This is a genomic window from Cognatazoarcus halotolerans, from assembly GCF_009800965.1.
GTDB lineage: Bacteria > Pseudomonadota > Gammaproteobacteria > Burkholderiales > Rhodocyclaceae > Cognatazoarcus > Cognatazoarcus halotolerans.
Genome location: NZ_WUAF01000022.1, coordinates 1 through 54,413, shown reverse-complemented (window position 1 = coordinate 54,413; position 54,413 = coordinate 1). Strand labels below are relative to the sequence as shown.

At 65.0% G+C, this 54,413-nt stretch carries 55 protein-coding genes, 1 tRNA gene and 1 pseudogene (1 of these 57 running past the window's edge); 20 read left to right on the top strand and 37 right to left on the bottom strand.

Translation table 11 applies throughout. The features are described 5' to 3' along the window. From GQB03_RS19890 to GQB03_RS19865, 6 genes are all read right to left on the bottom strand, one after another. Positions 1-221, bottom strand: partial view of a DUF2857 domain-containing protein gene (locus GQB03_RS19890; protein WP_159693052.1) — the beginning only. It extends 340 nt beyond the left edge of the window; only the first 221 of its 561 coding nucleotides appear in the window; its start codon is at positions 219-221; the stop codon falls past the left edge of the window. A 14-nt stretch (positions 222-235) separates the two neighbouring features. Further along, positions 236-1,927: a ParB family protein gene (locus GQB03_RS19885; protein ID WP_159693050.1), complete on the bottom strand. Its 1,692-nt coding sequence runs from the start codon at positions 1,925-1,927 to the stop codon at positions 236-238. Continuing rightward, positions 1,920-2,180 carry a hypothetical protein gene (locus tag GQB03_RS19880; protein WP_159693048.1) on the bottom strand — a complete coding sequence of 87 codons (261 nt, stop codon included), beginning with the start codon at positions 2,178-2,180 and terminating at the stop codon, positions 1,920-1,922. The genes GQB03_RS19885 and GQB03_RS19880 overlap by 8 nt, the downstream gene beginning before the upstream one ends. Then, positions 2,164-3,033 (bottom strand): ParA family protein, encoded by an 870-nt coding sequence (locus tag GQB03_RS19875; RefSeq protein ID WP_159693046.1) that lies wholly within the window; start codon positions 3,031-3,033, stop codon positions 2,164-2,166. The genes GQB03_RS19880 and GQB03_RS19875 overlap by 17 nt, the downstream gene beginning before the upstream one ends. 42 nt (positions 3,034-3,075) lie before the next feature. After that, a complete protein-coding gene (locus GQB03_RS19870) occupies positions 3,076-3,288 on the bottom strand; it encodes an AlpA family transcriptional regulator (protein WP_011237237.1) in 213 nt (70 codons plus the stop codon). 171 nt (positions 3,289-3,459) lie between these two features. Further along, entirely contained in the window at positions 3,460-4,080 is a 621-nt protein-coding gene (locus GQB03_RS19865; RefSeq protein WP_456064409.1) for a hypothetical protein, read from the bottom strand. A gap of 804 nt (positions 4,081-4,884) precedes the next feature. Here GQB03_RS19865 and GQB03_RS19860 point away from each other — a divergent pair. Together GQB03_RS19860 and GQB03_RS19855 are read left to right on the top strand one after the other, a co-directional pair. Next, a complete protein-coding gene (locus tag GQB03_RS19860; protein WP_159693042.1) occupies positions 4,885-5,559 on the top strand; it encodes a hypothetical protein in 675 nt (224 codons plus the stop codon). A gap of 160 nt (positions 5,560-5,719) precedes the next feature. Then, positions 5,720-7,267: a Fic family protein gene (locus tag GQB03_RS19855; protein ID WP_159693040.1), complete on the top strand. Its 1,548-nt coding sequence runs from the start codon at positions 5,720-5,722 to the stop codon at positions 7,265-7,267. 357 nt (positions 7,268-7,624) lie between these two features. On the opposite strand, the gene GQB03_RS19850 is transcribed toward GQB03_RS19855, so the two are convergent. After that, positions 7,625-8,401 carry an alpha/beta fold hydrolase gene (locus tag GQB03_RS19850; protein ID WP_159693038.1) on the bottom strand — a complete coding sequence of 259 codons (777 nt, stop codon included), beginning with the start codon at positions 8,399-8,401 and terminating at the stop codon, positions 7,625-7,627. Positions 8,402-8,407: 6 nt separating this feature from the next. After that, a complete protein-coding gene (locus tag GQB03_RS19845) occupies positions 8,408-8,896 on the bottom strand; it encodes a flavin reductase family protein (RefSeq protein ID WP_159693036.1) in 489 nt (162 codons plus the stop codon). 142 nt (positions 8,897-9,038) lie between these two features. Between GQB03_RS19845 and mutY the strand changes: the two genes are divergently transcribed. After that, a complete protein-coding gene (gene mutY, locus GQB03_RS19840; RefSeq protein ID WP_159693034.1) occupies positions 9,039-10,091 on the top strand; it encodes an A/G-specific adenine glycosylase in 1,053 nt (350 codons plus the stop codon). A 105-nt stretch (positions 10,092-10,196) separates the two neighbouring features. Continuing rightward, a complete protein-coding gene (locus GQB03_RS19835; protein WP_159693032.1) occupies positions 10,197-10,721 on the top strand; it encodes a peroxiredoxin in 525 nt (174 codons plus the stop codon). A 50-nt stretch (positions 10,722-10,771) separates the two neighbouring features. Here the strand turns inward: GQB03_RS19835 and GQB03_RS19830 are convergent, their stop codons facing one another. The 9 genes from GQB03_RS19830 to GQB03_RS19790 all read right to left on the bottom strand — a co-directional run bounded on the left by GQB03_RS19830 (position 10,772) and on the right by GQB03_RS19790 (position 18,417). Beyond that, entirely contained in the window at positions 10,772-11,578 is an 807-nt protein-coding gene (locus tag GQB03_RS19830; protein ID WP_159693030.1) for an alpha/beta hydrolase, read from the bottom strand. 146 nt (positions 11,579-11,724) lie between these two features. Further along, positions 11,725-12,225 carry a gamma-glutamylcyclotransferase family protein gene (locus GQB03_RS19825; protein WP_200832326.1) on the bottom strand — a complete coding sequence of 167 codons (501 nt, stop codon included), beginning with the start codon at positions 12,223-12,225 and terminating at the stop codon, positions 11,725-11,727. A 28-nt stretch (positions 12,226-12,253) separates the two neighbouring features. Next, positions 12,254-12,859 carry an LON peptidase substrate-binding domain-containing protein gene (locus GQB03_RS19820; RefSeq protein WP_159693026.1) on the bottom strand — a complete coding sequence of 202 codons (606 nt, stop codon included), beginning with the start codon at positions 12,857-12,859 and terminating at the stop codon, positions 12,254-12,256. 64 nt (positions 12,860-12,923) lie between these two features. Next, positions 12,924-13,751, bottom strand: a complete 828-nt coding sequence (locus GQB03_RS19815) for a metallophosphoesterase family protein (RefSeq protein WP_159693024.1) — start codon at positions 13,749-13,751, stop codon at positions 12,924-12,926. Beyond that, positions 13,748-14,674 carry a diacylglycerol/lipid kinase family protein gene (locus GQB03_RS19810; protein WP_159693022.1) on the bottom strand — a complete coding sequence of 309 codons (927 nt, stop codon included), beginning with the start codon at positions 14,672-14,674 and terminating at the stop codon, positions 13,748-13,750. Before GQB03_RS19810 ends, GQB03_RS19815 begins: the two co-directional genes overlap by 4 nt. 70 nt (positions 14,675-14,744) lie before the next feature. Further along, on the bottom strand, positions 14,745-15,371 hold the full coding sequence (locus GQB03_RS19805; protein WP_159693020.1) for a flavin prenyltransferase UbiX: 627 nt from the start codon (positions 15,369-15,371) through the stop codon (positions 14,745-14,747). Positions 15,372-15,403: 32 nt separating this feature from the next. Then, complete coding sequence (locus GQB03_RS19800; protein ID WP_159693018.1) at positions 15,404-16,564, bottom strand: ABC transporter substrate-binding protein; 1,161 nt, start codon at positions 16,562-16,564, stop codon at positions 15,404-15,406. A 42-nt stretch (positions 16,565-16,606) separates the two neighbouring features. After that, positions 16,607-17,554: a branched-chain amino acid ABC transporter permease gene (locus GQB03_RS19795; RefSeq protein WP_159693016.1), complete on the bottom strand. Its 948-nt coding sequence runs from the start codon at positions 17,552-17,554 to the stop codon at positions 16,607-16,609. Beyond that, complete coding sequence (locus GQB03_RS19790; protein WP_159693014.1) at positions 17,554-18,417, bottom strand: branched-chain amino acid ABC transporter permease; 864 nt, start codon at positions 18,415-18,417, stop codon at positions 17,554-17,556. Before GQB03_RS19790 ends, GQB03_RS19795 begins: the two co-directional genes overlap by 1 nt. Before the next feature lie 271 nt (positions 18,418-18,688). Here GQB03_RS19790 and GQB03_RS19785 point away from each other — a divergent pair, with 271 nt between their 5' ends. After that, positions 18,689-18,895, top strand: coding sequence for a hypothetical protein (locus GQB03_RS19785; protein WP_159693012.1), 207 nt, complete (start codon positions 18,689-18,691; stop codon positions 18,893-18,895). Further along, entirely contained in the window at positions 18,892-20,196 is a 1,305-nt protein-coding gene (locus tag GQB03_RS19780; protein ID WP_159693010.1) for a DUF2325 domain-containing protein, read from the top strand. Before GQB03_RS19785 ends, GQB03_RS19780 begins: the two co-directional genes overlap by 4 nt. Positions 20,197-20,372: 176 nt before the next feature. Here GQB03_RS19780 and GQB03_RS19775 read toward each other — a convergent pair whose 3' ends face one another. Continuing rightward, positions 20,373-21,659 (bottom strand): methyl-accepting chemotaxis protein, encoded by a 1,287-nt coding sequence (locus GQB03_RS19775; RefSeq protein ID WP_159693008.1) that lies wholly within the window; start codon positions 21,657-21,659, stop codon positions 20,373-20,375. Next, a complete protein-coding gene (locus GQB03_RS19770) occupies positions 21,634-22,152 on the bottom strand; it encodes a PAS domain-containing protein (RefSeq protein WP_159693006.1) in 519 nt (172 codons plus the stop codon). The genes GQB03_RS19775 and GQB03_RS19770 overlap by 26 nt, the downstream gene beginning before the upstream one ends. Before the next feature lie 266 nt (positions 22,153-22,418). On the opposite strand from GQB03_RS19770, the gene arsH reads away from it, so the two are divergent. From arsH to GQB03_RS19740, 6 genes are all read left to right on the top strand, one after another. Beyond that, positions 22,419-23,141 (top strand): arsenical resistance protein ArsH, encoded by a 723-nt coding sequence (gene arsH / locus GQB03_RS19765; protein WP_159693004.1) that lies wholly within the window; start codon positions 22,419-22,421, stop codon positions 23,139-23,141. A 67-nt stretch (positions 23,142-23,208) separates the two neighbouring features. Further along, complete coding sequence (nudC, locus tag GQB03_RS19760; RefSeq protein ID WP_159693002.1) at positions 23,209-23,979, top strand: NAD(+) diphosphatase; 771 nt, start codon at positions 23,209-23,211, stop codon at positions 23,977-23,979. Between the two features lie 129 nt (positions 23,980-24,108). Next, on the top strand, positions 24,109-25,200 hold the full coding sequence (locus GQB03_RS19755; protein WP_235027147.1) for a polyamine ABC transporter substrate-binding protein: 1,092 nt from the start codon (positions 24,109-24,111) through the stop codon (positions 25,198-25,200). 14 nt (positions 25,201-25,214) lie between these two features. Continuing rightward, positions 25,215-26,330, top strand: a complete 1,116-nt coding sequence (locus tag GQB03_RS19750) for an ABC transporter ATP-binding protein (protein WP_159693000.1) — start codon at positions 25,215-25,217, stop codon at positions 26,328-26,330. Then, complete coding sequence (locus GQB03_RS19745) at positions 26,285-27,271, top strand: ABC transporter permease subunit (RefSeq protein ID WP_235027146.1); 987 nt, start codon at positions 26,285-26,287, stop codon at positions 27,269-27,271. The genes GQB03_RS19750 and GQB03_RS19745 overlap by 46 nt, the downstream gene beginning before the upstream one ends. Then, the gene (locus tag GQB03_RS19740; RefSeq protein ID WP_159692998.1) at positions 27,268-28,083 is read left to right on the top strand and encodes an ABC transporter permease subunit; all 816 of its coding nucleotides are present in this window, start codon (positions 27,268-27,270) and stop codon (positions 28,081-28,083) included. Before GQB03_RS19745 ends, GQB03_RS19740 begins: the two co-directional genes overlap by 4 nt. Before the next feature lie 201 nt (positions 28,084-28,284). On the opposite strand, the gene GQB03_RS19735 is transcribed toward GQB03_RS19740, so the two are convergent. Next, complete coding sequence (locus tag GQB03_RS19735; protein WP_159692996.1) at positions 28,285-29,262, bottom strand: NAD(P)H-dependent flavin oxidoreductase; 978 nt, start codon at positions 29,260-29,262, stop codon at positions 28,285-28,287. 138 nt (positions 29,263-29,400) lie between these two features. Here GQB03_RS19735 and GQB03_RS19730 point away from each other — a divergent pair, with 138 nt between their 5' ends. Further along, on the top strand, positions 29,401-30,021 hold the full coding sequence (locus GQB03_RS19730) for a trimeric intracellular cation channel family protein (RefSeq protein WP_159692994.1): 621 nt from the start codon (positions 29,401-29,403) through the stop codon (positions 30,019-30,021). Between the two features lie 165 nt (positions 30,022-30,186). On the opposite strand, the gene GQB03_RS19725 is transcribed toward GQB03_RS19730, so the two are convergent. Further along, a complete protein-coding gene (locus GQB03_RS19725; RefSeq protein WP_159692992.1) occupies positions 30,187-32,454 on the bottom strand; it encodes a CHASE2 domain-containing protein in 2,268 nt (755 codons plus the stop codon). Continuing rightward, positions 32,451-34,061, bottom strand: a complete 1,611-nt coding sequence (locus tag GQB03_RS19720; RefSeq protein WP_159692990.1) for a FecR domain-containing protein — start codon at positions 34,059-34,061, stop codon at positions 32,451-32,453. The genes GQB03_RS19725 and GQB03_RS19720 overlap by 4 nt, the downstream gene beginning before the upstream one ends. 201 nt (positions 34,062-34,262) lie before the next feature. On the opposite strand from GQB03_RS19720, the gene mscL reads away from it, so the two are divergent. Next, a complete protein-coding gene (mscL, locus tag GQB03_RS19715) occupies positions 34,263-34,685 on the top strand; it encodes a large conductance mechanosensitive channel protein MscL (protein ID WP_159692988.1) in 423 nt (140 codons plus the stop codon). 47 nt (positions 34,686-34,732) lie between these two features. On the opposite strand, the gene GQB03_RS19710 is transcribed toward mscL, so the two are convergent. Both GQB03_RS19710 and GQB03_RS19705 read right to left on the bottom strand, forming a co-directional pair. Then, on the bottom strand, positions 34,733-35,437 hold the full coding sequence (locus tag GQB03_RS19710; RefSeq protein ID WP_200832324.1) for a response regulator transcription factor: 705 nt from the start codon (positions 35,435-35,437) through the stop codon (positions 34,733-34,735). Positions 35,438-35,515: 78 nt separating this feature from the next. Continuing rightward, positions 35,516-36,157 carry an MBL fold metallo-hydrolase gene (locus GQB03_RS19705; RefSeq protein WP_159692986.1) on the bottom strand — a complete coding sequence of 214 codons (642 nt, stop codon included), beginning with the start codon at positions 36,155-36,157 and terminating at the stop codon, positions 35,516-35,518. A 268-nt stretch (positions 36,158-36,425) separates the two neighbouring features. On the opposite strand from GQB03_RS19705, the gene GQB03_RS19700 reads away from it, so the two are divergent. Continuing rightward, on the top strand, positions 36,426-37,553 hold the full coding sequence (locus GQB03_RS19700; RefSeq protein WP_200832322.1) for an aminotransferase class V-fold PLP-dependent enzyme: 1,128 nt from the start codon (positions 36,426-36,428) through the stop codon (positions 37,551-37,553). 94 nt (positions 37,554-37,647) lie between these two features. After that, positions 37,648-38,289, top strand: coding sequence for a GTP cyclohydrolase I FolE (folE, locus tag GQB03_RS19695; protein WP_159692982.1), 642 nt, complete (start codon positions 37,648-37,650; stop codon positions 38,287-38,289). A 6-nt stretch (positions 38,290-38,295) separates the two neighbouring features. Here the strand turns inward: folE and GQB03_RS19690 are convergent, their stop codons facing one another. The 3 genes from GQB03_RS19690 to GQB03_RS19680 form a co-directional block, all read right to left on the bottom strand. Continuing rightward, positions 38,296-39,456: an FIST signal transduction protein gene (locus GQB03_RS19690; protein ID WP_159692980.1), complete on the bottom strand. Its 1,161-nt coding sequence runs from the start codon at positions 39,454-39,456 to the stop codon at positions 38,296-38,298. A gap of 66 nt (positions 39,457-39,522) precedes the next feature. Continuing rightward, on the bottom strand, positions 39,523-40,842 hold the full coding sequence (locus GQB03_RS19685; RefSeq protein WP_159692978.1) for an MFS transporter: 1,320 nt from the start codon (positions 40,840-40,842) through the stop codon (positions 39,523-39,525). A 241-nt stretch (positions 40,843-41,083) separates the two neighbouring features. After that, a tRNA-Arg gene (locus tag GQB03_RS19680) sits at positions 41,084-41,159 on the bottom strand. A 117-nt stretch (positions 41,160-41,276) separates the two neighbouring features. Between GQB03_RS19680 and GQB03_RS19675 the strand changes: the two genes are divergently transcribed. After that, entirely contained in the window at positions 41,277-41,729 is a 453-nt protein-coding gene (locus tag GQB03_RS19675; protein WP_159692976.1) for a c-type cytochrome, read from the top strand. A 51-nt stretch (positions 41,730-41,780) separates the two neighbouring features. On the opposite strand, the gene GQB03_RS19670 is transcribed toward GQB03_RS19675, so the two are convergent. Together GQB03_RS19670 and GQB03_RS19665 are read right to left on the bottom strand one after the other, a co-directional pair. Beyond that, positions 41,781-43,769, bottom strand: a complete 1,989-nt coding sequence (locus GQB03_RS19670) for a UvrD-helicase domain-containing protein (protein ID WP_159692974.1) — start codon at positions 43,767-43,769, stop codon at positions 41,781-41,783. A 111-nt stretch (positions 43,770-43,880) separates the two neighbouring features. Next, the gene (locus tag GQB03_RS19665; protein ID WP_159692972.1) at positions 43,881-44,237 is read right to left on the bottom strand and encodes a DUF883 family protein; all 357 of its coding nucleotides are present in this window, start codon (positions 44,235-44,237) and stop codon (positions 43,881-43,883) included. 318 nt (positions 44,238-44,555) lie between these two features. Between GQB03_RS19665 and GQB03_RS19660 the strand changes: the two genes are divergently transcribed. Together GQB03_RS19660 and GQB03_RS19655 are read left to right on the top strand one after the other, a co-directional pair. Continuing rightward, positions 44,556-44,711: a DUF1328 domain-containing protein gene (locus tag GQB03_RS19660; protein ID WP_159692970.1), complete on the top strand. Its 156-nt coding sequence runs from the start codon at positions 44,556-44,558 to the stop codon at positions 44,709-44,711. 20 nt (positions 44,712-44,731) lie between these two features. After that, positions 44,732-46,153 carry a phospholipase D-like domain-containing protein gene (locus GQB03_RS19655; RefSeq protein WP_200832321.1) on the top strand — a complete coding sequence of 474 codons (1,422 nt, stop codon included), beginning with the start codon at positions 44,732-44,734 and terminating at the stop codon, positions 46,151-46,153. 117 nt (positions 46,154-46,270) lie between these two features. On the opposite strand, the gene GQB03_RS19650 is transcribed toward GQB03_RS19655, so the two are convergent. Then, positions 46,271-46,582 (bottom strand): BON domain-containing protein, encoded by a 312-nt coding sequence (locus GQB03_RS19650; RefSeq protein WP_159692968.1) that lies wholly within the window; start codon positions 46,580-46,582, stop codon positions 46,271-46,273. 348 nt (positions 46,583-46,930) lie between these two features. Further along, entirely contained in the window at positions 46,931-47,608 is a 678-nt protein-coding gene (locus GQB03_RS19645) for a DUF4197 domain-containing protein (protein WP_159692966.1), read from the bottom strand. 30 nt (positions 47,609-47,638) lie between these two features. Here GQB03_RS19645 and GQB03_RS19640 point away from each other — a divergent pair, with 30 nt between their 5' ends. After that, positions 47,639-48,136: a TlpA disulfide reductase family protein gene (locus GQB03_RS19640; protein ID WP_159692964.1), complete on the top strand. Its 498-nt coding sequence runs from the start codon at positions 47,639-47,641 to the stop codon at positions 48,134-48,136. Between the two features lie 93 nt (positions 48,137-48,229). Here the strand turns inward: GQB03_RS19640 and GQB03_RS19635 are convergent, their stop codons facing one another. The 6 genes and pseudogenes from GQB03_RS19635 to GQB03_RS19615 form a co-directional block, all read right to left on the bottom strand. Beyond that, entirely contained in the window at positions 48,230-49,093 is an 864-nt protein-coding gene (locus GQB03_RS19635; RefSeq protein WP_200832320.1) for an alpha/beta fold hydrolase, read from the bottom strand. 37 nt (positions 49,094-49,130) lie between these two features. Further along, positions 49,131-49,715, bottom strand: a complete 585-nt coding sequence (locus tag GQB03_RS19630) for a hemerythrin domain-containing protein (RefSeq protein WP_159692962.1) — start codon at positions 49,713-49,715, stop codon at positions 49,131-49,133. A 20-nt stretch (positions 49,716-49,735) separates the two neighbouring features. Beyond that, on the bottom strand, positions 49,736-50,485 hold the full coding sequence (locus GQB03_RS19625; RefSeq protein ID WP_159692960.1) for an ABC transporter ATP-binding protein: 750 nt from the start codon (positions 50,483-50,485) through the stop codon (positions 49,736-49,738). A 1-nt stretch (position 50,486) separates the two neighbouring features. Beyond that, on the bottom strand, positions 50,487-52,274 hold the full coding sequence (locus GQB03_RS23350) for a branched-chain amino acid ABC transporter ATP-binding protein/permease (RefSeq protein ID WP_235027150.1): 1,788 nt from the start codon (positions 52,272-52,274) through the stop codon (positions 50,487-50,489). Positions 52,275-52,313: 39 nt separating this feature from the next. After that, positions 52,314-53,342, bottom strand: a pseudogene (locus GQB03_RS23345) (branched-chain amino acid ABC transporter permease); the annotation flags it as partial. Between the two features lie 193 nt (positions 53,343-53,535). Next, positions 53,536-54,413, bottom strand: an 878-nt coding sequence (locus GQB03_RS19615) for a DUF6537 domain-containing protein (RefSeq protein ID WP_327517182.1), incomplete at its 5' end; no start/stop codon positions are given.

The following is a 54,413-nucleotide window of genomic DNA, read 5'->3' as shown; positions in this document are numbered from 1 at the left end:
TGCACCTGGCTCAGCAGCCGTTTCAGCACCTCGCGGTTGACGGAGACCGAGCACCACGACACCGTGGCGTTGACCAGCACGCTGACGAGCGCCGGATGCTTGAGCGCATCCAGTTCCTCGTCGCCAAAGCCCATCGCCTTGCAGCGACGCAGTTGGCCGTTGCGCAGATCGTGCAGCGCCTGGGCGATGACGGCCTGATTGAGCGGATGGGGTGACGACATGGTGATCTCCCGCCTCAGGGTTTGTGGCCCGGGGCGACGGATGCCACACCGGCCTCCAGGTCCAGCAGGCGACGCGCCAGGCGCAGCAGTCGGAACAGCTTCACCAAGCCGGCGTCGCTCAGGCGCATGGACGTTCCGCCTCCGCGCAGCAGCGGCGCCAGGTCGTTGGCCAGTCGCTCACGATCCAGCCCCGGCGCAGGTGACCGCGCTGCGCTCAGCGCATGCAGCAGCGTCAGCACGGCACGAGCGAAGGCCGGAAATTCCTTTGTCTGGCAAATGGCAGTCGTCACACAGATAAAGCCGATGCCGCTCTCACTGGACTCGATGTGCTCGGCGATCGCCGCCTCCTCGGCGATCTCGCGAGCGAACTGTGCGATATGCACCCGGAGCCGGTCGGGCCCGTCCAGTCCGGGTTCGATGTACCAGACATCCGAGATGGGGTAGAGCCCGCCGACCTGCACGGGAATCGCGCGCAAGGCATTAGTCTCGAAGTCGGGCAGCTTGTCGCCCATCTGATCGGCCACCAGGCGCTGAATGGATTGCAGGCGTTCAGTGGTCAGCGCCGGAGACACGATGTGTCCCTGCAGGCGCTCCGCATCGCGGTCGGCCGGTACAGGTGCAGCGCTTTCTCCCTCACCTTGCTCATTGCCAAGCGCGAGCGCCGTAGCAGTCTGCGGCGGGGGAAGCTCGGCAACGGGTCCAGCCGGTGCTCCAGCCTGCTGTGCAGGTGTCGCCGCCGGCGGTGACGATGCAGGCCTCGGCGTCGCGGGCACGATGGGCGCCGCCGGGCTCACAGGCGCCGGCTCGCGGGTCAAGGCCCGATGGCGGCTTTCGCTGTCGCCGATTTCCAGGCTCAGCGTGTCGTAGTCCGCTTCCAACTGTTCGGCCATCTGGCCCACCAGTTCGTCCTGCACTCGCCGAAACGAGAAGTCATCCGGCTGCGTGTCGAACTGCGACAGCACATCCTGGAACAGCGTGGCGAAGTCCACGGCGAGGTGACGGCCCAGCGCTCTCCGTTCCCAGGTGCGCTCGCACGCCTTGCGTAGCATCGCGAGCCGTTCCACCTGATGCCGGCCCAGCCCGCCATACAGCACCGTCGGAATCGCCGGCAGCAGGTAGCACACCGCGTCCTGCATGCGGCTGATGTGCGACTGCTGCACCGGGTAGCCATCGCCCGTCAGGCGCCGCGCCAGCTCGGACTGGGTCAGCGTGCTGCCGATCTCCTGCTCGTAGAACTCGCGCGCTTTCTCCACCCCCAAGGCGCGCTCGATGAAGGTCAGGCCACCGCGCAGCTCGTTTTCGGCGAGGTGGCCCGTCAAGGCGACGATCTCGCCCCGTTCCGGCCAAGGGCGGAACTGGCAGGAGATGCGGAAGAAGCGCTCCTGCTTGGTCTCAGCCCACAGCTCGCGAAGGATTGCCAGTCGCGTATTGCCGCCGTTGCGAATGATGAAGTGTTCGCCGCCGGGGCGCCGCGTGATCGCCGGTGGCGCATCCAAACCGCGCTCTCGGATGGACGCCTTGATTTCCTCGTATGCCGGATTGCGCTTGACGCGAGGGTCGTGGTCATACGGGCGCAACTGGTCCAGCGTCACGATCATCGGTGTGTCGGCGATCGGATCGCTCAAGGCCATCGCGGTTGGACCTGTACGCTGAAACCCGGCAGCGAGCAACTTGTCCGCCATGTCCCGTGGCGTCATGTCAGCCATGCCCACCGCCCTCCGCCGCTGCATCGAGGGCGCAACGGGCTTCTCGATCGGCGCGCCGGATCTGAGCCCGGGCGTTGAGGCTCGCCCGATGGTCACTGGCCGTCGAACTGGTGTAGATCGGCGCGCAGCCGTGCTTGCTGAACTTGAGATGTCCTCCCGGCGTTCGCTTGACGTGCCACCCTTCCGCGAGAGCGAATTCGATCAGGGCGCGCAATCGCTTGCGGCCACGCGCCAGTTCATGCGCGTTCGCCATGGCGGGCTCCCCTGGGCTCATTGGGCTTGCCTGTCACCCGCGCGAAGCGCTCGCGCCACGCCGGAAACAACTCCCCTGCCAGGGCACGCATGGTCTCCAATGCCGCCGGCGCGACCCGCCCTGGAGGTTGTCGGCACTCGACGCGGTGCACCGGCAGGCCCCTCGTTGAGGCGCGCGGGTAGGCCTCGATGGCAGGAACGTCAGTGTCGAGCACATACACCCCGACGTGGCTGGCGAACACATCGCGCAACGCCTGTTGGATCAGCTTTGCATTCGACGAAACGGGATGCACACGGTTGATCAGCAGATGCAGCGGCGGGGGCTCTATGCCGAGACACCGATACGGGGAGATGTCCTCGATCAACTGCAGGGTGCCGCGGCGCAGTTCGCGTGCAGCCAGGATTTCCGGGGTCACGGGCGACAACGCCACGTCGGACGCGAGCACCGCCATTTCCAGCAGCACACTGCGCGCACCTTGGGTGTCGATCAGTACCAGGTCGTACAGCGGTGCCAGGATTGGCAGCAGATGGCGGAGACGCAGACGCCCGTCCGGGGCGTGCAGGAGCAGCGTGTTCAGTTCGCCCCTGTCGTCATTGGACAAAACCAGGTCCAAGCCGGTGATGGCAGTCCGCGATACCAGTTGCTCCAGGCGCTGCTCATTGAATGCCAGAAACTCGTAAATGCCGCCAGGAGCGCGGTGCGCAAGCTGATAATAGGACGACAACGTAGGCTGCACGTCGAGATCGATCAGCAGCACGCGCAAGCCCGCGTCGGCCACCAGGCCGCCCAGGTTCGCGGCAGTAGTTGTCTTGCCGACACCGCCCTTCGTGGAAATGATGGATACGACCTGCATCAGGCTCTCCTCATGGGTATTCAGGGTCCGTGGGAGAGCCGGTCACACCCGGTTCTTGAGGCGTTCACTGATCCAGAGGTCGACCTCGGTCGAATCCCAACCGACCGCGCGGACCCCAAGGCGCAAGGCCTGTGGGAATTCCCCCTTCTTCATCAGGCTGTAGATGTGGGCGCGCTTGAAACCAGACTTGGCTTCGACTTCGTCGAGCCGCAGGATGCGGCGCTCGCCCGGCGGCAATGCTGGGGTTTGCGACATGAGGGTCACTCCTTAACGCTCGGTGGCGTTCGTTGGCGTGACCCTCATTAAATAGACCTGATTGACGGAAACCACTGCAAATGCAGTTTCCGAGACTGCACATACACACTTGCAAGTCGGCGCGTAGCTGGATTCGCGTATCCGCGGTGTGACGGCTGTCGGTCTATTGGCCTACGAGACCGAGCTGCGGATCTTTCGGCGCGCCTGCGCGAACTTGCCGTGCAGCGTGCGCTCGGAGATCCCCATGACGCCGCCGTGATGTGCGATCAGGGCGGTCACGACCGCTTCCTGCGTCCTGAAGCACGAGTAGGGAGTGCCTGCCGGCGACTGGCTCAGCATCAAGTCAAGCATGCCGCCGATGATGTGCTGGTAGGTGGATTCCGAGCGATCAGTGATCGAGCACTCGTTGCAGGCCGGTATCACTTCGCTCTGTTTCGACAGGATGTGATGCTGCTCCTGCAGCGTCTGGAGCTGGCGCCGGCAGTGTTCCAGTTCCGCCTTCAAGGCCTCCCGCTCGACCAGCATTGCCTGGCCCGTCTCCAAGGTGATGACAGGGTGAGCGATGCGCTCGCGGCGACTGAAAAGGAAGGCGGGTCGTTCTTCAGGGTAGTGGTCCCGCATCCAGCGCTTGAGATCCAGGTGCCTGATGGTGAGGTCGGGAGAATCCCAGAGCGCCTTGTCGTTCTGCGTGATGCCATTACGTCCGTATGGAAGCTCGCCATTGAAGATGGCATCGTGAATACGCTCGGTGCATAGCCTTAGCTCAGCCCATCCTGGGCAGTCGAGCGTCATGGGCAAGTGTCGTGGTGACGATATCAAGCGCAAGATGTCTTTCTTGTATTTCAGCAGGCCTGCCCAGCGTATGGCCGCTTCGATCGGTCGATAGTAGACCTTGGATACAGGTGGACTGTCGTGCATACATCCCGCTCCCTACAAGGAAGATCTTCCAAAACACCTCCAGATCAGGGCGTCCCCGGCGCTGACAACGCCGAGGGCGTCAAGGCCCGCGCGCGTTCGCACACCGATCACGTCGCCCCAGCCATACCATCGCGAAGCGGTTCATGTGCAAAGATGGATATTGGGTCCGATCCGCTCTTGACTGCAGGACGGGGCTGCGCCGAATCTCGTGACAGCGACGTCTTTGCATGCCTATTGGATAGACATGAGGGTCACGGCTCCGTCGAAACTCGACAAGACCCGTTTTGCATAAGCTGTTCCACCTGGGGTCTATCTGCCTCCGCACCAGGAGCTTTCCCGTCGACACCATGCAGCGCGTTTCAGGCACGGCCGGTGTATCCGTGCGCATGCTTAGACCTGCAGGAAATGCTGTCAGACCAAAATAGAAGCAGGCGCCACGTGGATCATGGTGCTTACAGCGCGTCCCAAAGTACGGGCGTGGCCTTGGTGGGATCGATGCCGAGGCGGACAAGCAGCTCTCGTTTCTCAGGCCATTCTTCGGGGAAACGACAGGCGGGATCTCATGGTGCGTCTTCTCCGACCCAGGGTCGCAGGCCTCGCAGCGGGAGGCGCACTTTCTAGGCTATAAGCGCTATGCTCAAATTTGATAACCTAGATAACCTCAAGAGGAGAGCATCCATGAGCGTCGTTGCAGACCATCCGGGAGTCTCGACTTTGGTTGGCACCCCGAAGGAGGTGCAGGCTCGTCTTGGTAAATCGCATGCTGACCGCGTGCTGGTGGTTGCGTTCGACCACATCAAACCGAACGTCTTCCAGGCACTGGCGGAGAACTTCACCAACGTGGCGTCCTCAATGTTCGAGGTATTGCTGCAGCGCCATGACCGGGAGTCGCTCGAGCGCCTGGCCGAGATCCTGGTGCCTCGCACTCCACCATCTCCCCGCCTGCTCAGGGAAGCGGCCATGCTGGTGCAGGCGCGCAAGGCTGTGCTGGAAAGCGGCGACTGGTTGACCGCGGCCGACATCGCACAACTGGCAGGACTGAGCACCCGCAACCCCAGCGCCCAGCCCAACAAATGGAAGAAACAGGGGCTGATCTTCGCCATCAGCCAAGGGGGCGTCGATTACTTCCCGGGCTACGGGCTGGACCCGGACGCCGGCTTCCGGCCGGTGAAGGCGCTCGCCAAGATCATCGAGGCCTTCGCCGGGCACAAGGACGGCTGGGGCATGGCCTACTGGTTCCGCTCGGACAACAGCTTCCTGGGCGGCAAGCGGCCACAGGATCTGCTGGCATCGGCACCGGAGCGCGTGATCGAGGCTGCCCTGGACGAGGTTCAGGAAATTGCGCATGGCTAGCTGGGGCTTGATTCAGCTCGCTGCCTACCTGCGTCTGGGCCATCTGGGGGGCGAGGTTCGGAGATCCACACCGTCTTTAATCAAAATATTGACGATAAGCGATGAAATAATCAAAATTTCCACAGCTTAGGCGTTTTGTGGGTGTGGTCCTATTTTCTAAATGTCAGACTGGATCGGTTATCGTTGGTTGGCGGACCGCTATGGCGTGTCGACTGTGCAGGCTTTGCGCACGGACAGCGCCATCGCCAAGTCGCGCGCGACCGTTCGCGAAGACGGCTACGTCCACGAACAGTATCCACCTACGGCTCGGCCGGCCGAGACCCTGGCGGGCCACCTGACCTTCGCCCTCAAGCATGAAGGCGTCCATCTGGAGTTTCTGTCGCGGCTGTTCGAGACGGCACCTGTCGCCGAACTGGAAGCATGGGTCGCCGCCGAGCCCACGGGGCAGTACGCGCGGCGCGCCGGGTTCTTCTACGAGTACCTGACCGGTCGGCAGTTGGACTTTCCCGGGGTGGTCGCCGGCAACTACGTGACGGCGCTCGACAGCGAGGCCTACCTGACGGCCCGCCAGCCGGTCAACAACCAGCGCTGGCGCGTACGCGACAACCTGCCTGGCTCGCGCCACTACTGCCCCATGGTGCTGCGCTCGGCCCGAGTGCAGCAGGCGGAACAGTACGACTGTGCTCAGCATCTTGCGGATCTGGAGGTCGAGTTCGGCGCAGACGTCCTGCAGCGCAGCGCGGTCTGGCTGACCATCAAGGAGAGTCGAGCCAGCTTTGCAATTGAACACGAAGAGCAGCATGTGGATCGTGTGCGGCGCTTCGCGGCAGCGATGGAGCGATGGTGCGGCCGACACGACGATCCGCTGTCCGAGGCGGCATTGGGCGAACTTCAGGCACAGATCCTGGGGCCAAGAGCGACCCGCTACGGGGTGCGTCGATCGCCGGTGTTCGTGGGTGAGATGGACGGGTTCACAGAGGTCGTGCACTACATCGCGCCGCACTGGGACGATGCTCCGCTGCTGTTGTCGGGATTGCGCGACTGCGCCCGGCAAACGGCCGGCGCCTCGCCGCTTGTCCGAGCGGCCCTGTTGTCGTTCGGCTTTGTCTACATCCATCCGATGTCCGACGGCAATGGGCGCATCTCACGCTTTCTGATCAACGACGTGCTCAGGCGCGATGGGGCGGTTCCCGAACCGTTCATCCTGCCGGTATCGGCGACCATCACCAGCTCGGTGATCAACCGTCGTGGGTACGACCACGTGCTCGAGCTGTTCTCGCAGCCGCTCATGCGCAAGTACGCCGATGCTTGGGCGTTCGGCGCAGAACAGGTCGCCGAGGACGGCGTGCATTTCAACCTCCAGTTCGATGCCTACCAGGACGCGCTGCCCGCCTGGCGTTACCCGGACATGACGGACCATGTCGAATACCTCGCCGAGGTCGTGCGCGTCACCATCGAACAGGAAATGCGCAAGGAGGCGGGTTATCTGCGCAGTCTTCGGCTCGCGCGCGAGCGCGTCAAGCAGGTCATCGAAGGGCCCGATGGCGACATCGATCGCATCATCCGCTCTGTGCGGGACAACGGCGGAATGATCTCGAACAAGCTGATCAAGGAAATCCCGGCACTTGCGGACGAGCATCTTGCCACACAAGTCGCGGCAGCAATCCAGGCTGCATTCCTGCCAGCGGGGGAGGAGGACAACGCATGACGATTCATCGATTCCACACTCGTTCCATCGGCCCGGATGAAGAGGCTTTGCGGGAGGCGTTCCGTCAATGCGCCGCTCTCCTCCTGAACGAGTGACCCATGGCTCTGGCTCGGCCCATCGAGCGCAATTGAGCGTCGTGGGCAAGTCTCTTGGTGACTCCGGCACTCACCTTGGTGGCAGTGGATGGACGTCAGAAGATCTCTGCAGACATCGATTCTTGCCGAGGGGGAAGGGGCGGTACATAATACGGTCATGTCCCATTGAACGAACGGGAAGAAACCGTTTTACATCAATGGGTTGGGTGCTGTGTCACGTTCCCTTCACCCGCTCCACCTCCCCGGCACATCGTGCCGCTCGCTATGAGCGAGCACCCGGAAATTCCCCGATCAGTGCCGCGAACGACGGTTCGTCCTCGAATGGCGCAAGATGGCCCACCTTTCCCATCACCTCGAACCGCGCGCCCTCGATCCGCTCCGCAATGCGCCGCATGGTGGGCGGCGTGGCGATGCGGTCCTGTTCGCCGGCAATGCACAGTACCGGAAAGTCGAAGGCAGGCAGTGCGGCGCGCCGGTCGAAATCCGGCAGTGCTTCGACGGCCGCGCGATAGGCCGCGGGCGGTATCGCAGCCATCAACCGGCGCATGCGCCCGAGCAATCCCGCCGGCGGTTGTGGCCCGAGCATGGCGGGGAGGACCCGGCCGGCGAGCGCCGCCATGCTGCCGCCCTGTTCGAGTACACCGAGCCGCTGAGCGAGGAAGGCCGCCCGCGCCGCGCCCTGACCCACGCCGCTCGACGCAGTGGTGCAGGCAAGTACCAGCGCCGTCACGCGCTGCGGATGGCGGGCCGCAAACTCCATCGCGATCATCCCGCCAAGGCTGTGGCCGACGATCACCGCGCGCGCCAGCCCCGCTGCATCGAGCAGTTGGGCAAGCGCATCGGCCAGGAGGGGGAAGTCGAGAAGCGCGAGCGGTTGGCTATTGCCGTAACCCGGCATGTCCCAGGCAAGCACCCGGTGGCCTTGCGCCGCCAGCACCGGCAGCAGCGGCCGCCAGACTTCGGCGCTGCTGCTCACCCCGTGCAGGCATAGCAGCGCAGTATCGCCTTGGCCGGCCTCAATCCACGCCGGCGCACGCATCGCGGCTCAGGCCAGCCGGCGATAGGCGCCGCCATGGTAGATCAGCGGCGCACGCTCGCTGCGCTCGAAACGCTCGACTTCCGAGATGAAGACCACATGGTCCCCGCCCGGATGGCGCACCGTGTTGCGGCATTCGAAGCGGGCGCAACAGCCTTCGAGCAGCGGCGCGCCGCCGAGCCCTTCGGAGAAGCCCAGACCGGAGAACTTGTCTTCGAGCCGGGAGGCGAAGTGCTGCGAGAGATCCTGCTGGTCTTCGGCCAGCACATTGATCGCGTAATACTCGCAATTCTCGAAATCGGCCGCGAAAGGCAGGCTCCGTGCAAGGCTCCACACCACCAGCGGCGGCTCGAGCGACACCGAGTTGAAGGAATTGACGGTGAGGCCGACGCGGCGCCCATCGGCGGTGCATGCCGTCACCACGGTTATGCCGGTGGCAAATGTTCCGAGTGCGCTGCGAAAGGCGCGGACATCCACCTTGTTCTTGTGTGCTGTCATCTGATCTGCTGGGTACGCGGAGACATTCCGCCAATTGCGCATTATCGTCAGTCGCGGGAGCCTAGTCGACCATGACGTCATTGCGGTCACTTGCTCCGGCGCATCGGTTAGAGTGCGCCATCTTCCGCCTTCGCCGCACCCCATGTCCGACTTCGCCGCCCGCCTGATCGACTGGCATCACGCTCACGGCCGCCACGACCTTCCGTGGCAGGCCAGCCGTGACGCCTATCGTGTCTGGCTCTCGGAAATCATGCTCCAGCAGACCCAGGTGGAGACGGTTATCCCCTACTACCGGCGATTCCTGCTGCGCTTCCCGGACCTGGCCAGCCTCGCAGCCGCGCCGGTCGAGGAGGTGATGCCGCTGTGGAGCGGGCTCGGCTACTACGCCCGCGCCCGAAATCTCCACAAGTGCGCCCGGGAGGTGATGGCAGATCATGGCGGACGCTTCCCGAGCACGGCGACCGAGATCGCCAGGCTGCCTGGCATCGGCCGCTCCACCGCCGCGGCCATCTCCGCATTCTCGAACGGCGAGCGGGTTGCGATTCTCGACGGCAACGTCAAGCGCGTGCTGTGCCGGGTGTTCGGCGTCGAAGGGTATCCGGGCGAGAAGGCCATCGAAAACCGGCTCTGGGCGCTGGCCGAGGGTCTGCTGCCGGAAGCCGGCATCGGCACCTATATCCAGGCCCAGATGGACCTCGGCGCCACGCTGTGCACCCGCTCGAAGCCGGCCTGCGGACGCTGCCCGCTCGCCACCCTGTGCCGCGCATACCGCGACGGTCGCACGGCCGAGTTGCCCTCCGCGCGACCGCGCAAGGCGGTACCGAAGCGCAGTACACGCTTCGCGGTCATCCTCGACGGCGACGCGGTACTGCTCGAGCGACGCCCGCCAAGCGGCATCTGGGGCGGCCTGCTGGCGCTGCCGGAGATTCCGGAGGACGCCGATGCTGCCGAATGGGCGGCGCGACGCTATGGTCTGCGCATCTCCGGCTGGCAAGCCCTCGCCGGGCTGAAGCATGTATTCACCCACTTTACGCTGGAGCTCCGTCCGGAACTGCTGCGCGCGGACATGGCCGCACCGCACTGCAGTGAAGACGGGCCGGTGTGGCAAGCACTCGAGTGCCTTGCCGATGCCGCGTTGCCCGCGCCGATTCGACGCATCCTCGAAGCGCTCCCGCCCGGAGCGCAGCCCGGCTGAGCTTGTGCAGAGCAACGAAAAAGACAATATCATCGCCGGGGTCGATCGCTGCCGATCCTCGCGGCGATTCCGCTTTTGCATTCGGTCTCAACGTGGAGAAACAAGATGCGCAATCGTGTTCCGAAAGTGACCTTCAAGACCCGTGTTCGCAACGAAGCACTTGGCGGCCCCAACCCCTTCGAATGGAAGGACCTGACCACCGACGAGATCTTCAAGGGCAAGAACGTGGTGCTGTTCTCGCTGCCCGGCGCGTTCACGCCGACCTGCTCGACTTCGCACCTGCCGCGTTACGAAGAGCTCTACGAAGAGTTCAAGGCGCAGGGTGTCGACGCGGTGGTCTGCCTGTCGGTCAATGATGCTTTCGTGATGTTCCAGTGGGGCAAGAGCCAGAACGCCAAGAACGTGTTCCTGCTGCCCGATGGAAACGGTGAATTCACCCGCAAGATGGGCATGCTGGTCGACAAGTCCAACCTCGGCTTCGGGCCGCGCAGCTGGCGCTATTCGATGTATGTCGAAGACGGCGAGATCAAGCAGCTCTTCCAGGAAGACGGCTTCGAGGACAACTGCCCGACCGACCCCTTCGAAGTGTCCGACGCGGACACCATGCTCAACTACCTGAAGAGCCGCTGAGCGGTCATCTTCCCGCCGGACAGGGCCGCACCGGCCCGGTCCGGCAATGTTCAGTCGAGCCGCTCGATCCAGCCGCGCAGGTCGGTAACCGATTCCGGCCACTGCGGGTCGAGCATCAGCATGTGCCCCGCCCCCTCGACGACGATCTTCTCCGCGTTCCAGATACTCGCCGTGAAGTGCAGCATCGAGGCCGGGAACACCGCGTCGGCCGAACCGCCCATCACCAGCGCCGGAATGCGCGGCCGGCGGCTGAACAGCGGTAGCGGATTCGTGACCATCTCGGCCACCGCGCGATCCGACTCTTCCTCGAGCATCGGCAGATAGCGGAGAGTGTCCTCCTTGCGCATCTCCGGCGAGAAATACACCGCGGCCATGACCTCAAGGGTCCTGGGGCCGAAATTGCCCGACACCGCTTTCGGCAATTCCTCGAAGAATTCCGGCTGACTCAGGGCAAGCCGGTTGACGCAGCCGAGCGTACCGCTGGGCGGCACCGGCGCGAGAAAGGCCACCGCGGCAGCATTCGGCTCGGCCACCGAGCCAAGGTAACGCTGCAACACCAGGCAACCCATGGAGTGGCCGATGAGAATCGGCACTTCGTCCACCTGCTCGAGCGCTTCGGCGACATCGTCCGCAAAATCCGCGAGCCCGAAGCTGTCGAGGTTGTCATGGCCGCCACTCTCGCCATGACCGGAAAGGTCGAGCGCGAAACAGTCGTAACCGTTCGCCTGGAAATACGGAATGAAGTTGTCGTCCCAGACGCGGGAGTTCGAATAGCCCCCATGTACGAAGAACAGGGGTCTGGCCGCCGTGCGGCGGTCGGCGGGGTGGCGATGCAGTTTGAGTTGTCGAGCGCTCATGGCCTGGCCTTGGAGGTTTACGGAAGTTCTGCGAGATGCGCATGCGGTGTCGTTGCGCAGGACCGGTTTTCACCGGCCGGCAGTGGATGATTATCCCAGATGGGCCCGCCCGGCGCCGGCATTCACTGCTCTGGCATGCCGGTTTTTCAATCAAGAACCCGGTAGATCGCCAGCTCGCGCTGCGCACGCTCGAGGTCCGGGTCATCGCACGCCGGCACCGATTCGATCCAGCGCACGTAGTCGGCAGGCAGGCCGTGTGTTCGTGCGCCTGCGAGGACGTGCGCCTTGTACCACCCGAAGGGCTGCAAGGTCGCATCGATGTGGATCGCGCTGTAGAGGAAGGCCTCGATGCTCGCCCCGTCGGCATCGAGCAGACGCACGACCTTTTCGACGTAGCCGACCCCCAGCCCTTCGATCCTGTCGAGTGCCCGCTTTTCGGCCGCGGCGATGTCGAATACCACGCCGAGCACGCAATGCGCGGGATCGCCGGTCGCATATGCATCGCATTTCCCCGAGCCGTCCGCACCAACCTTGTGGAAGGTCAGCCGATGACCGTCGAGTCGCGCGGTGGTGACGAAACGGGCCGAAGGCACCCGCGCCTCGAGACGCGGCCGTGACATGTTGGAGCCATAGGCAAAGTAGAGCATTGCGCTCCCCATTCCGGCGAGCGGCGGTTCAGTCCGCGGCCGGTTGCGCGATCAGTCCGTTTTCGCGCAGGAAACGCTGGATGATCTCGAGCCGGCTGTACATGTCGTCGAGTTCGAGCAGGGCCTGCTTGGCTTCCAGCGGCACCGGCAGGATCTCGGCGTAGCGTGCGCCGACCCAGGCCGGATCGTCGAAACGATGCGGCGGCGGCAGACGGTCGCCCTGCTCGGCGACGATCTGCATCAGGAGCGGCAGGATATCGCGCAGCGGCGCCGGATAGGGTTTCGCCGCGGGCTCGGCAAGCCAGCGCACCGCACCTGCGAGCAGGCCATTGGTTTCGACCTCGTGATCCTCGATGGCGAAGCGCCGCTCGCCGCGCACCACGATTTCCATGACGCCCGGCTCGTTCATGTCGCAATGGACGATGCGGGCCTCGGTCCCGACGAGCCGCGGCAGCGCCGGTTTGCCGACCTCGGAGCCCGCGGCAATCGCGCAGACCCCGAAGGTGCGGTCTTCACGCAGGCAGCGGCTCACCAGGTCGAGATAGCGCGCCTCGAAAATCCGCAGCGGCAGCGACCCCTCGGGGAAGAGCACGGTGTGGAGGGGGAACAGCGGGAGGATTTGCGTTGCTGACATGACGTTCCTTGCTCTGCGCGCCCCGCTCGGCCGGGGCGCCGGTTCCTGGAAATGGCGCGCTCGATCACAGCCGCGCCAGCTCGCTCCAGCCGCCACAACCGCCTCGTACGAAGCGCAGGCTCGCCGCCAGCCGAAAGCGACGCTCGGTTTCATCATAGTCGTGCCGCTCGACCGTGAGGATGGCGCCGGTCTGATGCTCGAAGCGGATCAGGTTGAAGGAGTTCGGAATACCGCGACGCGTCCGGCGCGAAACGCAGGTACCGGCAAGCGCCAGCACCGCTGGTGCGGTCACGTCCGGATAGCGCGCCGCGGTGGTGGAAACGTAGGGATCGTGGATATGCCCGCCCAGCACCAGGTCCACGCCCCTACCGCACAAGGCCCGCACCGCCTTACCGGCACCCCGCAGCAGATTGTGCTCATCCTCGGGCAGGCGGCAATCGAGCGGATGATGCAGCACCGCGACGCTGAACAGGGCATCTCCACCGGGCGGTGCGCCGGCAAGCGCGGCGGGGTTCAGCGATCCGTTCTTGTGTCGCCAGGCCGGGCAGGAGACCAGCCCCGAGACCACGATCCGGTCGACATGGCGGGGCGGAGGCGGGACGGGGCCGAAGTGCGCGCGATAACCGCGGAACGGATCGACCAGACGCAGCGGCAGGTTGAAAAGCGGGATGTCGTGATTGCCCGGCACCGCCAGCACCGGTGCGTCACCGAGACTCGCCATGAAACGCCCGGCGGCGGCAAACTGCGCGTCGCGCGCGCGCTGGGTGATGTCGCCCGACAGCACGACCAGATCAGGCACCAGCCGCTGTGCCGCAGTCCTCACGGCAGCCACCGCATCGTCGCGTTCGGTGCCGAAATGGGGATCCGAGAGATGCAGGATGCGCACGGTCATGGCGGGGCGCCTCGCGGCTTGACGAGCCTCAGCGCGCCCTGCCAGCGGCGGACCGACAGCGGTGTGGGCAGGCGGAAGAGTTCGCCATCGAGCGCCACGGTCATCTTCCAGTGACGGCGGCGGATGATCAGCGCGTCGGCGCAGAAACCCTGCAGGCTCTCGTCGCGGTCGAGCATGCGCATGAGCCCGTTCAGGGTAGTCCGCAACATGCCCAGGGTGCCGACCGGGCGCATCACCACCACCGCGAGGCGGCCCGCCCGCATGCATTCGGCCACATCGAGCGCCACGTCGCGCAGCTGCAGGGCGTTGTTGCCGATGAACACCATCGGTGTACGTACCTTGGTGATCTGTCCGTCGGCCTCGATCTCGAGCCCTACCGCGGGATGACCCTTCAGAAAGCTCATCACCGTCGAGGCCACCACCACCAGCCTGTTGCGGCCGAAACGCGCGGTGCTTTGCTCGCGCTCGGCGATGGCGCGGGCATACAGCCCAAGGCTGGCGTTGATCAGGAACACGTGGCCATTGATCTCGCCGAGATCGACCGACTGCGGCACGCCGTCGAGGGCGAGCGCCAGCGCATCGCGCGGCTCCTCGGGAATGTGGTGATTGCGAGCGAAGAAGTTGAAGGTACCCACCGGCACCGCGGCCAGCGGCACCTCTCCGCCGGCGAGCACCTGTGCCACGCCGCGAATGGTGCCGTCGCCGCCCGCGGCGACCACCACGCCCCCGCCGGTCCGGGCCGCCTCCGCAGCGCGACGGGCGGCCATCTCGAGATCGCGCGGGCGCGCTACCGGGTGCACCTCGAGGCGCGCACCACGTTCAGCGCAGACTTCCGCCGCCAGCGAAGCAATGTCCGCGCCGACGCCCTGACCCGAAGCGCAGTTGGCAAGAAGGTGCAGAGCCGGTAGAGGAGTCGAAGACACGATATCGGTGATCCTGTTGAATCTGCATCCATGCAGACCTGCACTCGGACAGCATGGTCACCGCACGGGTTCAGCCTTCGGATGGCGCCTCGCCCCAGCGGGCCATGAGCTGGTGCGCCACGCCGAGCTGGTCGAGCACCCGCGCCACCACGAAATCGACCAGATCTTCCACCGTCCTGGGATGGTGATAGAAGCCCGGACTCGGCGGCAGGATGCAGACACCGAGCCGCGCGAGCTTGAGCATGTTCTCGAGGTGGATCGCCGAAAACGGCGTCTCGCGCGGCACCAGCACCAGCTTGCGCCCCTCCTTGATGACCACGTCGGCGGCGCGCTCGATGAGGTTTTGGCTCATGCCCGCGGCGATCGCTGCCAGCGTGCCCATGGTGCAGGGGCACACCACCATCGCGTCCGGCGGGTTCGAGCCGGAGGCCGGCGGTGCAAACCATTCCTCGCGGCCGAATACCCGCAGCTGGTCCGGCGCGCTGGCGAAGCGCGCCGCCAGCTCGGCCTCGACCTCGGCGGCCCGGCCCGGCAGCGCCCAGTCGAGCTCCTGGCGGGCGACCACCTGCGCCACCTGCGAATACAGCAGCCACACCCGGCAGCCGGCGGCCAGCAAGCATTCGACCAGACGCAGGCCGTAGGGCATGCCGGAAGCACCGGTAAAGGCGACGGTGATGGTGGGGGGCTTCTGGCTCATCGGTTCAGGCTCGCGGCGGCAAGGGCCCCAGCTTACTTGAGGTAGTCACTGATCAGCACCCACTTGCCGCCTTCGATGCGCGCAAGGCGCCCGTGGCGGTTGCCGAGGTGGTCCTGCGCGCTGAAATGATAGGCCGGTCCGCCGAAGAAATCCCGGGTGGTGGAGAGGCCTTCCATGGCATGCACGAAGCGCTCGACGGTGAGATCGCGGCCGGCGCCGCGCAGCCCCTGGATGAACACGTCAGCGACGTTGTAGCCCATCACGCTCCACACGTTGGGGTCGGCATCGTAACGGGTGCGGTAACGCTCGATCCATTCGAACAGGCGGTCATTCGCACCAGCCGCGTAGGGGTGCGGCATCACGCTCACCCCGTAGAGGCCTTCCATCGCCTTGCCGCCCAGTTCGTGAGTCTGTGCCGAATAGCCCGAAGCGGTGACCAGCATGTCCACGTTCCAGCCCACCTTGCGCGCCTCGCTAACCGCACCGACAGTCTCGCGCACCACCGTGGCGAGCACCACCAGGTCGCAGCCGGCGGCGCGCAGACGTGCGATCTGGCTGGCGAAATCGGTGGCGCCGCGCTTGTAGCTGGTCTTCTCGACGAGCTTCTGGCCGAGCTGCGCGAGCCCCGCCTCGACGCCCTTCATGACCTCGAGGCCGTAATCGTCGTCCTGGTACAGCAGGCCGACGCGCTTGTAGCCGTTGCTGGTCACCATTTGCCGTACCGCTGCGTTCATGTAGTCCTGGTAGGGCGCGAAGAGCTGGAACTTGAGCGGATCGAGCGGCTGGTAGGTGGCCGCATGTGGCGAGAACGGGAACATGTGGGGCCGCCCGGCCTCGATGATGAGCGGCATGGTGGCCATCACCACCGGGGTGCCGAGATCGCCGAGGAAGGCAAACACGCCATCGCGCTGCAGCAGCTTGCGGGTCGCCAGCACCGCCTTCTTGGGATCGTAGCCGCTGTCCTCCACGACGAGACGCAGCTTGCGACCGAAGATGCCGCCACGGTCGTTTTCCTCGTCGAAGCGCATCGCCATGCCGTCGCGGATCGGTGCGCCGAGGATCGCGATCGGGCCGGACAGGTCCTGGATGGTGGCCACACGGATCTGCTCGGCGGTGACGCCGGGCGTGGCGGCGGTGGCGCCAGCGCAGGCCAGTGCCAGGCAGGTGCCCAGCAGGGCGAGGAGTTTCTTCATCGTCGTCTCTCTGTCGTTGTAATGCGCTGCAAGCCGGGAAGATTATCCCGCCTCGCGACCCGCTTGTCGCCGCTCGCCTGCAATGCCTGCCGGCCGCAGCAGGATGATCAGCACGATCAGCAGCCCGAAGGCCAAGGTTTCGACACCCGATGCGCTACCCCAGCGCGCCGGCAGCGCATCGGTGAACAGCGAGATCAGCTGGGGCAGGGCAACGATCACCGCCGCGCCCCACAGCGCCCCGGCGAGCCGCGCCGCGCCGCCGATGAAGACCAGCATGAGGAGTTCGAAGGAAAGCTGCAGGCCGAACTGTTCCGGGCTCAGGTAGGCCAGCCAGTGCGCGTACAGCACCCCGGCCAGCCCGGCCAGACCGGCACCAAGTACGAAGGCCAGGCTGCGCAGCGCGCCGCAATCGATGCCCACCGCCGCCGCCGCGGCCTCATCCTCGCGCACCGCCCGCCAGGCCCGCCCGATGCGCGAGGCGACCCAGCGTCGGCAGCAGGCGTATGCGACGATCAGCAAGGCCGTGCTGACCAGGGACTGTCCGAGCGGGCCGCTGATCACCTGCCCGGCGATTCGCAGCGACGGAACCGCAAGCCCGGCGGCGCCGCCGGTGACGCTTTCCCAGCGCACCAGGCCCTCTTCCACCAGCAGCGCAATCGCCAGCGTGCTCATGGCGAAAGCCATGCCGCCGAGCCGCCGTCCGGGCAGGCTCGCCACCCAGCCTGCGGCCGCGGCCAGCGCGACGGCAGCCGGTGCCGAGACCCAAGGTGGCCAGCCGGCCACCGCAAGCAGGCCTTCGACATAGGCGCCGATTCCCAGAAAGGCCCCATGGCCGAGCGAGATCTGCCCCGCCTGACCGACGATCAGACTGAGGCCCAGGCCGGCGATCGCCCAAGTCGCGACGAAGGCGGACTGACTGAGCGCATAGTCCGCACCGAGCAGGGCGACCGCCACCATTCCCAGTACCGCGGCCGTCAGCAGCGCCTTCATCACGCGCCCCTCGTTACGAACAGGCCGCGCGGAAACACCAGCAGCGCCACCAGCAGCAGCGCGTACGCGGTTGCATCCTTGACCCCTTCGGGCAGGTACAGCCCCGCGATAGCCTCGACCACGCCGAGGAAGAGCCCGCCCGCCAGCGCCCCGGCTAGACTGCTCATGCCTCCCAGCACCGCGGCCGGAAAGGCCTTCAGCGCGATCAGCCCCATGCCCGGGAAGACGAAGGTCATCGGCGCCAGCAGCAGGCCGGCGCAGGCGGCCAATGCGGCGCCGAGCGCCCAGGCGAGCGTATGCATGCCATTCACCGACACCCCCATCAGCGCCGCCACGCGCGGATTCTCCGAGCAGGCCCGCAGCGCCAGCCCGGCCCGGCTGAAGCGGAAGAACAGGCCGAGGCCGAGGCACAGCAGCGCGGTGGCAAGGATCACCACGAGGTGTTCGCCGGCCACCACCACCGCGCCGAACGCGATGTGCTCTCCGGCGAAGGGCAGCGGCAGGCGGTGCATCTCGTGGGTAGCGGCCGGCACCGCGGTGACCGCGCCACGCAGCACCATGCCGAGACCGAAGGTCAGCAGCAGCGCGGTGAGATGGGCTTGCCCGATCGCCCGTCGCAACACGCTCCGCTCGAGCAGCGCACCGAGCGCGAACATCGCCGCCACCGCCCCCGCAAACGCCAGCAAAAGCGGCCAGCCAAGGCCGTCATGCGCAAATACGGCGGCGAAGGCTCCGAGCATGAGCAACTCGCCCTGCATGAAACTCACCGTTCCGGTCGCCTTGTAGATCAGTACGAAAGACAGCGCAACCAGCCCATAGACGCAGCCGGTCGCGATGCCACTGGTGAGAACTTGCGCGAACATGGCCGCGAGAATAACCGTTCGCGGGCGAGCTGCAGCGGATTCGACATCATTGCCCCACAAATACGAATGATTCTCGTTTACTTTATATTTCTGGTCAGTTAGAGTTCCCCACGACCGATCTCAGGAGACACGCCCCCGATGCGCAGCATGTTTCTCACGACCGGCATCGTCGCCCTGCTCCTGTGGGCGACGCTGTTCGGCAGCCTGCAATGAACACCCGGGCCCCCCGGCCCCCCTGCCAGAATCCGCCCCACGCTCCAAGGAGTCCGAAATGAACCCGAATCCGCTCTATGTCGGCGCCCTGACCCAGGTGCTCACCCACTGGCACACCGGCTGCCCACATGCAGCCCACCGTGCAGCCGACCTGCTCGACCGGCTCGCCGACGACGAAAATATCGACGCAGGAAGCCGCGCGCTGTTCGACGCGGCCGGCGAAGCCCTTCGCGACACCCCGGACAGTGCCCGCACATGTGCATGACGAATGATCGCACCACGTCGCCCGCGGCCGGCACGCCTGGCCTCGCGACGGCGACCGGCCCAAAGCGTCGCAAGCTGTGGGAACTCGAGGAAAAGCATCATTGCCCGCTGATCGGCACCTGCATCCCCGCAGAAGAACTGCGCAAGATCGCCCACCGCTTCGGCTTCACCGCGTCCGCGGCCGACGTGTTCGACACCCACGTCGAAGCGGTCAACTGGTCTCTCAGCCGCAATCCGGTGTCGGAGGGACTGCAGCGTCTGCTCGACAAACGCTACAAACTGTCGGTCGATCGCTTCGCCGCACTGCGCACCGACGAAGCGGTTCGGCAAACCTGGAAGCGCTGCCTGTCGGGAGGCCAGGTGGCTGGCCCGCTATGGGCGTTGTACAGCCACAAGGCGACTTCCGCGGAAACCCGCGACATCGCCTTCGCCGACGTCCACATGCTCTCGCACCAGGTCGGCGCCGGGCAGGCCGCCGACAGCCGCCGACTGGCCGAACTCGAACAGGAAGCCGCGACGCTGCGCCGAACCCTTGCCGACGAACGCGCGCGCTATCAGCGGCAACTCGCCAAGCGCGACACCGCGCTTGCCGCCTCGGCGCATCAATTGGCCGAGCGTGACGAGGCACTCGCCGGCCTTGCCGATCTTCGTCGCCGCCTCGAAGCCTTCGAATCGGGTCAGATCATGGTCGACCTGGGCCGCCGCATGACGGCCATGCAGGTCTCCCACGAAGGCCTGGTAAGGGCCGCCCGCCGGGCGACGGGGCTGGACGAGACTCTGGCTGCCCTGCGCACCGAGCTGGCCGCGGCTCACAAGGCGCGCGATGCGGCACAAGCCGAGCTGGAGACGCTCGAGGACTTTCTGCTCACGATCAACCGCAGCACCGGCACCGATGCCGCGCATGGCGGCTGCGGCGCCTGCCCGCTCGGCCCGCCGCACGGTTGCGTGCTCTACGTCGGCGGTCGCAACTCGCTGGTGACCCAGTACCGGCAACTCGCCGAGCGGCTCGGGGTCCGCCTGCTGTATCACGACGGCGGCCTGGAGCAGGGTCTCGCCAGGCTGCCCGAACTCATCGGCGGCGCCGACGCAGTGCTGTGTCCGACCGACTGTGTCAGCCATGTCGCCTATTACCAGATCAAACGCCACTGCAAGCGCACCGGCAAACCCTGCCTGTTCTTTACTGGATCGGGCGTCAGCGGCTTTGCCTGTGCAATGACCCGACTCGCGCGCGGCGAATACAGCCTTGGCAAATCCCCGGAAACCGCCATTCAACCCAGCCCGGTCGTGACGGACGAACCATAGCGCGGCTCGCGCCGGTGACTTCGGTGAGCCGGCCCACGTCGGGCAGGCAGAGAGGAATGTCACGATCGGCTACTGCGAACATCCGTCCGGCGGTGCGCGCCGGTCACCTCGAACGCATCGCCTGCCGCCGGGGGCCGCACCCGGACGCCCCGCGGCAGCGCGCGAGGCGGGATGCCTCAGCGCATCTGCTCCTCGAGATGGGCGAACAGCCGCTCGTAGATTTCGATGATCTGTTTCTGATCGCCATCGTCCCTGATCCAGCGCCGGTTCGCCGCAATCCTGACCGCTTCGAGTTCCATGTCGGTGAGCTCGAGCGATTCGACCGATTCTCCGTTGATGATCTGGTTGGCGTCGGCGCGCGCTTTCTGCGCCATGGCGACGACCTTCATCGACGACTCCATCGCATCGGCGCCCGTGGCGATATTTGCCGTCATGGCGCCGACCTTGCGTGCCGAGGTCGCCGACTCCGCAAGCTCCTGGCCGAATTCGTCGGCGGTTTGACGTGCCTGCGAGACCGCCCCGCTAAGCTGGCCGATCTGCGCAATCGCCGAACTCATCGACTCACCCATCGCATTGATGGCCCGGGCGATCTCCTCCGCCGAGCGCTTCGATTCGTCCGCAAGCGAGCGCACTTCGTCGGCCACCACGGCGAAACCGCGACCGGACTCCCCCGCGCGCGCCGCTTCGATCGAGGCATTCAAGGCCAGCAGATTGGTCTGTTTGGCGATGTTGTCGATGTTGCCGGTAAAGCTGCGGATCGCCTCGGCTTTGGCCGACAGGTCGGCGACCGCATGGGTACCGTGACTGGCCGAACTCTCGGCCTGTCCGAGGGCGGCGGACATGCGTTCGGCCGCCTCCGACATGGTCTGGGCCGAACGGGAAAAGGCATTGGCGATGGCACCCGATTCGCTGGCCTGGTTGCTGACATCGCCGAGCGACTGGCTGACCTGCCGGATGGCCTTCGACAAGCCCTTTTCCGAGCGCATGAAGATGCGCGACAGCAAGGCCTCGCGCGCCACCGTGACCTGGGCGGCCTCGAGACCGTCGAGCATGCCCTGCATCTGGTCAAGCACCCGCGAGAAGATGCCGTGCAGGCCGGTGGTCTGCAGCCGGCGCCAGTGGCGGTGGCTGGTGCCGGCATCCATTCCTCCGAGTATTTCGCGAAACGCCGTTTCGGTCTGGTCCAGCGCCGAGTTCAAATTGACACGCATGACTTCGAGCGTGGGGTCTGCAAACGCGTGCGGAAGACGATTGGTCAGCCGCCCCGCGCCCACTGCCTGCAGCAGGGTATCGAGTTCGGCGAGTTCGCTGCGCCGCGCACGATCGGGCCACATCAGCACGGCCGCCGCGGCGCCGAGCGTCACGGCCCCGACCCACGCCAGCCAAAACGCCGCGCCACCACCGGCGATGATCAGGAGAAGCACGACGACGCGTCGGTCAAACCGCGAAGACGAGTTCTTCATAGCTCATTCCCTCCCGGCTCATCACCTCCACCAGCACCTGCGTCCCGGCCGCGATCGCATTCCGGGCTCCGGCGGCTTTCTCGGCGGCGAGCATCCGCGCATAGACCGCCGCAATCGCTTCGATCGCGCTGCGCTTCGGACACCGACGGACTGAGGAGTAGCCGATGATGCGGCCGTCTGCGTCGAGGTCGGGCGAAATGTGGGCAAACACCCAGTAAAAGCCACCGTCCTTGGACATGTTCTTCACATACGCAAAGAACTCCCTGCCCGAGGCGATGGTGTCCCACGCCAGCTTGAAGGCCGAGCGCGGCATGTCCGGGTGACGGATGATGTTGTGCTGGGTGCCGATGAGCTCGTCTTCGGTGTAACCGGAAAACTCGACGAAGATCGGATTGCCGTAAGTGATGATGCCTTTCGGGTCGGTCTTGGAAACGATGAAATCATCGTCCCGCATCACCCGCTCGGCCTGTGTCGGCACAATGGCTCTTTTCATGTGCTCCCCCTTCTGTCTCCGCAGGAACAACGACTCTCAAGTCAAAAACTTGAGAAAAAACAGCGCATTAAAAGTGCATCAAAAGCACCCTTGGGGCAGGCAGCGCAGGCCGCCGATCCGGAAGTCGGCCGGCAGGCGCCCCGATCGGGACACCGCCCTTCGCCTGCGCGAGCCGGCGGCCGGTGCGCACCACGGCAACACGGTTTCGCGACGTCCGCTGCATGGGAGATACTTTGACCGATTCCGACCAGCCGCCGATCCGAGCCATGCCCGAACATCTCCACGAGCTTCCCAACATCCAAGCCGACCTTTTCCGGGTACCCGACCCCGCGCAATTGCGGGCCGGACAGAGCAGCATGCATCCGCCACGCATCCTCTTGCTGTACGGCTCACTGCGCAAGCGCTCATTCAGCCGTCTGCTGACCGAGGAAGCCGCACGGCTGCTGCGCGCGATGGGCGCCGAGGTCCGGATCTTCAACCCGAGCGGCTTGCCACTGCCGGACGACGCACCGGAGACGCATCCAAAAGTAGTGGAGCTGCGCGAACTGACCCTTTGGGCCGAAGGCATGGTGTGGTGTTCGCCGGAACGCCACGGTGCCATGACCGGCATCATGAAGACCCAGATAGACTGGATTCCGCTGTCGGTCGGTGCCGTGCGCCCCACCCAGGGCAAGACTCTCGCGGTGATGCAGGTCAGCGGCGGCTCGCAGTCCTTCAACGCGGTCAACCAAATGCGCGTGCTGGGACGCTGGATGCGCATGCTGACGATCCCCAACCAGTCCTCGGTGGCCAAGGCCTTTCTCGAATTCGACGACGCCGACCGCATGAAGCCATCGGCCTATTACGACCGGGTGGTCGACGTGATGGAGGAACTGGTCAAGTTCACCCTGTTGACCCGCGACGTGGGCGCCTACCTGGTGGAGCGCTACAGCGAGCGCAAGGAGAGTGCGGAGGAATTGTCGCGGCGGGTGAACCAGGCAAGCCTGTAGGCCGGGTGGGGAGGCGACAATCCCTTAAGATCCCGGCTTTCGTCCAACACGCATTTCGGCAGCCACCATGAACACTCCCGGATTCTGGATTCTTCGCTGCGGGCAACTCCTGTTGACCACCGTGGGCGACGCCGACGGCCAGATCTTCCCGCTGGGCCGCGCGGCCGACTTCGGCGCGCCCGAGCGCGCAATCCTCGTCGGCAAACTTGCCGGGCTGCCCTGCTACGCGGCCGACGTGGCGGAGTTCCCCGCCGGAATCGCCGCCGAGGCGACGCCCCTGCGATCGATTTTCAGGCTCGCCGGCGACCAGGTCTTTGCCCTTGCCGGCCGGGCCAACCAGTTGCTCGACTGGCAGGCGCAGCACCGCTTCTGCGGTCGCTGCGGCACCGCCACCGCGATGAAGAGCGGCGAATTCGCGATGCAGTGCCCCGACTGCGGACTGGTCGCCTATCCCCGGATTTCACCCGCGGTGATGGTGCTGGTACGCGATGGCGACAGGCTGCTGCTGGCGCGCAGCCCGCATTTCAAGCCGGGCGTGTTCAGCGCACTGGCGGGTTTCGTCGAACCCGGCGAGACGCTGGAGGAATGCGCGGTGCGCGAGGTGCGGGAGGAAGTCGGTATCGAGATCGCCAACCTGCGCTACTTCCGCAGCCAGCCCTGGCCATTCCCCAATTCGCTGATGGTGGCTTTTTTTGCCGATTACGCAGGTGGGACGCTGACGCCCGACCTCGACGAAATCGAAGCCGCCGACTGGTTTTCGGGCGAGGCACTGCCCTTGCTGCCGGATCGGGTCAGCATTGCCCGCCGTCTCATTGACGCGGCACTTGCCGGCGAGTGAAAACCGATCGACGGTGCAGCACGGGCTTGACCAGATTGTTGTGCACGGCACAATGCTGCGTTTGACAGAAGATACATCTTCGAAGCCATCACGAACGGTGGCAATGACGGGTTTTCTCGGAGGTAGTGCATGAAATTCCACTTTACGATGCTGGCGGCAGCGCTCACCGTGCTCTCGTTCTCGGCCACCGCGGCCGAAGACAAGACGCTCAACGTCTACAACTGGAACGACTACATCGCCGAAGACACCATCCCGGCCTTCGAGAAGGCGACCGGCATCAAGGTCAAGTACGACCTCTACGACAGCAATGCAACGCTGCAGGCCAAGCTGCTGACCGGCGGCAGCGGCTACGACGTGGTCTACCCGAGCGTGGAGTACGCCGGCAAGCAGATCCAGGCGGGCATCTTCCAGCCGCTCGACAAGAGCAAGCTGCCCAACCTCAAGAACATCGACCCGGTGATCCTCAAGGCGCTCGGCGCCGCCGATCCGGGCAACCAGTACCTGGTGCCCTACATGTGGTTCACCACCGGAGTGGCGATCAACGTCGACAAGGTCACCAAGGCCCTGGGCGGCAAGCTGCCCGACAACGCCTGGGATCTGCTCTTCGACCCCAAGGTGACCGACAAGCTCAAGGATTGCGGCATCTCGATGATGGACGAGGCCAGCGACCTGGTGCCGGCGGCAATGCTCTACGCCGGCAAGGACACCACCAAGATGGCGCCGGCCGACATCCGCGCCGCGGTCGAGCAGATCCGCCCGGCGCGCAAGAACGTGCGCACCTTCAACTCCTCGCCGATCGACCTGGTCGCCAAGGGCAGCGTGTGCGTGGCGATGATGTTCTCGGGCGATGCGATGATCGCCGGCGACCGCGCCAAGGAATCGAACACAGGTGTGAAGGTGCAGTACATCATCCCGCGCACCGGGGCGATGATGTCGGTTGACGTGATGGCGATCCCCAAGGATGCGCAGCACGTCGCCAATGCCCATGCCTGGATCAACGCGATGATGGACCCGAAGGTGATCTCGAAGATCTCCAACGAGACCTTCTACATCAGTGCCAACACCGCCGCGCTGCCGCTGATGTCCAAGTCGCTCACCGACAATCCGATGATCAACGTACCGGCCGACCTCAAGGCAGTGCTGCATCCCAAGCCGGTGCTGACCAAGGATGTGCAGCGCGAGCTCACCCGCGCGCTGAGCCGCTTCAAGACCGCCAACTGATCCCCGGGACCGCGATGGAGGCACAGCAACCGGGCGGCGAGGCGCCTTACCTGCGCATCGAGAGCGTGAACAAGCGCTTTGGCGACAACCACGTGGTGCGCGACGTCTCGCTCGGCATCGCCCGCAAGGAGATCTTCGCCCTGCTGGGAAGCTCCGGCTGTGGCAAATCCACCCTGCTGCGCATGCTCGCCGGGCTCGAGACGCCGAGCACCGGACGCATCGTGCTCGATGGCGAAGACCTCGCCACGGTGCAGCCGCACCGCCGGCCGACCAACATGATGTTCCAGTCCTACGCGCTGTTCCCGCACCTCACGGTGGAAGACAACGTGGCCTTCGGCCTGCGCCAGGAGCGCCCGAAGCTGGCCCGCGACGCAATCGCCGCGCGGGTGGGCAGGATGCTCGACCTGGTGCAGATGCAGCGCTATGCGCGGCGCAAGCCGCACGAACTCTCCGGCGGCCAGCAGCAGCGGGTCGCGCTCGCGCGCAGCCTGGCCAAGGAGCCCAAGCTGCTGTTGCTGGACGAGCCGCTGGCCGCGCTCGACAAGAAGATCCGCCAGGAAACCCAGCTCGAACTGGTGCACCTGATCGAGCGCGTCGGCGTGACCTGCATCATCGTCACCCACGACCAGGAAGAGGCCATGACGATGGCCGACCGCATCGGCGTGATGTCCGACGGCGTCCTGCTGCAGGTGGGCACGCCCGACGAGATCTACGAACACCCGAACTGCCGCTTCACCGCCGAGTTCATCGGCGAGACGAACATGTTCAACGGCCGCCTCGAATCGCGCGGCGTGGTCTGCCCCGACTTTCCCACCCCCATCGCGATCGGCCCGGCCGCGGGCGTCTCCCAAGGCAGCGAAGTGTCGGTATCGGTGCGCCCCGAGCGGGTGCTGTTGAGCCGCGAACAGCCTGAGAACGGCGAAGGCGGCTTCATCAATCGTGCAGCCGGCGAAGTGACCGACATCGCCTATCTCGGCAGCTATTCGATCTACCACGTGCGCCTTGCCAGCGGTCGCAACGTCACCGCCAGCGTGCCCTCTGCGCGCTGGGGCGATGCCGCGCCGCCGACCTGGGGCGACCCCGTATGGGTGTCCTGGAAGGCCCCGGCCGGGGTGGTGCTGAGCCGATGAGCGGGCGGCGGCCGTTCATGCTGCGCGGGCGCTTCTGGGTCGGCATGCTGCCCTGGGCGTGGCTGCTGCTGTTCTTCCTGCTGCCCTTTGCGCTGATCGTCAACGTCAGCCTGTCCACCGCGGATCTGGCGATCCCGCCCTATGTATCGCCGCTGCACGCCACTGAGGACGGGCACGGCGTCGAACTCGTCCCTGATCTCTCCAGCTTCCGCCGGCTGGCCGACGAACTCGGCTCGATCGGCGAGGACGGTGCGGACCTGCTCTACCTGCAGGCCTACGGCAACTCGCTGTTGCTCGCTACCCTCACGACCTTGTGCTGCCTGCTCATCGGCTATCCCTTCGCCTACCACATCGCACGCTCGCGCGAGTCGGTGCGCAACGTGCTGCTGATGATGGTGATGCTGCCCTTCTGGACCTCCTTCCTGCTACGGGTGTACGCATGGATGGGCCTGCTCGACAGCAGCGAGGTGGGCCTCATCAACCAGCTGCTGCTGGGCCTCGGCATCATCGACACGCCGCTGCCGCTGCTCTACAACACCGGCGCGGTGCTGACCGGCATGATCTATAGCTACCTACCGTTCATGGTGCTGCCGCTATACGCCAACCTGGTCAAGCTCGACCAGCGGCTGCTCGAGGCCGCGAGCGACCTCGGGGCGCGGCCGATCACCACCTTCCTGTCGGTCACCCTGCCACTGTCGCGCAACGGCATCATCGCCGGCGCGATGATGGTGTTCATCCCGGCGGTGGGCGAGTTCGTGATCCCGGATCTGCTCGGCGGCGGTGACGTGCAGATGATCGGCCGCAACATCTGGGACGATTTCGGTCCCAACCAGGACTGGCCGATGGCCGCCGCGGTGGCGGTGGTGATGGTGCTGCTGCTGATCGCCCCGATCGTCGTCTTCAACCGCTCCAGCCGCCGCGAAGCCGAGGAGCAGCCATGAGTCGCAGCAGCAGCCGTTGGGGCGCACACAGCTGGCTCGTGCTGGTGTTCGCCTTCCTCTACATCCCGATCCTCTGCCTGGTGGCGTTCTCCTTCACCTCCGGCGAGATCACCACCCAGTTCGACGGTTTCTCGCTGCGCTGGTACCGCTCCCTGCTCGAGGACGGCGAAATCCAGTCGGCAGTGTGGCTGTCGCTGCGCATCGGCGCGCTGGCGGCCACTGCGGCGGTGGTCGTGGGTACCGCCGCGGCCTTCGTGCTGGCGCGCTTCCGGCCGTATTTCGGCAGCAGTTTCTTTGCCGGCATGACCACCGCGCCGATGGTCATGCCCGAGGTGGTCACCGGCCTGTCGCTGGTGCTGCTGTTCACCCATCCGGCGCTGTCCTTCCTCGGCGGGCGCGGTGCGCTGGCGATCTGGGCTGCCCACACCACGCTCTGCGCGGCCTACGCGGCGGTGCTGGTGCAATCGCGCCTGCGAGAGGTGGACCGCTCGCTCGAAGAGGCGGCACTCGATCTGGGCTGCCCGCCGTTCAAGGTGTTCTTCCTGGTCACGGTACCGGTCATCGCGCCCGCGCTGGTCGCGGCATGGCTGCTCACATTCACGCTGTCGATGGACGATTTCGTGCTCGCTGCAATGCTCTCCGACCCGGGCAGCACGACCCTGCCGGTGCTGATCTTTGCGCGGCTGCACCACGGACTCAAGCCCGAGATCAACGCGCTGGCGACGATCATCGTGGCGATCGTCTCGATTGCGGTGCTGGCCGCAAACCACGCCATGCTGTCTTCTCAGAAGAAGCGCGTGCGGGCCGACTAGGGCCGCGCCGACGCCCGACCGGCGCGACTTAGGTCACGATCGAGAGAGCACAGGACGCTTCAAGCGGGTGCAGGCGTGCAAAGGCGCACAGTCCATACCGCAGCGCACGGAGACAATGCTCTCCACACAAGAACCCTGCGCACAAGCAAGCATGCGCAAAGAGGACGGTCAGGCTGGGGCGGCGCAAGCCGCCCTTTTGCTTTATGGGCGCCGCACGCAGGCCTTGCTCGGCGGCGTGGCGCACGCGGCATCGTATTCGGCGCCCATGCGTGCCACCAGCTCGGCCACGCTCGGAATGTCGTGAATGGTGGCCACACCGTGCCCCGCACTCCACACGTCCCGCCAGGCCTTGGCCTCGTCGGCAATGCCATGGATCTTGCCCTTGCCGACGCTGATCGACAGCTGGGTGCGATCGAAGCCGGCCTTCTCGAGACTGGGCCACATGAAGTTGGCGTTGGTGCCCGAGATCGCGTCGGTATAGACGATGTCGCCGGCAGCACTGTCAACCACCATCTGCTTGTATTCCGGCTGCGCCATCGACTCCCGGGTAGCGATGAAGCGCGTCCCCATGTAGGCAAAGTCGGCGCCCATGATCTCGGCCGCGCGTACACTCGCGCCATCCGACATCGAGCCCGCGAGAATCAGCGTACCGTTCCAGAACTCGCGGATCTCGCGGACCAGGCTGAAGGGGCTCTGGGTACCGGCATGGCCGCCGGCGCCACCGGCAACCGCGATCACGCCATCGACACCGGCGGCGATCGCCTTTTTCGCGTGGTAGGCATGAATGACGTCGGAGAATACCAGTCCGCCGTAACTCTTCACCGCCTCGACCACCTCACCCGGATGCCCGAGACTGGTGATCACGAACGGAGTGCGGTGCTTCACCAGCAGCTCGAGGTCGGGCTTCACCCGCGGGTTGCTGGCGTGCAGGATGAGATTGACGCCGTAGGGCGCGCACGGTGCATCGGGTGCAGCCTCACGCTGGGCCGCCAGGCCACCGTCGATACCGCCCAGCCACTCGTCGAGAATTTCCGGCGTGCGCGCGTTGAGCGCAGGAAAGGTTCCGGCAACGCCGCTGCGGCAGGCGGCCAGGACCAGCTCCGGGCCGGAAACCAGGAACATCGGCGCGGCAATCACCGGCAAGCGCATGCGGCCTTGAAATGCCTCGGGTACGGACATGCTGTCTCCTCGTTGTGTTCGGGCTGTCACAGGCCTGCAAATCTAGCACGTCCCCGGGCCATGGATTGGAGCCCCGCCTCTACTCGTCGGACGACCGGGCGGACGGCTGTGCATGAACGCGTGGTATCCTCGCGCGCCATGCACGGACTCGAAACTCTTCTCTACGGCATCGGCCTGGCTGGCGTGGCGGTCAATGCGGCCTCAGGTGTGCTCGAAGCCGGCCGCAAGCCGCTGGACCTCTTCGGCATGGTGGTGATCGCCCTTGCCGCGGCGCTGGGAGGCGGCTCGCTGCGCGACCTGCTGCTCGACCGCAAGGTGTTCTGGATCGCCGACCAGACCTTCCTCATCACCGCCCTGGCCGCCGGCGTGCTGACCTTTGCCGCGGCGCGGCGCTGGCGCCTGCCGCCCAACCTCTTCATGCTGCCGGACGCGATCGGCCTGGCGCTGTTCACCGTGAGCGGCACCCAGATCGCGCTGGCCTTCGACGCGCCCTGGCTGGTGGCCAGCATGATGGGGGTGATCACCGGCGTGTTCGGCGGCATCGTCCGCGACGTGCTGTGCAACGAGATCCCGCTGGTGTTCTCCGGCGAACTCTACGCCACCACCTCTTGGGGCGGCGCGCTGTTGCTGGTCGCGCTGCTGGAAAACGGCGTCACGCCGGGGATCGCCGCACTCGTCGGCGGCGGCACGGTACTGCTGCTGCGCCTGCTGTCGATCCGCAACCGCTGGGCCTTGCCGACTTACTCTGCGCGACGCTGAGCGGTCGTCGGCCTCCGCCGCGGCAAGAACGGCCGCGCATACGAGCGCGCATACCCGCCGCGCGTCGACACGGCCTCGATCGGCTCGCGAACGCGGATTCACCGACCACGCAGCTGCAAATCTCCGAGTGTGACTCGCTTCCATCCCGAACAGGGATTCGCGCTGTCAGGCTGCCTTGCGATCGTGCTCCGGGGTTTCGGCGAGCGGCAGGCGGATGATGAAGGTGCTGCCGACGCCCGACACCCTGCGGACACCCTTCTGCGGCAGACGACCGAATCGCCGGAAGAGCTGGGGCAGATGCTCCGCATCGATCCCCACTCCGTGATCGCGCACCGCCAGCTCCCAGCCGCCACGCCCCCGGCGTATGAACACTTCTACCTGCGAGCCTTCCGGGCTGAACTTGACCGCATTGGTGAGCAGATTGAGTACGGCCCTGCGCACCAGGTTGCGATCGCCACGCACGAGGTACTCAACCTCCTCACCCAGCTCCGGTATCACCTCGATGGTAATGCTCCGCGCCCGGGCCAGAGCCCAGGCCTCATCCACCGCCTCCTGCGCCACCAGCGCCAGATCGAGTTCGATGAACTGTCGGGCATCGACCGATTCGGCGCGCACCAGGCGCAACAGGTTGTCGGCGAGATCCAGCGCCGAGCGGGCATAGCGGCCGACGCGATTGAGCATCTGCTCGTGCTCCGGCAGGGGCGTATCGAACGCGTGCGCCCCTTCCACCATGGTGATGATCGACGACAACGGCGCTCGCAGGTCGTGCGAAAGATAGTGCATGGTTTCTTCGCGCCGGACCTGTACGTCATGCATCGCGGTGATGTCGTCGATACCGAGCACCACGCCGCTCTGGCGGCCGCGCTGATCGTACAGCCCGGCCACGGAAACGAGCAGATAGGGGCCGCTGGGCGACTCGAGTTCGACGCTGAGCGGCTTGCCGTCCGGCGGAGGTTGGGGCACACCGTTCTTGATCGCAATCTCGGGAGGCCAGGCCAGCGCCTCGATGGTGGATCCGACCGCCTCCGCGCCATCGGCGCCGAGCAGTGCGGTCGCGCGCCGGTTGTGCAACAGCACCTTGCCGCTCATGCCCAACACCAGGGCCCCCACCGGCAGGTTCTCGAGCGTATCGACGATGAAACGGCGCAGTTGCCGCTGGCGCACCGCAGCCACGCGAACGAGGTTGATCCGGGTCTCGAGCGGGTCCACGCTGTTGCCGGCATAGCCGGAATCGAGTTCGGGGAGGTTCCAGCGGCTGCTTTCCTTGCGCAATGCCTCGAGCTCTTCGTCCAGGTAGCGGTGCGCGGCCTCGAGGCGTCGCCAGCTCCAGAGAGGATAAGCGAGCATGCACCCCAGAATCGCACCCGCGGGCGGAACCCACAGGTAGGCGAAATAGAGCAGACCCCAGCTCAGTCCGAGTACGCAGATCGAGGAGACAAAGGCGACCGCGAGCGAATATCGTGGCGGCAGTCTCAGCACCGCCAGCATGAGCAGCGATACCACGACCATCGCACCCAGCGCCACTGGCAGCGGCGACAGGTTGTGAACTGCCACACCGCGGCGCAGTGCCGAGAACACGTTGGCATGCACCTCGACACCGGGCATCGGACGGCTGAACCCCGAGGTCGGCGTGGGCACGATATCGCCCATGCCCGCGGCCGTCGCGCCGATCAGCACGATCTTGTTTCTGACCGCTTCGGCCGGTACCCGACCGGCCAGTAGATCGACGTAGGAAATGTAGGTGAAACTGCCGGGAGCGCCGACGAAGGGAATGCGCAACCAGCTCGAACGCACCCAGCCCGCACCCCGTTCGGTCGGTGCCGGCCCGTAGCGGGCCGCCGCGACCGGATCCACCAGGCCAAGCAGCGCCAGCCCGAGCTGTGGATGCCGTGCCTGACCAAGGCCTTCCCAGAGATAGACGCTGCGGGCAATTCCATCCGGATCGAATTCCACGTGGATGTGGCCGATGGCGGCGGCCACACCGGCGAAGATCGGTGCCGGTGGCGCTTCGGTGACGATCCCCGAAGCTACCGATGCCTGGATCACCGGCAGCGCGACCCTGCCATGCGCCCGTATCGCGTCGGCCAACGCCTCGTCACCCGTATGGTCGTCCAGCGCAGGTTCCGAGAACAGCACGTCCACTGCCACCGGCCCCGAGCCCGCTTCGCGCAATCGATTGAGCAGTTCCGCATGCACCGTCCGCGGCCACGGCCAGCGACCGATCCGCGCAATGCTGGTGTCGTCGATGGCGACCACCACCACATCCTCGTCGGCATGGTGTGTCGACATCGACATGGCGCCGTCGTAGATGACCTGATCGATACGCCACAACCACCCGAAATAGCTCGCACAGCCCGCGATCAGTGCGCAGACCACCAGAACCGAAAGCCATTCACCAACCGAACGGCTTATGAGCGGCCGGTCCTTGCTCACAATGCAAGCAGGGGAACCAGCCCAAGCCACCACGGGAAGGGCGCCGCCACCACGAAGCGTTGCGGCGCGGTATAGGGCCCGACGTAACCATCGGGGTCGATTGCCCTTACCCTCAGATAATAGGCATCGGGCGGCGGCGCGGGTATCGACGCGTGCGGTTCGGCAACCGATTCGGCGACCAGGATGTCACTGAACATCCGATCGCGCGCGATCTGGTATTCGAAGCGCTGCCCCGGCTCGGCGGGCCAGGAAAGCTGGAGCCTGCCGTCGGCCTGTTTCGGAGGATCGGGATCAGCGGGTGCCGGACGCATGCGTACCCTCAGGGCATCCCCCCAGGGGCCCTGATCACCCTCGCCGCGGATGCTCGCCAAACGCAGGAAATAATCACCGGGCGCGAGATCAAGCCGTTTGCCGGTGCCTTCCTGTCGGACCGCTCTGACGAGGGGGTTTGAAAATGACTGGTCACGGGCAAGCTCGAGACGATAGGCCCCTGCGCCCGGCGCCTCGGCCCACTGGACATCCACCGAGCCGCCGCGAATCTTGGCATTGTTAGCCGGGCCAAGAATGATCGGCGGCTCCGGACGTGCCTTGAGGACGATCCGGAAATCCGCATTGCGCCCTTCCAGACCCGCGCCGTCGATACCTCGCAATCTCATCCAGTAGTCTCCGTCCTCAAGACCCGCCAACCGCACCGCGGTGCCCGAGAAGCGTGTTTCAGCGACCGGTTCGGCAAAAGCCTGATCATGCGCGATCTGCAAACGATATTCGCGGGCCGCTTCGAGCGGCGGAAACTCGAAACGCAGCACCGGGCGCTCGAAACGCACCGGCACGGCGGACACGTCGGGAGCGGCGAGCAAGGCCACCGGTGCTGCAAGGGGCCGCCCTTTTGCCGCGACCACGCCAAAACCGCCCGGCACGCTGACCTCGCGTCCGTCCGCGCCAACGCGGACGATGCCACCGGTCACTTCAGCCCGGTCCACTGCTTCGACCACGTCAGTCGACACCCTGAACTCGGTACCACGAACCCCGATGACGGCCGTCGGCGTATGGATCCGATAACGCGCAGCAGGGCCGCGCTGGGGTGCGACGGAGGTTTCCACCCTGCCCCGATCCAGTTCGAAGCGCGCGTCCTGGCCTTCCAGTCCGCGGTACTTGCCGAGACTGAGGATCTTCAAGCTGCTCTCGGGCTGCAGGGTGATCCGGGACCCGTCAGGCAGGACGATGGTCACGAATCCGCCCTCGCCGGTCTCGAGCTGGCTGCCCTGCCCAAGCGTGTGCCCCTCCGCTGCCACCTCTCCATCAAGGGTGGCCGTGCCCTGCACCGACTGCACGGTGGCCCGCCCCGACACGGGACGAAGCATGCGGACCGGGATGCGCAGCACGCTTCCGATCGGCATGTTGACCGGATCAGCCACATGATTCAGCTGCTGCAGCGTGCGCCATTCAAGTGGAGACTCGAGCAGACGGTAGCCGAGCTCGCTTAGGGTATCGCCCGGCTGGACCTGATAAAGCACATCGTCGCCACCGGACAGGGCGGCAGGGGCGGTTGCCAGCAGGGCGACGGTGAGCCCCAGGGTACGAAGCAGTTTGTTGAATACGATAGACATTCGATCAATCCTCGACGACTGCTTGAACAGTAACGACTTTCAGGCGCGCGCTTGTAAAATTCTTGTCACCAGTGGCGTGATGAAGCTCGCATGCGGTAAATTCTTGCCATCCAGGGGCAAGCTCTCACGACCGGGAGCACTCATCAGCAACCCATGCCCCCACGGTTTACGGCTCGGGCATAACAACAGTTGAGGTCAAACATGAGCTTCATTCAGGAATTCAAGGAATTTGCGGTCAAGGGCAACGTCGTCGACATGGCTGTCGGCGTGATCATCGGCGGCGCGTTCGGCAAGATCGTCTCGTCGCTGGTGAATGACGTGGTGATGCCGATCGTTGGCAAACTGGTCGGCGGCGTGGATTTCGGGCAGCTTTACCTGAACCTGGGCCAGCAGAGCTTCGACACTCTGGAAGCCGCCGAGAAAGCCGGCGCGCCGATCGTGAAATACGGCGCATTCATCAATGCCACGATCGATTTCGTGATCATCGCTTTCGTCATCTTCATGGCGATCAAGGGGATGAATTCGCTCAAGCGCAAGGAAGATGCACCACCCGCCGAGGCCCCTGCAGACCCGGAAGACATTGTGCTGCTTCGCGAGATCCGCGACGCGCTCAAGCAACGCTGAAAACAAAAAACGCGCCGAAAGGCGCGTTTTTTCGTTCTCGGCCGGACTTATTCGCCGGCGGCCACTTCGTCATCGAGCTGCTCGAGCCGATAGCCGTAATTGTAGGTCGGGACCAGTTTGAAACCGCTCTCGGGCCTCAGATTGAGCTTGCTGCGCACGCGGCTGACGTGGGTATCCACCGTACGGGTGGCGAGGTTCGCTGTCCGGCCCCACACGGCCTCGAGCATGTGCCCCCTAGACAGCAGGCGGCCGATGTTGCGGAACAGGAAGACGGAAAGGTCGTATTCCTTGTCGGTCAGCTCCACCGCCTCACCGTCGACGGTGACGTGCTTGTGGTTAAGATCGAAAACGTACGGTCCGACCTCCAGCGTTGCCCCTTTCGCCGTCGGCCTGGCACGACGAAGCACTGCCTCGATGCGGGACATCAGCTCGAGCCTGCGCACCGGCTTGACGATATAGTCATCGGCACCATGATTGAGTGCTTCGACGATATCGCCTTCCGCGTCGCGTGCCGTGACGAAAATCACCGGCGTGTCGTTGGATCGATCCTCACGCAGCCAGCGCAGCACCGAATCGCCGCTCATCTCGGGCAACATCCAGTCGATCAGGATGATGTCGAAGCTCTCGCGGCCTGCCATCCTGACGAAGCTCTTCGGGTCCTCAAAGATGTGCACGTCGTCACCAAGGTCCCGAAACCACTGCCCGAGCGTTTCGCTCTGTGCAGTGTCATCTTCAAGAATCGCTATCCTCACCTGTCTTCCCAGTCCACTTGTCTTTGATCTTGCATATGGCGCATTGATCGACCCTATGGGTCATCTGCATGATCCGCTTTATACACCATCACCCACAAAAGGGTTACTCGATCTTTCCACACCGAAGCTCGACATTGGGCCATGCCCAGGGATGAAGCGGACATCATCGCCGAGCGGCCACAAGCGGGTACGAATCGAATCGATCAGGGCAGCATGATCGCCGCGCGGAAAATCCGTTCGGCCGATGGAGCCCGCAAAGAGCACATCGCCCACCAACGCCAGCCGCGCCGACGGACTGAAAAACACCACATGACCGGGCGTATGTCCGGGGCAATGCAACACTGCGAGGCGCTCGTTGCCGATGCTGACTTCGTCGCCGTTCTCGAGCCAGCGCGCAGGTTCGAACTTGTCGCAGGCGGGAAAACCGAACATCTTGCTCTGCTGCGGCAAGGCATCGATCCAGAAACGCTCTTCCAGCTGAGGGCCTTCGATCGGCAGATCAAGCTTGCGCGAAAGCTCCGCGGTCGCCCCTGCATGATCGATGTGCCCATGAGTAAGCAAGATCTTCTCGGGACTGACACCGGCTGCGGCGATCGCCGCCTCGATCCTGGGAATGTCGCCACCCGGATCGACGATTGCACCCCGCTTGGTGGCCGAGCACCACAGGATCGAGCAGTTCTGCTGGAAAGGTGTCACTGGAACGATGCGGTATTCGAGCATCCGTGGCGCTCCCCTTGCGTGGATCCGCCGGCAACACGACGGAGTCCTTGATTGAGACGGCCCGGCTACGCCAGAGCGCAACCGGGAAAGAGCAGGACCGTGCCCAGCCCCTGATCACGGGGGGGTGCCAACGGTCGACAGCCGATAATGATAGCGCGAACCCGACGGCATGCGGCTGTGCAGCAACCGCCTCGATACCCGGCACATTGGGCCCATGTTACGCTTCGGCCCTGCTCAGCATTCCACTCATCTCTCCCAGGAGCCGAACGTGCCAAGTCTCTTGCCGAACATCGACCCGGACGGGCTGCTTGAATATTCAGTCGTATATACCGATCGCGCCGTCAACCACATGTCCTCCGCTTTTCAAGGAGTCATGAAGGATATCTCGCGCATCATCAAGAAGGTCTACAACGCCCACGCCACGGTGATCGTCCCGGGAAGCGGCACCTTCGGCATGGAGGCGGTTGCCCGCCAGTTCGCCACCGGACGCAAGTGCCTGGTCATCCGCAACGGCTGGTTCAGCTACCGCTGGAGCCAGATCTTCGAGATGGGACAGATCCCGTCGGAAACGATCGTGCTCAAGGCAAGGCCGGTACGGACCGGACCGAAGGCCCCGTTCGCCCCGGCACCGGTCGATGAGGTCGTGGCCGCGATCAGGGAGCACAAGCCGGCCCTGGTCTTCGCCCCCCATGTCGAAACCGCGGCCGGCATGATCCTGCCCGACGACTACATCAAGGCGGTCGCGGACGCTGTACACGAGGTGGGTGGCATGTTCGTGCTCGACTGCATCGCCTCGGGCACCATCTGGGTCGACATGCAGGCGACCGGCGTAGACATCCTGATCAGCGCCCCCCAGAAAGGCTGGAGCGGTTCGCCCTGCTGCGCACTGGTTGCGCTCGGCCCGCTGGCGCGCGAGCGTATCGACGGCACGACGAGTTCGAGCTTCGCCTGCGATCTGCGCAAGTGGCTGCAGATCATGGAAGCATACGAGGGTGGCGGCCATGCCTACCACGCAACCATGCCCACCGACGCCCTCGGCCGGGTTCGGGACGTGATGCTCGAAACCGAGCAGTATGGGTTCGACAAGGTGAAGGCCGAGCAGGTCGAACTCGGTCGGCAGGTCCGCGCCCTGCTCGAAGCGAAGGGCTTTCCGAGCGTCGCCGCCGAAGGCTTCCAGGCTCCTGGCGTGGTGGTCAGCTATACCGACGACCCGGATATCCAGTCGGGCAAGAAATTCATTGCCGCAGGGCTCCAGACTGCCGCGGGGGTACCGCTGCAATGCGACGAACCCGCCGATTTCAGAACCTTCAGGGTGGGACTGTTCGGTCTCGACAAGCTGCACAATGTCGAGCGCAGCGTTCGATTCCTTGATGACGCGCTCAAGAGCATTCTGTGACGACGGCCACCGGGCCTGGGCCCGGCACCATCCGCGCGGATTTGTGGTGGGGGTCGACCACGCCGCGCCGCAGGCCCTGATTCAAGGAAATCCGATGAAGAAGACTGTCAGCCGCAAGAGCGCGGGCAAGGACGTGCCCGCCGACCGCCCATCGCGCGAGGAAGCGGAGGCCGCGGTGCGCACACTGATCCGCTGGGCCGGGGACGACCCCGCGCGCGAAGGCCTGATCGACACGCCGGCACGGGTCGTACGCTCTTACGAGGAGTTCTTTTCCGGTTACGCCGACGACCCGACGCAGATCCTCGCCCGCACCTTCTCCGAAGTCGAGGGCTACGACGAGATGATCGTGCTCAACGACATCCGCTTCGAGAGTCATTGCGAGCACCACATGGTGCCGGTGATCGGCCGTGCCCATGTCGCCTACCTGCCGGACCGCCGGGTGGTCGGAATCTCCAAACTCGCACGGCTCGTCGAAGTCTATGCCAAGCGGCTGCAGATCCAGGAAAAGATGACGGTGCAGATCGCCGATACCCTGCAGGAAGTATTGCAGCCGAAAGGCGTGGCGGTGGTGCTCGAAGCCGCTCATCAATGCATGACGACCCGTGGCGTGCACAAGCCCGGCGTCACCCTCGTCACCAGCCGCATGCTGGGCGCCTTCCGCGACGACGCAAACACGCGCCGCGAGTTTCTCGGCATCATCGGCCTGAATGGCGCCCGCTCGGGGTCGCTCAGCTGAACCCGTTCAAGCCGGCATGGCGAAAACGGTGAGCACCCCGGTGTAACCGTACAGTCGATCACGCGCGATCTCGCCGGCGGCGAAGAATCCGGCCAGCGGCAGCTCGCCGAGGATGTCCCCGATCGCGATCAGCTCCGCATCCGGCTCGCCGAAATGGGGACCACCCCGGCCGACGCAGCTCACATAGATGGCACCCGCGGCGCGCTGCCCGCCCGCGGCAAGCTGGTCGCGTATCTCGCCGGCGATCCGGCGCACATCCTGCAATGCGGCCTCGGGATCGCGGCGACAGAAACTCAGGCGCACCCCGGACTCGACTGCATCACCAATGGCCAGGACACCGGCATGCGGATCGAAACCCACGATGTGCCTGACCAGGGTGTCCGCACCGAACCGTCCCGGCACCGCGGCCCGGTCGTCTCCCGAGCGGGAGAGTCCCACCAGGGTCGAAGAGAGCGCCTCGGCGACCTCTTCGATCTCGCTGGCAGCATCCAGGCCAAGATCCTCGAGCGCACACTCGAGGGCAGACCGACCGTCGAGCGCCACCACGTGGTTGCCCTGCGCGCGGGTCACCTCACGTAGCACACCAAGCGGCTGGCACCCCTGGCTTACTCGCGACACCACCTCTACGCTGTCGCTGAAAGCAACACCGGAGAGACCGCCGGTCAATACCGCGTCGGCAATCTGCAAGGTATGCGTGCGTGCCGAGGAAAGTCCTCCGAAGAGATAACCGGTTGCGGTGCGCCCGGCCAGTTCCTGCAGCAACTCCTGCAGATCGGGCGCGCCGGCATCGGCATGAACCAGAGCGGTATGGGCACCAAAGCCCTCTGCGCCTGAGCGCAGGGGCTGGCGCCCGGAAAACAGCCGAAAGGCGTCCTTTGGCAGCGGCGCCAGCATCAGCACCAGGGCCGCCTCGTCGATGTATTCGATACCGCCCGCGGCAATGCCGATACCAACCGTTCCTACCCAGGCGACGCCCGGCAGGCGCGCCTTCAGTTCGGCCACGATTGCCTCGGCCGACGCGGCAAAGACATCGGTCAGGTAGCACCAACCCAGACTGTATTCCGGCGGGACCTCGCCACCGGCATCGAGACAGAGTTTCCCGACACACCGATCCAGCGCGAGGCGCCAGTCCGCGTGGCCTGCGTGTGCGACGAGAAAAGGAAGCATGTGCACCTCCGACGACTTCTTTGCACTTGGACGGGGCACAAGTGTGACAGGGTTGCCGCGGCGGCGTCAGTGCCGTGGCAACTCGTCCGATCCGGCCAAACCGTCGCCATCGCTTGCCGACGGCTCGGTTTCCTGCATCTGCTCCTGCACGATCTGCTCGTCGACCCGTGGATCCAGCGCTGCGGCAAGCGGCGAACTGCTGGTCGAATCGGGCATTGCAATGTGGCGCAGCGGCGCATTGTCTACCTGATGCAGATGCGTGGCACGCCTCGGTTGCACATACCATGCCACGATCAGACTGAACGCCAGGACCACGACGTAAAGCATGTTCGCCCCGAAAAAGCGCATCAGGAAGCCGGAGAGCAGCGGGCCGAGGCTTGCGCCGACGCCGAAGGTCAAGAGCAGCATCGCGGTCAGCGAAACGCGCTGCTCGCCGTCCACGTGGTCGTTGGCCAGCGCAACCGCCAGCGGATAGAGGCTGAACTGCAGGGCGCAAACCACGAAGCCTGCGGCGAACATCAGCCACGCCGGAGCCACGGGCAGCACCGCCAGCGGCAGGGCAGCGAGCGCCAGCAAGGCGCCGCAGCGACCGATCAGCCAGATACGATCACGACGATCGGACAGCCAGCCGAGCGGCCATTGCACCAGCAACCCGGCGAGGATGCAGCAACCCATGAAAAGACCGACCTGCTCGTTGCTCAACCCCATGCGCGCGCCGTAGAGCGGCCCCAGGCCATAAAACGCACCGATCAACAGCCCGGCCACGAGGATCGTCATCAGCGACAACGGCACTCGCTTGAAGAAGAAGCGCGGATCCAGCGGCACCGGACGCAGCGCCGCGGGGTGGAGATTGTGGGTGAGCGCCACGGGCACAAGGCACAGCGAAAAGCACAGCGCAACCAGCATCAGCAATTCCGGGCCAAGGCCCGGATGTGCAACCAGCGCGAGCTGTCCCAGGACAAGGCCAAGATAGGAAGCGCCCATGTAACCGGAAAACACCTGTCCGCGCTGGCTGGCACTCGCCTGCTCATTGAGCCAGCTCTCGATCACCATGTACTGGCACATCATGCAAATGCCGATCAGGAAACGCAGGAACAGCCACGCCGGCAGCAGTTCGCTCAGGCCGTGACCGAGGACCGCCGCCGTACCGATGCCGGCACACGCCACGTAGGCACGGATGTGTCCGACCCGTGCGATCAGCCGGTGACCGACCTTGCCCCCGAGGGCCAGGCCCAGGTAGTTGGCGGTCATCAACGCACCGACCCACAGGCCGTCTGCGGTCGCCGCCACACGAAGCGCCAGATAGGTGCTCAACAGGCCCGAGCCGAGCAGCATCAGCAGGGTGGCGAGATAGAGTGAACGGAAGGACTTGAGGATGAAGATCATTACGGAATACAGATCGAATGCCTGTTGACTTCATCTGGCCGATGCCCGGCGAGCGGAACCAAAAGCTGTCCTCGTTCACCAGCGGTATCGGGTCGCACACGGCAGTTTCGTGAAGCGGCGACGACCGGACGATGCGATGCTGCGAACGGGGCAAAGCGCGGGACGCTGCAGCCGGCTCAACCGGTCCCGGTCCGACGCTCTCCGCGAGCCCTTGGAGACGAGACCGAGGACGTGGATTCAGTGGCGCGCTCGGCGGGGATCGAACCCACAACCCCTGGCTTCGGAGGCCAGTACTCTATCCATTGAGCTACGAGCGCAGCGCGAGGCCGCAGAGAATAACCGGTTTTTTTTGTGGCGTCCATCAAGGGCCTGCCATCGCGCGAAAGACCTCGCTATAATCAGCGCTTTATCTGCGCCAGAACAAGGATCGAAGCATGTCGGTATCCCGCGATTTGAGCCCCGCCAAACGTATTGCGCGTCTTGCCCTTCCCGTTTCCGCCCTGCTTGCGGTCGGCCTGCTGGCGGGCTGCGGCAAGGCACAGAGCATCGACTATGAAAAATCCGCCGAGCTGATACAGCCGGTCGCAAAGGTCGATCTCAAGCCGGTCACGGTTGCTCCGGGCAGCCGCACCGGCGAACAGGTGGTGACCAGCGTGTGCGGCGCATGTCACGCCTCGGGTGCGCTCAATGCACCCAAGATCGGTGACGCCGGCGCATGGGGTCCGCGCATTGCACAGGGCTTCGACGCCCTGGTGAAAGCGGCCATCAACGGCAAGAACCAGATGCCCCCGAAAGGCGGCGCTGCCGACCTGACCGACACCGAGATTGCGCGCGCGGTTGCCTTCATGGCCGACAAGGCCGGCGCCAAGTTCCCCGAACCGCAATAAGCGCGACGGCTGCCTCTGCGACGGGCGACCCTGGAGGTCGCCTGTTTGCGTTCACCCCTTGGCGGCAAGCATCGCCCTGAGACTGGCGAGCTTGGCCCGGCCTTCGTCGCGCGAGACCGGCGCGTCGCTCTTGCCGCCTGAAAAGCGCACGCCCTCCTTGCCCATTTCCTCGATGAAACGGGAAGGCTCGCAGGTACGGACATCCCGCCCTGCCTTGCGTTTCTCGCACCAGGTGATGTTGAGGGTGCGCTGGGCACGGGTGATGCCTACGTACATCAGGCGACGCTCCTCCTCGACCTTGTCTTCATCGATCGAGGACTGGTGCGGCAAGATGCCCTCCTCCACGCCGACCAGGAAAACGTGCTTGAATTCGAGCCCCTTGGAGGCGTGCAAGGTGGCCATCTGCACGCCGTCGAACTCTTCCTTGTCCTTGTCGAGCATGCTGATCAGGCTGATCGTCTGGGTGAGTTCGAGCAGGTTCTTGTTGTCCTCCTCGCCCTTGCGCCCCAGCCAGCCGACAAAGTCGCTGACATTGCTCCACTTGCTCTCGGCCTCGCGCGGCTCGCAGGAATCGTACAGCCAGGTTTCGTAGCGGATTGCACCGAGCAGGTCCGCCAGCATCTGCGCCGCCGGCTCCCGCGGCGCGCGGTAGGCGAGCCGGTTGATGAAGTGGCAGAACTCATGCACCGACTCGAGCTGGCGGGCGTTGAGATGCTGCCCGGCCCCCTCCTCGAAGGCCGCACCGAACAGGCTCAGGTGTCGTTGACCGGCGTAACTGCCCAGCGCTTCGATGGTCGATGGGCCGATGCCGCGCCGCGGCGTGGTCACGGCGCGGATGAAGGCGAGGTCGTCATCCGGGTTAAGGAGCAGGCGCAGGTAGGCAATGATGTCCTTGATCTCGGCGCGCTCGAAGAAGCTCTGCCCGCCCGAGATGAGGTAGGGAATCTTGTGATTGCGCAACTGTTGCTCGATCAGCCTCGCTTGGTGATTTCCCCGGTAGAGGATCGCGTAGTCCGAGAATCGGGTGCGGTGCTCGAACTTGTGGGCGGAGATCTTCATCGCCACCATCTCGGCCTCGCTCTCGGGATCACGCGCGGCGCTCACCACGATCGCCTCGCCCAGACCGTGCTCCGACCACAGGCGCTTCTCGAAGAGCTTCTCGTTGTAGCCGATCAGAGTATTGGCCGCATTGAGGATGCCGGTGGTGGAGCGGTAATTCTGCTCCAGCTTGATGACCCGAAGCTTCGGCCAGTCCGATTGCAACAGCTTGAGGTTTTCCACGTCTGCACCGCGCCAGGCGTAGATCGCCTGGTCGTCGTCGCCTACCGCGGTAAACATCCCGCGCACCTCGGCGAGCTGGCTCAGCAAGCGGTACTGGGCGCGATTGGTATCCTGGTACTCGTCCACCAGCAGGTAGCGCAGCTTGCTCTGCCAGCGCTCGCGCACCTCGGGATGTTCGTCGAACAGCCGCACCGGCAGCGCAATGAGGTCGTCGAAGTCCACCGCCTGGTAGGCGCGCAGGGTGCGCTCGTAGTCGGGAAAGAGTTTCGCCGCCGCGGCGGAGAGCTCGCTGTCGGCCAGCTTGACCGCTTCTTCAGGCGGCACCAGGGCGTTCTTCCAGCTCGAGATCTGCCACTGCATCGACCTCGCGCGCACCTTGTCGCTGTTGCCGGAGAGATCCGAAACGATCTGCACCGTGTCGGAAGCGTCGAGAATCGAGAACTGCGGCTTGAGCCCGCAGTGCTTTGCCTCCTGGCGCACGATGCGCACACCCAGCGCGTGGAATGTGCACACGGTCAGCCCTTTGCTTGCGCGTCCGCCCATCAGCGCGGAGACGCGCTCCTGCATCTCCTTCGCCGCCTTGTTGGTGAAGGTGATCGCCGCGATGTTGGCGGGATTGAAACCGCACTGCTCCACCAGATAGGCGATCTTCTGCGTGATGACCCGCGTCTTGCCGCTGCCGGCGCCGGCCAGCACCAGGCAGGGACCGTCGAGATACCGGATGGCTTCGCGCTGAGGGGCATTGAGATTGAGGGACATGGCCGCGGCAAACCTGAAATGACAATGCCGCCCGGTTTCCGGGGCGGCACCTCGATTCTATCCCGGATTGCGGCGCGGGGGTCGCGCGTTCGGGGCCGCGGGCCCCGATCATCAGCGTCGACCGAACAGAAGGCCGCCGATCAGCGCGACGGTGCCGACCACCGCCAATGACCGCCATGGATTGTCACGCACGTAGGCCTCGGTGGCGTCGCGCGAATGCGCCACTTCGTCCTTCGCCGCAGAGGCGATTCGCACCGTTTGCTCGCGCACGCCGTCGACATAGGCGTTACCGGTCTGCCCCACTGCATCAAGCAGCGCATCGAGACGCTCGCGCACCTCGGGCAGGCGCTCGTCTGAGACCGTACGCAGTTCGTCGAGCAATTGCGCGATCTCCCGACGAACCGGGCGGCTCGGCGCCTCGGTGATCGTCGTAACAGCGGCAGGGCTGGGGGATTTTCTGTCGAACATGATTGACTCCTGGAGATTGGTAATAGCGCCCGCACCCGCCGCTGGCGGCCACTTCGAGGCAGAAAAGCGCGCCTCGTTCAGATGGGCAGACACGCCACGACCGTGCGGAACACCTCCCACTCTAGAGACGGCAGCATTCGTTACAGTCAGCGCGGGACGATCCTGCTGTCGGTCCAGGCCTACACCCGCCCTTTCGGCTCCGCTTGTGGGAAAGCGCTGACGCAGGATTCGGAGAGGCCTCACTTCGTCGCGCCGGCGCTCAACCTATATTCGGGTCATCGGCAGGCTTCGGCCTCCAGCAACCCGAGGGAGTTCAGCATGCTCAGCTACGCCGTCATTTTCTTTATCATCGCGCTGGTCGCCGCCGCGCTCGGCTATGGCGGCATCGCCTCGAGTGCAGCGGGGATCGCCAAGATCCTGTTCTTCGTGTTTCTGGCGATGGCGATCGTCAGCTTCGTGCTCAACAGCGTGTAGTACAGCAGGCAACGGGCGCCATGAGCCCCCCGGCTCGACACAAGCTCTCGCTGGTAGCGGCAGCCCTCCTGGGCCTGCCGCTCTTTGCATGCAGCACCGCCTTGCCGAAGATCACCCTGGCGCCAGGTGCAGCAGTCACGCACGCAGCGCCGATAGCGACGGCACCGACCAAGGACGCCAACGGCATCATGTCGCCGGGCCGCAGTGCGGCGGTGCTCCAGGCAGTCCGCGCGGAGGGACGGAGCCGGCAATTCGACCGGCATCTCTCCATCCTCGAGCGCGAACAGGAGATTCTCAGCCGGGGCAACACGGTGCAACTGCTGGTCGACGGACCAGCCACCTTCGAATCGATGTTCGCGGCACTCGAAGGGGCGCACCGTAGCATCCTGCTGGAAAGCTACATCGTTGAAGCGGACGAGATCGGCCAGCGGATTGCCACCATCCTGAAACGCAAACGTGCCGAGGGCGTGGATGTCCGCCTGATATACGACGGCGTGGGCTCCTTCTCGACGCCACCCGATTTCTTCGCGGAACTTCGCGAGGCCGGAATCGACGTCTGCGAATTCAACCCGCTCGGCATCGTGCGCAGGACTTTCGGCCTCCTCGAGGCCAACCATCGCGACCACCGCAAGGTGCTGGTCGTGGATGGACGCATCGCCTTCACCGGCGGCATCAATCTGAGCAACGTTTACCTTTCCGCCTCGCTCGGCAGCACGCGTCGCAAGCGCTTCACCACGGAGGACGGCTGGCGGGACACCCACGTGCGCATCGAAGGCCCCGCCGCTGCGGACTTCACAAACCTCTTCAGGGACACCTGGCAACGCCAGAACTGCGGCGGCAGCCCGATCGCCAGCCATTTACCCGAAACGGCCTCCGCAGCGCCCCCCGCGGGCAAGCGCCTGGTGGCCGTGATCGGCAGCGTCGCTGGCGAGAACAGCGACCGTCTTTACCGGACCCTTCTCAGCGCGATTGTCGGAGCGACCGATTCGATCCACATCACCATGGCCTATTTCGTCCCCGATCCGCAAACGCTCAAGGCGCTCGCCGACGCGGCCCGTCGCGGCGTCGACGTGGTGCTGGTACTGCCGGGCCAAGGGGATTCGCTGATCACCCTGCGTGCCGGACAAAGCCATTACGGACAACTGCTCGAGGCGGGCGTGCGCATCTTCGAAATGCAGGGCAGCTTCCTGCACGCAAAGACCGCGGTCATCGATGGCGTATGGGCCACGGTAGGCTCGGCGAACCTCGACTGGCGCAGCTTTCTACACAACGATGAGCTCAACGTGATTGTGCTCGGAGAAGATTTCGGCAGCCGCATGGAAGCACTTTTCGCGACCGATCTCGCCCACTCTGAACCGGTAAGCCAGGAAGAATGGGCGGCACGATGTGCCCCCCGCCGCATGATGGAGCAACTCGGCCGCCTCCTCGAATACTGGCTCTAGAGCCCGTCGCAGCGAGAAAGTCGAACACGCCTGCACCGACATTCACCCTCGCAAGCCCGGAGGTTCACAAAAAACGGGGAGCGCTCTGCGCTCCCCGTTGCTTCGTCCGCTAAGAGCTTACGGGCGGACAACGATGTCGTTCTGCACGCGCTTCACCCCCGGCGTCCGACGGGCGAGCATTTCCGCTTGATTGCGCTCCGTGACGCTCTTGGCGAATCCCGATAGCTGCACCGTACCCTTGAGCGTTTCGACGCTGATCGACATTGCGCTCACCGTCGGGTCTTCCGCGAACTTGGCCTTGACCCGGGTGGTCACGGTCGAATCGTCAACGTATTCGCCGATGGTGGATTGATCCCGCGTGACGGCACACCCGACTGCAGTGAAACCGATCAGCCCCGAAAGCGCCAATGCTGCAACTGTGTTTTTCATCCCTGCCTCCAACTGTTGAAATCATCCAGCGAATCCGGCCAAGCTGCTGCCGGTACTGCGTGATTCCAGTCTAGGCAGTGCCGTTCGCGCAGGCTGTCCGACAGTGCGGATTGCGCTGTAGGAGAATGCCTGCCCCATGCGATCGCACACACGTTCCACACACATGAGCGGGAAGGCGGGGTGCTCCAGCGCTCGCCGAATCGCCGAACGAGCACCACGCGAAACGCCAATTCATACCCATTCGCACCGGCGTCGAGCCTGCCCGGCAGCGTGTTCTCGTTCGCAACAGCCCCCGAGCCGCTGCCCTGCCCACGGCGTCGAACCGGGCCGGCGACCGCTCGCTGGCGTCTAGAGCGCGCCGAAAACCTTCTTCGCGAGCGAGCCGGCCGCTCCCAGGGGGTTCTTGCGGAGGGCCTTTTCTTCCTCGGCGATCATCAGGTAGAGCCCATCGAGCGCCTTGCGGGTGACGTAGTTTTCGACCTGCGCGTCTTCCTTGTTCACCAGGCCGAGACCGGAAGCCTTGCCGGCGAGCTTGTTGTACTGGGCGGAAACCGCCAGCTTGTCGGTACTCTTCTTCACCGCGGGCAGGAACATTTTCATGAGGTCGCCCTCGGTCTTGCCCTTGAAATACTGGGTGACCGAATCGTCACCGCCGGTGAGGATCTTCTTTGCATCACTCACGGTCATCTGCTTCGCCGCATTCACCAGCAGGACCTTGGCCTGCGGCACCGCCGCCTCGGCGGCGCGGTTCATGGTGGTCTCCAGGGCATCGAGATCCTTACCCTTGCCCATCGCACGCAGCAGCGGCTCGGCCGTCTTGAGGGCGCCGGGCAGCGGAATGTGGACCTTGGGATTCTTGAGGAAACCGTCTTTCTGGCCGAGCGTGCCGACCGCGTTTCCGGCCCCCTGGATCAAGGCCTCCTTGAGGCCGCCGGAGGCTTCACTGTCGCTGAGCGATGAAAGATCGAACGCCCAGACCGGCGCACAGATGACAAGCAGCGCCAAAGTTCGCAGAATGGCTCGCATGACGATTTTTCTCCCCGATTGGCCACGAACATGAAGGACAAGCTTATCACCACGCTTGTTGCCATCAGCATCGCTATCGGCGCATTTTTCATGATTACACACACGTCGCGGGCGCCCGAAGTCCGCTTCATGACACTGGCGGGCGAGAGCATCATGGCCTCGCAGCTGCGCGGCAAGGTGGTACTGGTGAACTTCTGGGCGACGAGTTGCAGCGTCTGTCTCAGGGAAATGCCGCAACTGATCGCCACCCATCGGCGTTTTGCCAACCAGGGACTCGAGACCATCGCGGTCGCCATGGAATACGACCCACCCAACCGCGTCAAGGCCTATGCCGACAGCAAGGCCTTGCCCTTCAAGGTCGCGCTGGATGCCAACGGACTGGTGGCCCGAGGCTTCGACGACGTCCGCGCGACACCGACCACATACCTGATCGACCGGCGCGGCGAGATCGTGCACCGATACCTGGGCGAACCTGACTTCGCCGCGCTCCATGCGCAGCTCGCTCGCCTGCTCGCGCAGCCCGGCTGACTCGCCGCGCCTGCGCCACACCTGTCGTTTACCCCGGTGCGCAAAAAGGCCGCCCGCAGGCGGCCCCGATGACCTGGCATTTCTTGCGCTGGCTCAGTTCGCGAGGAAGTCCAGCACCATGCGGTTGAACTTGTCGGCATGCTCCCACTGCGCCCAGTGGCCGCAGCGATTGAAGATGTGCAGCTCGGCGTTGGGCATGCCCCACAGCAGGCGCAGACCGATGTCCATCGGCACGAAGCGGTCGTCACGGCCCCAGATCACCAGCGTCTGTGCGGAAATCTCGCCGAGACGCGGGCCGTAATCGGTGAACTGCTTGGGATTGGCAGCCAGGCTCTTGACGAAGTTCTCGAGGTGGTCGCGCCGCGACATCATGTTATCGAGGCGTGCCTGGTAGAGCTCTTCGGTGAGGCTGCTGCTGTCGAAGACGAACACGCTCATCATCTTCTTCAGCGCCTCGATGGTCGGCTCGCGGTACAGGCCCTGCAGCAGCTTGATGCCCTCGGTCGGCATCGGCACGAACTGGCTCGGACCGCCGGTGCCGCCGCCCATCAGGACCAGCTTGCCAACGCGGGCGGGATTGAACAGCGCGAAGGCCACCGCCGAGTGCCCCCCCATCGAATTGCCGATGATATGCACCTTGTCGAGCCCGATGGCGTCGAGCAGGCCCTTCAGCGCACGGGCATTGAGCTCGGAGCGCGATCCGGTGCACACGATCGGGTCGCTCTTGCTCCAGCCCGGGCAGTCCATCAGGATCACACGGTAGCCGGCGCTCACCAGCGGCTCGACGTTGCGGTTGAAGTTGGCCCAACCGCTGGCACCGGGACCGGAGCCATGCAGCATGACCACGGTTTCGGCGCCGCTGCCGGCGTCGTTGTAATGCAGTTGAAGATCGAGGTCGCCTTCCTTGATACGGACGAACTTGCTGGTTGCGGCTTCGGTGATGTTTGTGGATGTCATGATCTTTTTCCTTGTCTTGCCGGGGTTGCAGGAAACGCTAGTCGTTGAACGGACGAGGACCGAAACCGAGCGGTGCAGGGGCACATTCGACCAGCTTCGAGAACAGCGCGGAAAAATCCTCGTGCTTGCCATCCTTGCCGGAGTTGGCCTGCATCTCCGCCCGGAACTCGCGGTCCACGGTCTCCCAGTCGGCATCGCTCAGATGCTGGCGAAGCAGCGGAAAGGCGATGTCTTCCTCGATGAGGATGTGGTTGCGGTAAAAGTCCGCGTAACGCTCGAAAGCCAGGGCAAATCCAGCGAACGCGGACGGATCGGCGGTGAATGCCGCCAGGGCCTGCTCGAGGGCCGCGATACGCTGCGGAGCCTCACGATGCTGCACGGCAAGCTTCTCCAGCACCTCCTTGCCCTCGGCGGTGCGCTGCTCGAGATACTTGAACAACACGTCCTCCTTGGGGTGATGGCGAAGCTCGGCATAGGCCTCAAGATAATGCACCATCGCCTTGAAGAGCTTGAGATCGGGCTCGAGACGACCCGCCGCCACTTCCTTCAACATGAAACGGACGGCGTGCAGGATGCCGGCCAGTGATTGGTGTTCGTCAGAAATGATGCGCAGTGCTTCCATGCTGATTCTCCAATGTTCGATCAGGTAGAGAGCATTTCCTGGTGCTTGCTGGCAAGCCCGAGGTAGCTCTCGATGACGCGCGGGTCGTTGCGCAATTGTTCGGCTTCGCCCTCCATCTTCACACTGCCGTTTTCCAGCACGTACGCATAGTCGGCCACCTGCAGCGCGGCGCGTGCGTTCTGCTCGACGAGCAGGATCGAGACCCCGCGCCGACGCAGCTCGGTGATGATCCGGAAGATCTCGCGCACGATCAGCGGTGCCAGCCCGAGGCTCGGTTCGTCGAGCATCAAGAGCTTGGGCTTGGCCATCAGGGCCCGGCCGACGGCCAGCATCTGGCGCTCGCCGCCGGACATCGTGCCCGCGGCCTGGAGACGGCGCTCCCGCAGCCGCGGGAAGATGGTGTACACATCCTCCATGGTCTCGAGATGGTCGCGATGCCCCTCTCGATTGCGCTGGAAGGCGCCAAGCAGCAGGTTGTCCTCGATCGTCATGGTGCCGAACAGCTCACGCTTCTCGGGCACCAGGCTCATGCCGCGCACCACCATGCGCTCAACCTCGGGCACCTGTTCGATGCTGCCATCGAACTCGACCTGGCCGGATGAGGGCAGCAGCCCCATGATCGCCGACAGCGTGGTGGTCTTGCCGGCGCCGTTGGGACCGATGACGGTCACGATCCTGCCCTCGCCCACCGCAATGCTGACCTTGCTGACCGCCTCGACCTTGCCGTAGGCGACCGAGAGGTCCTTCACTTCCAGTACGTTCTTGCTCATCTCAGACACCTCCCAGGTAGGCTTCGAGCACGGCCGGGTTGTTCTGCACCTCTTCCGGCAGACCCTCGGCGATCTTCTCGCCGAATTCCATCACCACCACGCGGTCCACCAGGCCCATGACGAAGTCCATGTCGTGTTCGACCAGCAGTACCGCCATGCCCTCGCCGCTGAGCTTTCTGAGCAAGGCCGCCAGGGCCTGCTTCTCCTTCAGCCGCAGGCCCGCCGCCGGCTCGTCGAGAAGCAGCAGGCAGGGATCGGAACCGAGCGCCCGGGCAATCTCGAGGATGCGCTGCTGGCCAAGCGCCAGACTGCCCGCCTCGGTGTGCATGAACTCGCCCAGGCCAACCCGCTCGACCTGTATCGCGGCCTCGCGCAGCAACCGCGCTTCCTCGGCCCGGTCCTGCCGCCAGGCGGCCGACAGCACGCCCTTGGAGCCGCGCATGTGAACGCCGATGGCGACGTTCTCGAGCACGCTCATGTTGGGTAGCAGGCGCACATGCTGGAAGGTCCGGCTCATGCCCAGCGAAGCGATCTCGCGGGAACTGTGGCCCGCCACCGACTTGCCACGGAACAGGATCTCTCCCGAGGTGGGGGTGTCGACGCCCGAGAGCTGGTTGAACATGGTGCTCTTGCCCGCACCGTTCGGACCGATCAGGGCGAGGATCTCGCCCGCCTTCACCTCCAGGCTCAGGTTGTTGTTGGCGACCAGGCCGCCGAACTTGCGGGTCACGCCCTTGGCCTGGAGGATCAACTCGCCATGCGGCGGCTGCGCCTTCTTCGGCAGGGCTTCGGCCATCTCGTCGATCTGCTTGGGCTCCACGCGTACCGGTACCAGGCGTGCCAGCAAGGGCCACAGACCATCGCGGGCACGGTGCAGCAGCACGATCATGAGCAGACCGAAGACGATCACCTCGTAGTTGCCGGCAGACCCGAACAGGCTGGGCAGGACGTCCTGCAGCCATTGCTTGAGCACCGTGATCACGCCGGCACCCACCACCGCGCCCCACACCTGGCTCGCACCGCCGACCACCGCCATGAACAGGTACTCGATACCGATGTGCAGACCGAACGGCGTGGGATTAACGAAGCGCTGCATGTGGGCATACAGCCAGCCGGCGGCACAGGCGTGCAGCGCGGCGATGACGAAGATCACCATGCGGGCCCGCGAGGTATTCACCCCCATCGCCTCGGCCATCACCATGCCGCCCTTGAGGGCGCGGATCGCACGACCTTCGCGCGAGTCGAGCAGGTTGCGGGTGGTCAGCAGGGCAGCGAGCACGAAGGCCCACACCAGGTAATAGTAGTTACGGTTGTCGAGCAGTTCGAAGCCGAAGATGTTGATTGCCGGCAGGTCCGAAAGACCGGCGTGGCCACCGAGAAACTCCATGTTTCCGAACAGGAAGAACAGGCTGATGCCCCAGGCCATGGTGCCGAGCGGCAGGTAATGGCCGGAGAGCTTCAGCGTGAAGGAGCCGATGACGATTGCCACGGTGGCGGTCAGGACCAACCCGAGGATCAGCGCAAGCCACGGCGAACCTCCGGCGAACGACAACCAGGCCGGCAGTTCGCTCGAGGTGGTCAGCCACGCGGTGGTGTAAGCGCCCAGGCCGACGAAGGCCGCCTGACCGAACGAGGTAAGTCCGCCCACGCCGGTCAGCAGCACCAGACCCAGCGCAACCAGTGCCGACAGGCCGACATAGTTGAGCAGCGTCACGTAGAACTCGGGCAGGAGCAACGGCGCGACGACCAGACAGGCGAGAAATACCGACAGCACGAGACGCGGACTGATCCAGCCCTTGCGTCCCGACACGGTAACCACCTGTGCGGTCTCCTCCTCTTCCACGTGGTGGGTCGACCAGGACAGCCAGATCAGCACCGGGATGATCAGCGTGAACACCAGCACGTCCTTGTAGGCACTCGCCCAGAACGAGGCAAAGGATTCGAGCAGGCCGACGACGATCGCACCGGCTGCCGCCAGCGGATAGCTCGCCAGGCCGCCGATGATGGCGGCGACGAAGCCCTTGAGGCCGATCAGAAAGCCGCTGTCATAGTAGATCGTGGTCAGCGGTGCGACCAGCAGACCGGACAGGGTGCCGATCAATGCCGCAAAGAAGAAGGTCTGGCGACCCGCGAGCGCCGGCGAGATACCCATCAACCGCGCCCCGTTGCGGTTGATCGCGGTAGCGCGCAGTGCCTTGCCGCCGAGGGTGCGATCGAAATACAGGTAGAGGCCGACGATCAGCAGCACCGAAGCAAGCAGCACCACCATCGTGTGGCCGCCGAACATCAAGGAGCCGATCTCGATCTGGGCATCGCTGAACGGCGTGGTGCGCGAACCCTCGGGACCGAAGATCAGCAGCCCGAAGCCGACCATGAACAAATGCAGCGCCACCGAGATGATCAGCAGGATCAGCACCGATGCCTCGGCCACCGGCTGGAACACCACGCGATAGATCATCGGCCCCATCGGGACCACGATGGCGAGCGCCAGACCGGCTTTCACCAGCAGCGGCAGCGCCTGCAAGGGCAGGACCCATAGCAGGCCGGCCAGCCCCAGCGGATAGGCAAGATTCCACAGCAAGGACTTGCCGAGCTGTCGACGACCCGGCGTCGAGGCGAACGCGTCGGACGCCAGCGTCAGCACGCCCGCCCCGATCAGCAACCACACTGTCCCGGGAAAGTGACCGGTTTCGAGCGCCGCCATGGTGAGGGCACCCCAGGCGAGGAATTCGCCCTGGGGAATGAAGATGATCCGCGTAACAGCAAAAACCAGTACGAGTGCAAGCGCCAGTAGCGCGTAAATCGCGCCGTTCGTGACGCCGTCCTGCGCGAGCAGGGCGAATATTTCGGCATTCATGATTGGACTCCAGTGCAACCCCGGCGACCGGGCCTGAGGCCTGTGGTCGGGGGCAACGATCTAAACCGCGAAAGGCAGCTACGAAGGGGCGACCCGTGTGCTGCGGCGACCCGCCGGGCATGGATGCGCTGCGCGGACGCGGCGCATCCCGGAGCGCCTGAACGGCGCTCGGACAACGCGGGCCTTGCCGGCCTCATGCGGCGACCTTTTCGGTTTTCGGATTGAGGAAGTCCTGCAGGCGTTGCTGCTGCAGGGCCTTTGCTGCGGCGATGCTCTTTTCCTTGACGTGACCGTAGCCGCGGATCTCGTCGGGGACGCTGGCCAGGGCCACCGCGGCGCCGTGGTTGGCCGCGCCCAGCTTCGAGCAGATCTGCTCGAGCAGCCCGATGTAGTCCTCGATGAGCGCCCGCTCGGTGCGCCGCTCCTCGGTCTTGCTGAAGAGATCGAGCGCGCCGCCGCGCAGCCCCTTGAAGCGGGCCATCCAGCGGAAGGCGTTCAGCATCCACGCCCCGTAGGTCTTCTTCTGCAGCTCGCCGGTGGCCGGGTCACGCTCGGCGAGCAGCGGCGGGGCAAGGTTGTACTTGACCGTGTAGCCGTGCTTGAAGCGCGCATCGAGCGAAGCGAGGAAGGCCGGGTCGGTGTGCAGCCGGGCCACTTCGAACTCGTCCTTGAAGGCCATCAGCTTGTAGAGGTAACGGGCTGCCGCTTCCGACAGGCCGGACTGACCCGGCACCGCCTTGGCTTCGGCCGCCACCACGCGCTTGACCACATCGGCGTAGCGCTTCGCGTAGGCTTCGTCCTGGTAGTCGATCAGGTCCGGCACCCGTACTTCGAGCAGCCGCCTGGTCTCGCCCTTGGCGCCGACAGCATCGACAATCGCCCGCGCCGCCGCCGAGAGCTGCGGATGGGCCGCCGCCTCGCTCGCCGACACCGCATTGGCGCGCGCGATCTCGGCCTCGACGAAGGCCCGGTCGATCACCGCCATGCGGCCCCAGCGGAAGGCCGCCAGGCTCATCTCCACCGCCACCCCGCTGTTGCGGATGGCCGCCTCGATCGATTCGGCCTTGAGCG

What these genes read in the sequence shown, in the direction of transcription:
- GQB03_RS19650 (WP_159692968.1), bottom strand. Translation starts at nt 46,582, where the DNA reads ATGAAAAACACAGTTGCAGCATTGGCGCTTTCGGGGCTGATCGGTTTC.
- GQB03_RS19705 (WP_159692986.1), bottom strand. Translation starts at nt 36,157, where the DNA reads ATGCTCGAATACCGCATCGTTCCAGTGACACCTTTCCAGCAGAACTGC.
- GQB03_RS19850 (WP_159693038.1), bottom strand. Translation starts at nt 8,401, where the DNA reads ATGCGTGCGCCGGCGTGGATTGAGGCCGGCCAAGGCGATACTGCGCTG.
- GQB03_RS19790 (WP_159693014.1), bottom strand. Translation starts at nt 18,417, where the DNA reads ATGTTCGCGCAAGTTCTCACCAGTGGCATCGCGACCGGCTGCGTCTAT.
- GQB03_RS19805 (WP_159693020.1), bottom strand. Translation starts at nt 15,371, where the DNA reads ATGAGCCAGAAGCCCCCCACCATCACCGTCGCCTTTACCGGTGCTTCC.
- GQB03_RS19855 (WP_159693040.1), top strand. Translation starts at nt 5,720, where the DNA reads ATGTCAGACTGGATCGGTTATCGTTGGTTGGCGGACCGCTATGGCGTG.
- arsH (WP_159693004.1), top strand. Translation starts at nt 22,419, where the DNA reads ATGCCCGAACATCTCCACGAGCTTCCCAACATCCAAGCCGACCTTTTC.
- GQB03_RS19655 (WP_200832321.1), top strand. Translation starts at nt 44,732, where the DNA reads ATGAGCCCCCCGGCTCGACACAAGCTCTCGCTGGTAGCGGCAGCCCTC.
- GQB03_RS19645 (WP_159692966.1), bottom strand. Translation starts at nt 47,608, where the DNA reads ATGCGAGCCATTCTGCGAACTTTGGCGCTGCTTGTCATCTGTGCGCCG.
- GQB03_RS19815 (WP_159693024.1), bottom strand. Translation starts at nt 13,751, where the DNA reads ATGACCGTGCGCATCCTGCATCTCTCGGATCCCCATTTCGGCACCGAA.
- GQB03_RS19820 (WP_159693026.1), bottom strand. Translation starts at nt 12,859, where the DNA reads ATGTCAGCAACGCAAATCCTCCCGCTGTTCCCCCTCCACACCGTGCTC.
- GQB03_RS19660 (WP_159692970.1), top strand. Translation starts at nt 44,556, where the DNA reads ATGCTCAGCTACGCCGTCATTTTCTTTATCATCGCGCTGGTCGCCGCC.
- GQB03_RS19825 (WP_200832326.1), bottom strand. Translation starts at nt 12,225, where the DNA reads ATGCTCTACTTTGCCTATGGCTCCAACATGTCACGGCCGCGTCTCGAG.
- GQB03_RS19755 (WP_235027147.1), top strand. Translation starts at nt 24,109, where the DNA reads ATGAAATTCCACTTTACGATGCTGGCGGCAGCGCTCACCGTGCTCTCG.
- GQB03_RS19630 (WP_159692962.1), bottom strand. Translation starts at nt 49,715, where the DNA reads ATGGAAGCACTGCGCATCATTTCTGACGAACACCAATCACTGGCCGGC.
- GQB03_RS19780 (WP_159693010.1), top strand. Translation starts at nt 18,892, where the DNA reads ATGACGAATGATCGCACCACGTCGCCCGCGGCCGGCACGCCTGGCCTC.
- GQB03_RS19685 (WP_159692978.1), bottom strand. Translation starts at nt 40,842, where the DNA reads ATGATCTTCATCCTCAAGTCCTTCCGTTCACTCTATCTCGCCACCCTG.
- GQB03_RS19735 (WP_159692996.1), bottom strand. Translation starts at nt 29,262, where the DNA reads ATGTCCGTACCCGAGGCATTTCAAGGCCGCATGCGCTTGCCGGTGATT.
- GQB03_RS19880 (WP_159693048.1), bottom strand. Translation starts at nt 2,180, where the DNA reads ATGGCGAACGCGCATGAACTGGCGCGTGGCCGCAAGCGATTGCGCGCC.
- GQB03_RS19795 (WP_159693016.1), bottom strand. Translation starts at nt 17,554, where the DNA reads ATGAAGGCGCTGCTGACGGCCGCGGTACTGGGAATGGTGGCGGTCGCC.
- mutY (WP_159693034.1), top strand. Translation starts at nt 9,039, where the DNA reads ATGTCCGACTTCGCCGCCCGCCTGATCGACTGGCATCACGCTCACGGC.
- GQB03_RS19865 (WP_456064409.1), bottom strand. Translation starts at nt 4,080, where the DNA reads ATGACGCTCGACTGCCCAGGATGGGCTGAGCTAAGGCTATGCACCGAG.
- GQB03_RS19750 (WP_159693000.1), top strand. Translation starts at nt 25,215, where the DNA reads ATGGAGGCACAGCAACCGGGCGGCGAGGCGCCTTACCTGCGCATCGAG.
- GQB03_RS19885 (WP_159693050.1), bottom strand. Translation starts at nt 1,927, where the DNA reads ATGGCTGACATGACGCCACGGGACATGGCGGACAAGTTGCTCGCTGCC.
- GQB03_RS19835 (WP_159693032.1), top strand. Translation starts at nt 10,197, where the DNA reads ATGCGCAATCGTGTTCCGAAAGTGACCTTCAAGACCCGTGTTCGCAAC.
- GQB03_RS19830 (WP_159693030.1), bottom strand. Translation starts at nt 11,578, where the DNA reads ATGAGCGCTCGACAACTCAAACTGCATCGCCACCCCGCCGACCGCCGC.
- GQB03_RS19870 (WP_011237237.1), bottom strand. Translation starts at nt 3,288, where the DNA reads ATGTCGCAAACCCCAGCATTGCCGCCGGGCGAGCGCCGCATCCTGCGG.
- GQB03_RS19775 (WP_159693008.1), bottom strand. Translation starts at nt 21,659, where the DNA reads ATGAAGAACTCGTCTTCGCGGTTTGACCGACGCGTCGTCGTGCTTCTC.
- GQB03_RS19670 (WP_159692974.1), bottom strand. Translation starts at nt 43,769, where the DNA reads ATGTCCCTCAATCTCAATGCCCCTCAGCGCGAAGCCATCCGGTATCTC.
- GQB03_RS19640 (WP_159692964.1), top strand. Translation starts at nt 47,639, where the DNA reads ATGAAGGACAAGCTTATCACCACGCTTGTTGCCATCAGCATCGCTATC.
- GQB03_RS19665 (WP_159692972.1), bottom strand. Translation starts at nt 44,237, where the DNA reads ATGTTCGACAGAAAATCCCCCAGCCCTGCCGCTGTTACGACGATCACC.
- GQB03_RS19800 (WP_159693018.1), bottom strand. Translation starts at nt 16,564, where the DNA reads ATGAAGAAACTCCTCGCCCTGCTGGGCACCTGCCTGGCACTGGCCTGC.
- GQB03_RS19875 (WP_159693046.1), bottom strand. Translation starts at nt 3,033, where the DNA reads ATGCAGGTCGTATCCATCATTTCCACGAAGGGCGGTGTCGGCAAGACA.
- mscL (WP_159692988.1), top strand. Translation starts at nt 34,263, where the DNA reads ATGAGCTTCATTCAGGAATTCAAGGAATTTGCGGTCAAGGGCAACGTC.
- folE (WP_159692982.1), top strand. Translation starts at nt 37,648, where the DNA reads ATGAAGAAGACTGTCAGCCGCAAGAGCGCGGGCAAGGACGTGCCCGCC.
- GQB03_RS19770 (WP_159693006.1), bottom strand. Translation starts at nt 22,152, where the DNA reads ATGAAAAGAGCCATTGTGCCGACACAGGCCGAGCGGGTGATGCGGGAC.
- GQB03_RS19845 (WP_159693036.1), bottom strand. Translation starts at nt 8,896, where the DNA reads ATGACAGCACACAAGAACAAGGTGGATGTCCGCGCCTTTCGCAGCGCA.
- GQB03_RS19860 (WP_159693042.1), top strand. Translation starts at nt 4,885, where the DNA reads ATGAGCGTCGTTGCAGACCATCCGGGAGTCTCGACTTTGGTTGGCACC.
- GQB03_RS19740 (WP_159692998.1), top strand. Translation starts at nt 27,268, where the DNA reads ATGAGTCGCAGCAGCAGCCGTTGGGGCGCACACAGCTGGCTCGTGCTG.
- GQB03_RS19690 (WP_159692980.1), bottom strand. Translation starts at nt 39,456, where the DNA reads ATGCTTCCTTTTCTCGTCGCACACGCAGGCCACGCGGACTGGCGCCTC.
- GQB03_RS19635 (WP_200832320.1), bottom strand. Translation starts at nt 49,093, where the DNA reads ATGACATCCACAAACATCACCGAAGCCGCAACCAGCAAGTTCGTCCGT.
- GQB03_RS19720 (WP_159692990.1), bottom strand. Translation starts at nt 34,061, where the DNA reads ATGTCTATCGTATTCAACAAACTGCTTCGTACCCTGGGGCTCACCGTC.
- GQB03_RS19785 (WP_159693012.1), top strand. Translation starts at nt 18,689, where the DNA reads ATGAACCCGAATCCGCTCTATGTCGGCGCCCTGACCCAGGTGCTCACC.
- GQB03_RS19745 (WP_235027146.1), top strand. Translation starts at nt 26,285, where the DNA reads ATGGGTGTCCTGGAAGGCCCCGGCCGGGGTGGTGCTGAGCCGATGAGC.
- GQB03_RS19675 (WP_159692976.1), top strand. Translation starts at nt 41,277, where the DNA reads ATGTCGGTATCCCGCGATTTGAGCCCCGCCAAACGTATTGCGCGTCTT.
- nudC (WP_159693002.1), top strand. Translation starts at nt 23,209, where the DNA reads ATGAACACTCCCGGATTCTGGATTCTTCGCTGCGGGCAACTCCTGTTG.
- GQB03_RS19625 (WP_159692960.1), bottom strand. Translation starts at nt 50,485, where the DNA reads ATGAGCAAGAACGTACTGGAAGTGAAGGACCTCTCGGTCGCCTACGGC.
- GQB03_RS19730 (WP_159692994.1), top strand. Translation starts at nt 29,401, where the DNA reads ATGCACGGACTCGAAACTCTTCTCTACGGCATCGGCCTGGCTGGCGTG.